Consider the following 56929-nt stretch of genomic DNA (forward strand, 5'->3'; position numbering starts at 1 on the left):
GGAATACATTAAGCATGTTGGCGTTGCCGCTGCCGGTGAAACCGAAGAACCAGCTGTCTTGCTGCTGGTTCAGGCGGCGAAGAAAACCATTTTGGTTCCAGTAGTTGCCAGTCGAGCGGTCAGCTACTGACGCATCAAACAGGTTGTACTGAGTTCTGATATCATTAAGCTGTTGAATCAGCTTCTCTTCCTGAAGGGGGCGGCCACTCTCTTTATACATGTCTGTGATAAAGCGGGTAGTTGCCAGCTGCTGCGCAGCAGATTGTAGCAATGAGACTTCTTTGTCGATGTTGTTGCGGATCTGCATCAGCGTTGCTGGTAGTTCCGATTCAAGTAAACGGTGTTCTACCACGTTGCGGGCTTGGTTTTGGCCAATTGCACCAACGAGTATGGTTGAGGCGAGCACGGCGAGGACCATCGCCATGATCAGTTTTTGTTTTATAGTGAACTGGTTGAGCTTCATAATGTTTAACTGCTTATAGATATAGTAATGAACGAACCGATCGTTCACGGATAAAGTAGCCAATGACCCGACTAAAGCCATCAGTTAAAAATCTCTCTTTGAGTGTTTATCTGCCGATCCGTTACATAACTTTAGTGATAATACTCTCAATAGTGATAATGCCTTTTTCAGGAACTGCTTTTGCATTTGCGTCTGCATCAGAAAGGCCGAAAGTCGGCGTTGTGCTTGGTGGCGGGGGAGCTAAAGGCGCTGCCCATATTGGGGTGCTCAAGGCGCTGGAAGATATGCAGATCCCAGTTGATTACATCGTTGGCACCAGCATGGGAGCCTATGTTGGCGGCCTGTATGCAACGGGAATGAGTGCAGATGAAATAGAGGCCTTACTTACTACCGTTGACTGGGAGAGTGGCTACAAAGATCGGGTACAGCGCAGCGATCGCCGTGTCAGGGAGAAGCAGCAGGAAGACCGATACCAGGTTAACAGTGAGATCGGTTTTGACTTTTGGGAGTTGAAGGTACCAAGAGGATTCGTACAGGGGCAGATCATGGGGGAAATCCTGCGCTCGACGTCGGGTAACCTACCGACGATGAAGAGCTTCAATCATTTGCCAATCCCCTATAGGGCTGTTGCGACCGATATCGAAAACCTTGAGCCAGTGGTCTTGGATAAGGGCGATCTGGCCGAGGTGATGCAGGCCAGTATGTCGATCCCTGGGGTGCTGCCACCGATGGAGCTCGAAGACAAGTTGTTGGTTGATGGTGGGATCACTAATAACCTGCCTGTTTCTGTCGTCAAAGCGATGGGCGCTGATATCGTGATTGCTGTTGATATCAGTAATGAGTTTAAACAGCGCGATGAGTTGAATAACTATTTCGCGGTGATGGATCAGCTAACCGACTTCATGGTACGGGATAACGCGACTCGCCAGATAAAGCAGCTGACCGACAAAGATGTGCTGATCCGCCCTAATATCCGGGGGATCAAAACCGCTGACTTCCAACGAATGCCAGCTGCATTTGAGAGCGGCTATATTGCGACCATGGCGCTGGAAGGGCAGCTGCAAGCACTGGGTGGTTCGTCTTGGTACCAGGCATACATCGACGGCAAGCAGCGCAAGCGCCGTTCACTCAATCACCTCGATGAGCAGAGGATCGATGACATACAGTTGGTCAACAATAGCCATTATTCAGATCAAGTATTGCTAGACCGTTTAGATCTTGAATCGGGCGCCAAGATCAGTTCAGAAGAGCTAGCTGAGAGTGTGCGTAACCTGTATGCCCTGGATCGCTTTGAGCGTATTGATTACCGGATTCAGAACGAAGGTGGCGAAAACATTGTGCTGCTGGAGGTAAAGGAAAAGAGCTGGGGGCCTAACTTTATTGATCTTCGCTTTGCACTGGAAGACGATTTTGAAAATAGCACCGACTATTCGATAGGGGCGGCGTTTAATATTACCGGGCTTAGCCAGGCGGGCGCTGAATGGCGTACCGAGCTGGAGTACGGTACAGATAAACGGATTGCAACCGAGATGTACCTGCCGTTCATTAAAGATCAGGAGTGGTTTAGCCTGGTTTCTGCGGAATATAACTTCGCCGATAAGAACTTAACGGATTTAAATGAAGAGCCAAGCCTGGAAACCATTGATGAGTTTCTACCTGCGACTTTTAGCGATATGACCTTTGATGTCTCATTTGGTTGGCAGCCGCAACTGTGGCATGAATTTAGGCTGGGTTTCCGCTATATCGACGGGGATACAGAGTTCCCTGGCCTTATTGACCTTGGTGAAATGTCGTGGAGAAGCCGGGTTGGCTACATGAACTATAGCCTCGATACCCTTGATGACTTCACCTTACCGAAACGGGGAAACCTGTTCCAGATTGAGCTTGCTGCATCGGATGATACCCGTGATTTTTTGGGAATAAGGGAGACGGATTTGTCCTTCCATCTGGATGCCCTGTGGAAAGGTGCTTATACCATTGGTGAGCATACCTTGATGGGGAAAGCTGAGGTGGGGCGCATTCAGTCGGATTTAGACTTGCGGCGAGACCCCAAAGAGATCGGTGGGTTTCTGAATCTTTCGGGGATCCCGAAAAACAGTATGTCTGGCAACAACAAATTATTCACCGCACTGGTGTACCGCTATCACTTGCTGGATCAGGACTTCGGCCTGTTCAAATCGACAGTGTATGTTGGCAGCTCCATAGAGTGGGGGGGCGTGTATAACAATAGTGATCTCTCGTTTAATGAGGCACCGCTGTATTTTGCTGGCAGTCTATTTTCCGGTATTACCACCCCGTTAGGCCCTTTAATTCTTGCTTACGGTCAGACCGAGCAGAGTAATAATGCCATTTATTTGTTCTTTGGAGGGGCACTGTGAGGCTAAAGTCGTAGAGGGCTAGGTCATACTTATGCTGAAAGTGTGAATGTTGTGAAAAGAGGGTGGATTTTAATTTTAAGTTAAAAATGGTATGCTGATTGAACGGTTTTGGTCTCTACTGCATGTAACGGTGTCTTAGTTAGAAGAATAATAGGGCGCACTGTGCAGGAGCAGATCAATCACTTCCAAGGATGTTTGGCCACTAGGCTAAACCGAAATAAGAGGAATATGTCGTGCTTGAAGCCTACCGTAAACACGTCGAAGAACGTGCTGCAGAAGGAGTTGTTGCTAAACCACTCGATGCTGAGCAGGTTGCCGCTCTGGTTGAGCTCCTGAAAAATCCACCAGCGGGTGAAGAAGCCTTCCTGCTGGATCTATTAGAAAACCGTATTCCCCCTGGTGTTGATGAAGCTGCCTATGTAAAAGCTGGCTTCCTGGCTGCACTAACCAAAGGTGAAGCGGCATCACCCATTGTCAGCAAAGAGAAAGCAGCTGAACTACTGGGTACCATGCAAGGTGGTTACAACATCGAACCCCTGATCTCCCTTCTTGATGATGCCGAACTTGCTCCTATCGCCGTTAAGGCACTTTCCCATACCCTGCTAATGTTCGATGCTTTCTACGATGTGGAAGAGAAAGCCAAAGCAGGTAATGACTTTGCCAAGCAAGTTATTCAGTCATGGGCTGATGCTGAGTGGTTCCTGTCGAAGCCTGAACTGGCAGAGAAAATCACGCTGACCGTATTTAAGGTAACAGGCGAGACAAACACTGATGACTTGTCTCCGGCACCTGATGCCTGGTCGCGCCCGGATATCCCGCTCCATGCCTTGGCAATGCTGAAAAATGACCGTGACGGTATTAAACCTGATCAGCATGGTTCCATTGGTCCGATTAACCAAATTGAAGCACTGAAAACAAAAGGCCACCAGCTAGTTTACGTTGGTGATGTTGTCGGTACTGGTTCATCACGTAAGTCGGCGACTAACTCCGTGCTGTGGTTCATGGGTGATGATATCCCTAATGTACCGAATAAGCGCGCTGGCGGTTATGTACTGGGTGGCAAAATTGCTCCAATCTTCTTTAACACCATGGAAGATGCAGGTGCACTGCCTATCGAAGTGGATGTTACTGCGCTGAATATGGGTGATGTGATTGATGTTTACCCATTCAAAGGTGAAGTACGCCGTCATGACAGTGATGACGTCGTCTCTACCTTTGCATTGAAAACTGATGTCCTGATTGACGAAGTCCGTGCCGGTGGCCGTATTCCGCTGATCATTGGCCGTGGCCTGACTGATCGTGCTCGCCAGTCGCTAGGCTTGCCGTCATCTGATGTATTCCGTCGCCCTGGCGAAGTTGCTGACACGGGTAAAGGCTACAGCCTTGCGCAGAAGATGGTCGGTAAGGCGTGTGGTGTTGAGGGGATCCGCCCTGGCACCTACTGTGAGCCTAAGATGACCACCGTCGGCTCCCAGGATACTACCGGCCCTATGACCCGTGATGAGCTGAAAGACTTGGCGTGCCTTGGCTTCTCTGCCGAGCTGACCATGCAGTCATTCTGCCATACGTCGGCCTATCCAAAACCAATCGATGTGAACACCCACCATACGCTGCCTGATTTCATCATGAACCGTGGTGGTGTTGCCCTACGTCCGGGTGATGGTGTTATTCACTCTTGGTTAAACCGAATGCTACTGCCTGATACCGTCGGTACCGGTGGTGATTCGCACACCCGTTTCCCGCTGGGTATTTCGTTCCCGGCTGGCTCTGGCTTGGTAGCCTTTGCAGCAGCAACCGGTGTGATGCCGCTTGATATGCCTGAATCTATCTTGGTTCGCTTTAAAGGCGACATGCAAGAAGGGATCACCCTGCGTGATCTGGTTCATGCGATCCCTTACTATGCCATTCAGCAAGGTCTGCTAACGGTTGAGAAAGCGGGCAAGATCAATGAATTCTCTGGCCGCGTACTGGAAATCGAAGGTGTTGAGCACCTAACGGTTGAACAGGCATTCGAACTGTCTGATGCATCGGCAGAGCGTAGTGCGGCGGGTTGTACCGTTAAGCTATCTGAAGAATCCATTGCCGAGTACCTAAACTCCAACATCGTGATGCTGAAGTGGATGATCTCTGAAGGTTATGGTGATCGCCGTACTATCGAGCGTCGTATTACTGCGATGGAAGAATGGCTGGCAAATCCAGAGCTGATGGAAGCGGACAAAGATGCTGAGTACGCTCATGTTATCGAAATTGATCTGGCTGACATTACTCAACCGATCCTTTGTGCGCCAAACGATCCGGATGATGCTCGCCTGCTGTCTGATGTTCAGGGTACAGAAATTAATGAAGTCTTCATCGGTTCTTGTATGACGAACATCGGCCACTTCCGTGCGGCAGGTAAACTGCTTGAGAAGTTCGGTGGCCAGCTAGATACCCGCCTGTGGGTGGCACCGCCAACGAAGATGGATAAAGATCAGCTAACGGAAGAAGGGTACTACGGTATCTTTGGCCGTGCAGGGGTTCGTATTGAAACTCCGGGCTGTTCGCTATGTATGGGTAACCAGGCACGTGTTGCCGATGAAGCGACGGTTATGTCGACCTCGACCCGTAACTTCCCGAACCGCCTGGGTACCGGAGCCAATGTTTACCTGTCATCGGCAGAGCTTGCTGCGGTGGGTGCGATTCTTGGTCGTATCCCGACCATGGAAGAGTACCTGGAGTACGCGAAGCAAATCGATGCAACGGCAGCCGATACTTACCGTTACTTGAACTTCCACCGTATGGATAGTTATACCAAGAAAGCGGATGAAGTGATTATTCAGGCGGCGGTTTAAGAGCCGGAAGAACAGGTTCTGGGAAAAGCAGGACCTAGGTAAAGTCTGATACTCGCGTTTCAATATAAAAAAGGGTAAGTCAGCTTTTGACTTACCCTTTTTCTCTTACTAAATCCTGTAGAAACTAGAAACTAGAAACTAGAAACTAGAAACTAGAAACTAGAAACTAGAAACTAGAAACTAGAAACTAGAAACTAGAAACTAGAAACTAGAAACTAGTTACCGCTTTCCCACCGTCAGCATCGCGGCGACATTTCGCGCGGTCATCTGGACATTGAACGCCGCTTCATCAAGGGCGTCTGCCAGCTCCATCGCACGGGGCACAACGCTGAATACCGCATCAATACCATGATCATAAACCACATCACAATCATCAGACAGGCATCCGGCGATACCGATCACTGGGGTGTGGAACTTCTTCGCCGTGCGGGCCACACCAATAGGGGTTTTGCCGTGGATAGTCTGGCTATCAATACGGCCTTCACCTGTGATCACCAGATCGGCATCCGCAACGATATCGGTAAGGTTGACCGCATCCATGACAATGTCGATACCTGGGCGAAGGCTGGCATCTAGCAGGCCAAGCAGTGCCGCGCCCAGACCGCCAGCAGCACCTGCGCCAGCCATCTCTTTCACATCTCGATCCTGCTGGTTATTGATGATCTCGGCATAATGGGCAAGGTTGGCATCAAGCTGTTTGACCATCTCCGGTGTTGCCCCTTTTTGCGGGCCAAACACGTGAGCGGCACCTTTGGGCCCACATAGTGGGTTATCGACATCGCAAGCAACCTCAAGTTTGATTTTGGCCAGGCGAGGATCAACACTGCGGGTGTCGATGTGTGCCAGGCGGGCTAGCTCGCCACCGCCGTAGCCTATCTCATTCCCCTTGGCATCCTGCATTTTGATACCAAGCGCCTGTGCCATCCCGATCCCACCATCGTTCGTTGCACTGCCGCCGATACCAACAATAATATGCTCCACCCCTTTATCGAGGGCTGCCTTGATCAGTTCACCGGTACCGAATGTGGTGGTGAGGAGCGGATTGCGTTGCTCTGGCGTAACCAGGTGCAACCCTGAGGCGGCCGCCATCTCGATAATTGCGGTCTTGCCGTCGCCCATCAAACCGTAGAAACCATCAACCTGCTTGCCTAGCGGCCCTGTTACGCGCTGCTCGATAATTGAGCCATCGGTGGCATCGACCAGCGACTGTACGGTGCCTTCACCGCCATCGGCCATAGGTAGCTTGTGATATTCCGCATCTGGCAGTACCTGGCGGAAACCGGCTTCAATCGCAGTTGCTACTTCCATCGCCGTTAGACTTTCTTTGTATGAATCTGGGGCAATAATAATTTTCATGTTGATAAACCTCTTGGGAAGCCGCTTAAATGAACAGGCCGAAGACACCGAATATTAGGGTTGAGACTATTGCGATCATCAGACCGACGGCAGACTCATAGGGGATAAGTTTCAAGCGCTCTTTAATATCCATGTGCACGGCACCGCCTGTCGCATGGAAGAAGCTGCCATGCGGCATGTGGTCAAGTACTGTGGCACCTGCATGGATCATAGCTGCGCCGGCTAGGGCAGGTACACCCAACTCAAGGATAGTGTGGCTGAACACGCTGGAAGCAACAGCAGTACCGGCTGTTGTTGATGCGGTGGCCAGGGCCATCATTGAGCCTGAGATTGGCGCTAGCAGGTAAGATGGCAGGCCAGATGCGGTGAGTACATCAATCAACCCGTCTTTGAGGCCAGAGTTGGCAATGATGCCAGCGAGGGTACCTGTACCTAACAGCATGACTGCCACAGGCGCCATACGGCTCAGGCCCGATACCGCAAAGTGGTTGGCATCGCGGAAGCGACCCATCACCACAGCACCGACTAGGCCACCCAGAGGAAGGGCAATTAGTGGATCGACATTGATCCCGGCAATCGGGCGAAGGGCCAGCAGTGCAATAGCTATTAGCGGGGCCACAATGGCGGCGCCGAAGCTTGGCAGACGGCTGTGATCAACAGCCACAACTTCGTGGGCTTCTACCTTGCTGCCTTTGTTAACCAGTTTCTTGGCAATGAAGTAGGCCAGGATCATTCCGCACAGGCCCGGGATCACACCGGCAGCCATGACGGATGTCAGCGGGACGTTGAAGGCATCGGAGGCGGCAATAGCATTTGGGTTGGGAGACATCACGTTACCTGCTTTACCCCCACCGATCATTGCCAGCAAAATGGCCATTTTTGATAGATCGGCACGGCGGGCAATAGCCAGGGCAATTGGTGCAACGGTGATGACAGCGACGTCAACGAAGACACCGACGGCAGTCAGGATCATGGTCGCGATAGCCAGCGCCAGCAAGGCACGGGTCTCACCGACTTTTTTGACTATGGTCTCAGCGATGGAAGTGGCCGCACCGGATTCAATCAATACCCCGGCCAACACGCCTGCGGCAAGGATACGTAGCACCGCGGTAACAATGCCCTGGGCACCGCCAATCATTAGGCTGACGGTGTCGGTAAGTGATACACCACCGACGATCCCCCCGACTAGGGCACCGATGATCATGCCGTAAGCGGGCGGGACTTTTTTCAATATTAGCGATATTGCGACGACCAGCGCAGCCAGTGCCCCTAGGGTTGATACTTCTACCATCATTCAAATCATTTAAAGTAATACGATGGCGGAAAATGTACTCAGTAATGGCTAAAGAAGCTTTGGGCGAGGTGACAAATTATTATCACTCAACAACTTATTTTTTGTGCATTTGCACAATTTATAAGTTTTCAGGTTGATTGATCACTGCAAGATACAGCCGGGTTTTATCACTTATATTACTGATTTTTAATGATGTTTCCTGTTCTATCTTTTCCAGGCGGTAACGCAGGGTATTGCGGTGAATATGTAAGGCTTCGCAGGTTTGAGCTAAATCACAATTTTGAACAAAAAATACCTTGAGGGTTTTTAGCAATATGCCACGAGGGTCATTTTGTTTCAGCTTTTGTAATGGCTGGCAGAGCTGCTCATAGCGCCAGCTGTCATTTTTGACTGCGCTGAGTAGCACCGGCAGGATATGGTCCTGGTAGAACATCACTTCGTTCTTTCCGGTTGAATGGCCGGAATGGCTTTCCTGTGTTGCTTTTGCTGTCATATAGGATTTTGACAGGCCCTGCAGGGTGGGGAAGTAATCGCCCAGTGCGATATGGACCGTAAAGCTGCCTTCCTTGGCGATCCGCCGAAGCAGTTTGTTTATGCGTTTTTGCTCCAGCGATTTTGACCAGCCATCGGCCTCTAGTGAGATAGGTTTGAGTACCACCACCTCATTCATCGAGACGGAGGCGATGCCGACCAGGTTGTCACGCTCGGGATATTCAAGCAGGTGAACTAGGTGCTGGAGGTGTTCAAGCGATAAGTTTTCCCCTTGCTTAGGGAATACTTTAACAATCGCAGCGATACGTGGTTGGGACAGATCCAGGTTGAGCCGTTCAGCAATAGAAAGCAGCTGGCTTTCATTGAGTTCAGAGCCCTGGATCAGCTGCAAGACCAGCTCCTCCCGGTGACGTTTGTTCCATTGCACCTGGGCGATCTGTTCAACAATTAGCTCGGCGGTCATTTTGACCAGTTCACCATAGTGACGGACCTGATCGGGTTCCCCGGAGATGCCGACGATACCAATAGTCTGGGCCTGAAACACGATCGGTAGGTTGATACCGGGTTTTACCCCTTTTAGCTGCAGGGCCGTGGCGGAGTCAATCTCGACAACCCGGTTATCGTTAAGTGCCAGGATAGCCCCTTCGTGGCGCTGGTTAAGGCGGGCCGGATCGCCTGAGCCAATGATCCTGCCATGCTCATCCATCACATTGACGGAATAGCTGATGATTTTCATGGCCCGTTCGACAATCTGCCGGGCGATAGTGGCATTTAGTTGCATTCTGGTTCCAGATCCTGAAAATGTGCGGACTTTGTTACGATAGGCACAGGACAATACCTGTAAACCGGCCAATGTGAAGGTGCCTCGTGACGTCACTATTATTGTATCAAGCTTATCAAGATGCTGGATACGGAATGCAGATGATTGAGGATAGCTATGGACTACGAATTTAAGAAAAATACCCTGGACGGTAGCTATCACGCGATATTTTCAATGGGCCATGAAGCGCTGGGCCGTTGGCTGATCGAGGAAGTGGGCAAAGATTTTGACAAGATTGATACCATTTTGGCTCAAATTGGTGCGTTAAAAAACAGCACCCGGGAATGGCGGCTGATGGGTGAGGATCTTACCTTGAGCCTGGAGGATAACGAAGCCTTGGTTCAGGCTAACTACCTGTTTTCTGAAGACGATACCGAGCTCGATGAAGACATGAATTTCTACGATGACGAATGTATGTCGCTGTGTGGTTTTGAAGATCTTGAGCAGATGTTGCATGCCTGGCGTGCATTTGTGACCCGTTTTTAACCCGATCCTCGCAATTAACTAAAACTTGCTTCTTTTCAGTGAAAGGGCTGCACCATAAAGGTGCGGCCCTTTTTCGTTTTTTTACCGAAAAAACATAAGCTACTGAATTATAAGAGTATAAAAAGTTGGCATAAAGCTTGTTTGTTAATCAACTGTAATCGGGAAGGAATTTTAAAGGTAAGGAGCAGTCGATGAAATTGATAAATGCAATCATAAAACCATTCAAGTTGGATGATGTTCGTGAAGCGCTGGCAGATGTTGGTGTCGAAGGTATGACGGTATCTGAGGTTAAGGGATTTGGCCGCCAGAAAGGTCATACCGAGCTGTACCGTGGCGCGGAATACCAGGTGGATTTTCTACCCAAAGTGAAGCTGGAAATTGCAACTCAGGCTGACAACTTGGATGCCATTGTGGATGCCATTTCAAAAGCGGCCCAAACCGGCAAAATTGGTGACGGTAAGATTTTTGTCTACGACCTTGATCATGCCGTGCGGATCCGTACCGGTGAAACAGATTTAGAAGCCTTATAAGAATTGGATGAGTAGGGGATGATGACCATGGAACTATCAACAACGGTAACAGAGCTGCGCTACGCACTCGATACATTCTTTTTCTTGATGTCAGGGGCATTGGTGATGTGGATGGCGGCAGGCTTTGCCATGCTCGAAGCGGGCCTCGTTCGTTCAAAGAATACCACTGAGATTTTAACTAAAAACATTTGCCTGTATGCCATCGCCTGTACCATGTATTTGGTGGTGGGCTACAACATTATGTACGTCGACAACGGTGAGGGTGGCTGGCTACCATCGATTGGTACTTTGATTGGTTCGCAGGCGGAAGGTGCTGATCACTCGCTGGAATCTGACTTCTTCTTCCAGGTGGTGTTTGTTGCAACGGCGATGTCGGTGGTATCAGGTGCAGTGGCAGAGCGCATGAAGTTATGGTCGTTCCTCATTTTCTCAGTCATTTTGACGGCCTTTATCTACCCAATGGAAGGTTACTGGACCTGGGGTGGCGGCTTCCTGTCAGAAGCAGGATTCAGCGACTTTGCAGGCTCAGGTATCGTCCACATGGCAGGTGCAGCAGCAGCGTTGGCAGGTGTGCTACTACTGGGTGCCCGTAAAGGCAAATACGGTAAGAACGGTTCAATCAACCCGATCCCTGGTTCAAACATGCCATTGGCAACCCTGGGTACCTTTATCCTTTGGTTCGGCTGGTTCGGTTTCAACGGCGGTTCTCAGCTGATGGTGTCAGACTTTGAAAATGCTACTGCAGTAGGCCAGATTTTCCTCAATACTAACGCCGCCGCCGCAGCTGGTGCGATTGCAGCGTTGGCAGTGTGTAAAACAACCTGGGGTAAAGCGGATTTGACCATGGTGCTCAATGGTGCACTGGCAGGCTTGGTGGCGATTACAGCTGATCCGTTATCTCCGTCACCAATGGCAGCTGTGGTTATCGGTGTCGTAGCGGGTGCGCTGGTTGTCTTTAGCATTATCGGCCTGGATAAAATCAAAATTGATGATCCGGTTGGTGCAATCTCGGTACACGGTGTGTGTGGTTTCTTTGGCCTGATGGTTGTTCCGTTTAGCAATGGTGATGCAACATTTGGTGCTCAGCTACTCGGTGCAGCAGTTATCTTTGGCTGGGTATTTGCGACAAGCTTTGCGGTTTGGGCGGTATTGAAAGCCACGATGGGCATCCGTGTAACAGAAGAAGAAGAGATGGCAGGGATGGATTTACACGACTGTGGTATTGATGCTTACCCTGAGTTTGTTAGCGTTAAATAACCTTAGTGGTTGATTTTTGGTGTGAAGAAACGATTAAGAAACTTGTAACATATATTTAGATCACACCTTTGAAAAAACGCTGCTTTTTGGCAGCGTTTTTCATTTTTTATTGTTTTTGCGCATTGTTTTACTGCGATGCTACAGTATAATTGATCGAGATTGATAAACGTTATCATTACATTTTGCATTAAGGATGAATTAATGAAAAAGCTGTTGGCATCGGCGATTCTGTTGGGTTTAGCTGCACCTCAGGTAGCAACTGCTGCTGAAGAAGTGAATGTATATTCTTACCGCCAGCCTTTCTTGGTTGAGCCTATGTTTAACGAATTTACACAAGAAACCGGCATTAAGGTTAATGTGAAGTTTGCGAAAAAAGGCCTGGCAGAGAAGCTTCAGCAGGAAGGCGAATACAGCCCAGCTGACATGATTCTGACAACGGATATCAGCCGCCTGGTTGAACTGGCAAACAAAGACTTGGTTCAGCCTGTCGATAGTAAAGTTATTGAGACAAATGTCCCTTCTCAGTTCCGCGATACTGAAGATGAGTGGTTTGCGCTAACACTGCGTTCTCGTAACGTATATTCTTCTCGCGATCGTGCTGGCCGCCTGTCTGCTGATTTTGATTATGCCGATCTGGCCAAACCTGAGTGGAAAGGTAAGATTTGTACTCGCTCTGGTAAGCATCCATACAATATTTCCCTGGTTTCTTCAATGATTGCTAACCACGGTGAAGCAGAAACGAAAGAGTGGCTGGAAGGCGTGAAAGCCAACCTGGCTCGTAAGCCTCAGGGTAACGATCGTGCGCAAGTTAAAGCGGTGAAAGAAGGCCTGTGTGATCTGGCTATCGGTAACAGCTACTACCTAGGCAAGATGGTTAATGACGAGAAGCAGAAAGCATGGGCTGACTCGGTATTCATTAACTTCCCGGGCCAGAAAGCGGACGGTACACACGTTAACGTCAGCGGCATGGCAATGGCCAAGTATGCGCCTAACAAAGACAACGCGCAGAAGCTGATGGAATTCCTGACTGGCGATAAAGCACAGCAGATGTATGCAGAAGTGAACTATGAGTATCCGGTTAAGGAAGGCGTGAAGCGCTCTGAGCTGGTGGCATCGTGGGGTGACTTCAAGGCTGATGATGTGTCGCTTGAAAAAGTGGCAGACTACCACAGCACAGCAATCAAACTGCTAGATGAAGTGAAGTTTGATCTGTAAGTTGTTACAAAAAATGGGGCTAAATGCCCCATTTTTGCTTAAGTCTTAGTATCTTTTCCAATAACTTATGGTAGCTTCACTGTCCTGCTTAAACGTAGGGTTATTTGCACGGTTTTTGTTTCAACATAAGGCTGTGCCGATGCCATGAATGTATTGCAAAAGGTACTAAGTAGTAAGCAATGAAAGAAAAATATATGTTTTGGCGGACCAGCGGCTGGGGATTATCCCTACTGCTGGTTTTGCCTATTCTGGCAATTTTTTATACCGCAATGGGCGAGTCGGATGACGTCTTTTCCCATTTGATGGGTACAGTCATGACCACCTATACCAGCAATACGTTCTGGCTGGTATTGGGTACGTTGCTGCTGGCTCTGCTTTTTGGCTTGCCTGCTGCCTGGGTGATGGCGATGTGTCGGATCCCCGGTGAAAAAGTACTGCAATGGGCGCTAGTCCTTCCTCTCGCCATGCCTGGCTATATCATTGGCTACATCTATACTGACTGGTTCGACTATGCAGGCCCAATCCAAATATTTTTGCGCGATGTGTTTGGCTGGCAAAGTGTCCATGACTATTGGTTCCCGGATATTCGCTCATTGGGCGGCGCAAGCCTGGTTTTGGCATTAGTGCTTTATCCCTATATCTATCTTCTGGCCCGGGCTGCCTTTATGGAGCAGAGCGTCAGCCTGCTTCAATCCGCCCGTTTGCTGCGTTGCTCTCCGTGGGACAGTTTCCGCCGCATCTCACTACCCCTGGCGCGCCCGTCAATTGCTGTTGGCTTGTCGTTAGTCGCCATGGAAACCTTGGGTGACTTTGGTACGGTTAGCTATTTTGCGGTGAATACGCTTACCACGGCGGTTTACGATACCTGGCTGGGTTACTCCAACCTTAATGCGGCAGCGAAAATCTCGGCTATTATGTTGATGGTGATTTTCCTGCTGATCAGCGCCGAGCGTTTCAGCCGCCGCAAGCAGAAGTTGTTTCAGCAAGAATTTGAGCACGGTGATGATGTCCGCTACACCCTGACAGGCATGAAGAAATGGCTGGCTTTAATTTGGTGCTGGGGGCTAGTGGGTTTTGCTTTTGTGATGCCGCTGCTGCAGCTGGGGTATTATGCCTGGCATTATTTTGCCCAGAGCTGGACCTCTGAGTTCCAGCAATACAGCATCAACAGTTTACTGGTGTCGATTGCTGCCGCAGTATTTGCCGTAATAGTGGCGCTCATTGTTAACTTTTACCGCCGCTTAGACGGTAGTAAGTCAACTGTGGTACCTATCCGTATCTCATCGCTGGGCTATGCAGTACCGGGCACGGTATTGGCCATTGGGGTGATGATCCCATTAACCAGCGCCGATCACTTGCTCAATGATTTTGCCATCCGCTTTGGGCTTGGCCGTCCAGGGTTAGTTTTCTCCGGTACCATGATTGCAATAATTTTTGCGTTTGTGGTTCGCTTTGCGGCTGTGGCGATAGGCAGCATCGAAAGCAGCCTGGCCAAGGTGCCACCATCGCTTGATATGGCATCAAAAACCATGGGCTACGCCTCGACCCAAATGTTACGACGGGTACACCTTCCCTTGATCCGCCGGGGCTGTTTGATCGCTGGCCTGCTGGTATTTATCGAGTCGATGAAAGAGCTCAATGCCGCTTTGTTGCTACGGCCATTTAATTTTGAAACGCTGGCAACCTATGTATTTAACTTCGCGTCTGATGAGCAGCTGGAACTAGCCGCCTTGCCGGCGATTTTATTGGTCTTTGTTGGCCTGATCCCTTTGGTGATGGTTAACCGTTCTTTGGAGCAGAAACACTGATGAGTCATGCATTATCCGTTCATAACCTGACATGTAAGTACAATGGCCAGGCGGTATTACAGAACCTCTCTCTGCCAGTCAAAGATAATGAAATCGTCTGTCTATTGGGGGCGAGTGGCTGTGGTAAAACCACCTTGCTAAAAGCCATTGCAGGCCTGCTTCCGCTTGAAAGCGGTAATATCCATATCAATGGCCGTATTATTGCCGATGAGCATACCTGGTTACCGCCGGAGAAACGTAATATTGGGATGATCTTCCAAGATTACGCATTGTTTCCCCATCTGACGGTTGCTGAGAATATTGCGTTTGGCTTACACGATTGGGATAAGCCTCGCATCACAGCCAAAGTTCAGGAAATGCTGGAGCTGGTGCATCTTACCGGCCTGGACGAGCGATATCCGCACCAGCTGTCTGGTGGCCAGCAGCAACGGGTTGCGATAGCCCGGGCCCTTGCCTGTGAGCCTGACTTAATTTTGCTGGATGAGCCTTTTTCCAATATTGATACCCAGGTCCGCCATGGTTTGATCAAAGAGATCCGCCGGATTTTCAAGGAGAAGGGCGTGACGGCTATTTTTGTCACTCACAGCCGTGAAGAGGCGTTTGCTTTCGCCGATCGTTTAGCGGTAATGAACCATGGGGTGATTGAACAGTTCGGCTGTGCAACGGATCTGTATTATCGCCCGAGCAGCCGCTTTGTGGCCGAATTCCTTGGCTCGGGGTCTTACCTGCCAGCAACAGTTAAAAATGACAACCTGCTGTTTACCCCGTTTGGTGAGATCGACATGAAGGCCGATAAGCCATATGGCCAGGAAACCAGTGTTGAGTGGCTCCTCCGTCCTCAAAATCTGAAAGTAAGGCCAGCCCAGGATGGGCAGGGAGTGATCACCGAGCAGTTATTTATGGGGGATAGTTGCCGTTATACCGTGGATTTTCAGGGCCATACCCTAGTGGTTAACTCACACTTGATCTTGCAGGCTGGTGATCGTGTCAAGGTGGAAATAGAGCCTCATGATCCCGTGGTATTTGCTACCGCCTGTTAAGGCTATAAGGTTATGAACAAGGCCGGCATAATGCTGGCCTTGTTGATCTTAAATTGTTGCCGGGCTTATTTTGACAATAGAGCTGAGATGTACGCTGCAGCCTGCTCACGCATCTTATCCTGATCCGGGTTGATGTTGGCCTGTAAATAGAGGACATAGCAGATCCCGTGCAGCTGCCAGGCAAGCTCGTCGGGAGACTGCTTGGCATCCAGTTCCTGGTTCTCTATCCCCTGGGCAAACATTTTTTCGAGGCGCTTGTGGCTTTGCTTATTGTCGTCGATAAACTGGGGCCAGATTTCATCCCGTACTGAAGTGCTCCACTCAAACCACACTTTCAGCCAGTCCTGTTGTTCAATGACGGCATCAATTAGGTTATGTGTAATGCAGGTTAACCGTGGATATAATGGCTTAGTTTGGTTCCCTAGGCACTCAGTCAGCAGTATACTAAAGCGGTTTTCAACCTGTGAAAGTACCTGTTCTACGAGGGCTTCCCGGGTTGGGAAGTAGTTGAACACCGTTGCCACTGATACATTGGCCATTTCGGCAATATCGGCATGGCCTGCCCGGCCGATTCCGCGCCTGGCAAAAACCTCTAAGGCAAAATCAAGCAGCTGTTGTTTTCTTTTTTCAGGTGAAAGGCGTGTTCTGGTTTTCTTAACGATCGTATCCATTTCGCTTATTCCCTAGCCATAATTATTTGTATGAGTTATATGTTTGTTTTACATGATAACTCTACAATAGCAACCAGGTGCATTCAAACAGCTTTTGCTCAAGTTGTGTCATATCATTGACAGCTTCGATAAAATAACTATTGTCCTGAAGGAATGTTAGAATAGAGCTCCGTTGTGATAGTTAGCCTGCGGGCGGCTGGTGCAGTCGTCCTGATGGAGAAAAAGATGAAGCATACAGTTGAAGTAATGATTTCTGAGCAAGATGTTCAGGCGCGTGTAAAAGAGCTAGGACAGCAAATTACTGAATGTTACAAGGGTTCTGAAGACCTTGTAATGGTTGGCTTACTACGTGGCTCTTTCGTGTTCATGGCCGATTTAGCACGTGCGATTGAGCTTCCTCATGAAGTCGACTTCATGACTGCATCAAGTTATGGCAATACCATGGAAAGTAATCGTGATGTCCGTATCCTGAAAGATCTGGATGACGATATCAAAGGGAAAGATGTCCTGCTGGTGGAAGATATTATCGATACCGGTAACACCCTGAACAAAGTTTGCGAGATTTTGTCGCTACGCGAACCTAACTCAATTCGCATCTGTACGTTGCTTGATAAGCCTGAGCGCCGTGAAGTTGCTGTTGATGTTGAGTGGGTAGGCTTTGAAATTCCCGATGAGTTTGTTGTTGGTGTGGGCATTGATTACGCCCAGAAATACCGTCACCTGCCATTCATTGGCAAGGTGATCCCGCAGGAAGACTAACTTTCCGGTTAGCTTGCTACCAGGGTAGCCATGATAGTAAAAAGCGACCACCTAGGTCGCTTTTTTCATTGGGTATTATACCAATCTAAATAAATGGTATTACCTGAGTTAGGCTTTGTCTGGGGACGGGAGGATCGCAGCTATCGCTGACTGGTGGGCTTCTTCCAGGCTTTCGCGGCTGGTGGCCGCAACCCCCAGATCCCTCAGCACACCGTCCCCGATCCCATAGACCCAGCCATGGATTTTGATCTGCTGGCCTCGCTCCCATGCCTGCTGCATGATGGTTGAGTTGCCCAGGTTGTAAACCTGCGTGGCAACATTGAGTTCACACAGCTTGTCGCTCCACTCTTCACGCGGTAGCACGCTTAGCTCCGGACGGTATTTTAGGTAGAGATCGCGGATGTGCAGTAGCCAGTTGTTGATCAGGCCCAGCTGCGGGTTATCAATCGCTGCAGTGACACCACCACAGCCATAGTGGCCACAGACGATAATGTGCCTAACTTTGAGAACGTCTACAGCATATTGTACGACGGAGAGGCAATTTAAATCGGTATGGATAACTTGGTTCGCCACGTTTCGGTGTACGAACAACTCTCCCGAGTCGAGCCCGGTCAGGCGTTCGGCGGGTACCCGGCTGTCGGCACAGCCAATCCATAGGTATTCTGGGCGCTGAGCTTCAGCAAGGTGAGAGAAAAATTCGGGCTTTTCTTCCTTAATATTCTCTGACCAAGAGAGATTATTTGCGAATAGCTGCTTTATATCTGCCATGATGATGCCTTTATTTGATACATTCGTTATCCCGGTTGGTATAACCAATTCACATAAGTATCAGCCCGTGAGGACAGAGGCTGATAGTTATGTAAACCGGCTCCACTATACACAAGCTGGCTAGTTAGCAAATCGGATTAGTTGTCCGGTTGATGAAAATTTCTAACATAAAGATCGCATTTTATGAACGCATTGGAAATAAAAAATGTAAGTAAAAATTACAAGGGTGGCGTTAAGGCATTGAAAAATATGAGCCTTTGCGTCAGTCAAGGTGATTTCTTTGCTTTGCTCGGACCTAATGGTGCAGGTAAATCTACCACTATTGGAATCATAAGTTCGTTAGTTAACAAGACGTCTGGTTCGGTAAACGTCTTTGGCTATGACTTGGATTCCCAGCTAGTTGAAGCCAAAAATCAGCTAGGACTGGTGCCGCAGGAATTTAATTTCAACCAGTTTGAGACGGTGGAGCAGATCGTCGTGAACCAGGCCGGTTACTACGGCGTCGAGAAGCCCTTGGCCAAGGAGCGGGCGAAGAAATACCTTACCCAGCTAGACTTGTGGCAAAAACGCCATGAGCGCGCACGTAACCTGTCTGGCGGGATGAAACGCCGGCTGATGATTGCCCGTGCCCTGATGCATGAGCCGAAACTGCTGATCCTCGATGAGCCAACAGCAGGTGTCGATATCGAGCTGCGCCGCTCGATGTGGGAATTCCTGCGAGAGATCAACAGCCAGGGCGTTACGATCATTTTGACGACTCATTATTTGGAAGAAGCCGAAATGCTGTGCCGCAATATCGGCATCATTAACCATGGTGTATTGATAGAAAATACCAGCATGAAAGAGCTACTTGGCAAGCTGGAGGTAGAGACCTTTATTCTTGATATCAAGCTCAACGGCAACAGGCCTGAGCTAGAAGGGGTTAAGTGGAAGATGCCGGACAACCACACACTGGAAATTGATATTCCGAAAGGAACCGGGCTCAATACGGTATTTCACCAGCTAACCAGCCAGGGGGTGGAGGTTCTTTCAATGCGAAATAAAGCCAACCGCCTGGAAGAGCTGTTTGTTACTTTGGTCGCTGCAGAGAAAAGGGAGCAGGCATGAGACATCAATTTTGGGTTGCCTTCAAAAGCCTGATCAGCAAAGAAGTGAATCGCTTTGCCCGCATTTGGGTACAGACCCTGGTTCCGCCTGCGATCACCATGACTCTGTATTTCATTATTTTTGGTAGCCTGATCGGCAGCCGGATCGGTGAAATGGGCGGTTTTACCTATATGGAATATATCGTGCCGGGCCTGATCATGATGTCGGTGATCACTAACTCCTATTCCAATGTCGCTTCTTCATTTTTCAGTGCCAAGCTCCAGCATAATATTGAAGAGCTGCTGGTTGCACCGGTGCCGAGTTATATTATTATTGCTGGCTATGTCGGTGGTGGCGTGCTGCGGGGGCTGGCGGTCGGCTTTATTGTCTCGGTGGTCTCATTATTGTTTGTTGATCTGAATATCGCTCATCTTGGAGTACTCATTGCCACTGTGACGATGACCTCGATAGTATTTGCCCTCGGCGGGCTGATCAATGCGGTCTATGCAAAGACGTTTGATGATATCAGCATTATTCCAACGTTCGTTCTGACACCGATGACATACCTCGGTGGGGTCTTCTATTCACTGAGCCTGCTGCCTGAGTTCTGGCAGGGGGTGTCCAAGCTTAATCCGATTGTGTATATGGTCAATGCCTTCCGATATGGTTTCCTCGGGGTATCAGATGTTGGGATCGGAACGTCTTTTGCGGTACTCGGACTCTTTATTACCGCACTATACGGTTTTGTTTATTACCTGATTTCCCGTGGTATCGGCTTGCGTTCGTAGTTCGCAGCGCGTCCACAACGTGTTCGCAGCGCGTTCACAACGTGTTCGCAGCGCGTTCATAGTGTGTTCGCAACGCGTCCGCAAGGCTGTTATACCTATGATTAAAAGCCCGGCCATTAGTGTCGGGCTTTTCTTTAAGCAAATAAAAAGGCCATGTACCGCGAGGGTACATGGCCTTGTTGTTTGTGCTCTGGTCTTTATTCTGAGGCTTGAGGTGGCGTCAGATCGACAACCTGGTTATCGATCAGGCGGGCTTTGCCCAAGAAGGCTGACATCAGGATCACGGCCTGCTGGGTTTCTTCACCGATCAGCTGGAGGCTGACAGCATCGCGGATATAAATTTCATCCGGTTGCAGGCCTGCGGCACGCAGTTGATCGCTAGCATCGACAACGATTTCGGCATAGTCGGTCCGGCCACCGCGCATCTGGCTGCTGATCCAGCGCATGGTGCGCGCCAGGACAGGGGCACGCTGGCGTTCATCTACAGTCAGGTAGCCATTGCGCGAGCTCATCGCCAGGCCATCCATTTCACGCACCGTTGTGACACCGATGATTTCGATGTCCATTGCCATATCAATAACCATCTGGCGGATCAGGGCAAGTTGCTGGTAATCTTTCTCGCCAAAGCAGGCGACATCAGGCTGGACAATATTAAATAGCTTGGTGACAACCGTCGAAACGCCGCGGAAATGGCTAGGGCGTAGCGCACCTTCCAGCATGGTCGATAAGCCTGGTACATCAACAGAGGTCTGGCGATCCAGGCCTTGTGGGTACATAACCTCTGGCGTCGGTGTAAAGACGAGATCGACGGCTTCGCCATTTAGCTTAGCAAGATCATCTTCCAGTGTACGTGGGTAGTTGGTCAGATCATCGGCTTTGTCAAACTGCATCGGGTTGACAAAGATACTAACCACAACGACATCAGCGTGTTCACGGGCTTTACGAACCAGTGTAAGGTGGCCTTCATGCAAGTTGCCCATAGTTGGAACAAAAGCGATACGGCGGCCTTCACGGCGCCATAGTCGGACTTGCTCGCGGATCGGGGCAATCTCAGCGAATGTTTGCATTATTATTCCTTACTCAAAGGTATGCTCTGGGCCAGGGAATACTCCGGCCTCGACATCTTCTAGGTATTGGGTGACTGCCGTGCGCATTTCGCCAGTTTCAGCCAGGTAGTTCTTGGAGAAACGTGGCATGTAGTTGGCAGAGATCCCGAACATGTCATGCATGACCAGGATCTGGCCATCGGTGACATTACCGGCACCAATACCAATCACCGGCACTTCTACGGCTTTGGTAATACGTTCGGCCAGGCTAGCGGGTACACATTCCAGCAAAATGATCTGGGCACCTGCATTTTTCAACAGGATAGCATCTTTCACCATCTGCTCTGCGTGGTCAGAGTCACGCCCCTGAACTTTATAGCCACCAAAAATGTTTACTGATTGCGGGGTTAGCCCCAGATGGGCACAAACCGGAACAGCACGCTCTGTCAGCTTGGAGACGGTCTCGGCCAGCCAGGCTCCGCCTTCCAGCTTCACCATATTGGCTCCGGCACGCATTAGCTCGGCAGCGCTCTCACAAGCTTGTTCTGGCGTACCGTAGCTCATAAATGGCATATCGGCCATCAACAGGGCATTCGGGCTACCTGCGCGGACACAGCGGGTGTGGTAGGCAATATCCTGAACGCTGACAGGCAAGGTATCAGGTTTACCCTGCAGTACCATCCCCAGCGAGTCGCCAACCAGTAAAACAGGGACTTCCTGCTGCTCAAACAACTGAGCAAAGCTTGCATCATAAGCAGTTACGGATGCAAATTTGCGACCTTCCTGCTTCCATTTCATCAGGTCGTTGATTGTTATTTTTTTCATAATCTTTCCCTCTCCCTAAAACAATGCCTTATGAGTGCCAGATGGCCAGGCCATTGCGATCTACCTGGGTTAGCAGCGTTTGCAGTGCTGTTTGATCAGGTAGGATTAAATCAGGGGCAATTTCTGCCAGTGGATAAAGTACAAACTCACGGACTTTCATTCCATAATGCGGAATGGTCAGTCGTTCACAGTCATATACCCGATCACCGTACAGGATGATATCTAAGTCCAGTGTCCTTGGCCCCCAGCGTTCGGCTTTACGTACCCGGCCATGTTCTAACTCGATGGCTTGGGTCTGATCCAGTAATGCAAGCGGGGACAGCGAGGTATCAATAGCGACAACCGCATTGATGTAATCGGGTTGATCCTGCGGCCCCATTGGGGTGCTGCTGTACAGTGACGATTCGGCCACCACCTGGATTTCAGGTATCTGCTTCAGCGCGGCAATGGCATTGCGGGCCTGGGCGACAGGATCACCCAGGTTGCTGCCAATAGCGATATAAGCTCGGATCATGATGATGATTTCGCTTGTGGCTTCTTGCGACGCTGTGGACGGCGACGGCGTGGACGACGCTGGCCATCTCCCTCATTGATCAGCTGTACCATCTTGCCGCGCTTGTTGCGGTCAGCGGACTGGAATTCATTCCACCAGCCTGCCAGTTCGGCAATGTCTTCACTTTCGAAGTTGCCACGCATCTCAAGAAAATCATATGCAGCCCGGAATTTCGGGTGCTCCAGCATTTTGAAGGCGCGCTTACCGCTGCGGCGGCTAAAGCGGACCTGTTGCTGCCAGATATCGCGCACCGTAGTGGTAAAGCGGCGCGGGATCGCGATCGATTTTACCTGCTCGTCGAGGATATCATTCGATGCCACCATAAAAGCATCGTAGTATGACAGGCCACTGGTAATTGAGATCTCTTCGGCCCGGGTAACCATTGGGTACCACAGCATCGCGGCATACATAAACGCCGGATTTACGCGTTTTTCATCTACGATACGCTTATCTGTTGCCGCCAGAATATGCTCAATCATCAGCTCTGTCTGGCTGCTGTGATCTTCGGTAAAGTGCTCAGATAGTAGCGGGAACAGTTGTTGGAATAGGTTGTACTCGCGCATCAGCTTGTATGTTGCCAGCCCGTCGCCAGACTGTAGCAATTTCAGGCTTTCTTCAAATAGGCGAGCTGACGGAATATCCTGCAGCAAGTTAGCAAGCTGGTGGATTGGAGCAGCTGTCGAGCTTTCGATCTCCATGTCGAGCTTGGCGGCAAAACGTACAGCACGTAGCATCCGTACCGGATCCTCGCGGTAGCGGGTTTCCGGATCACCAATCAGGCGAATAATGCGGTTTTCCAGATCATGGACACCGTCGGCATAGTCGCTGACGGTAAAGTCTTTGATGCTGTAGTACAGCGCATTGATCGTGAAGTCACGGCGCTCGGCATCTTCATCGATAGTGCCATATACATTATCGCGCAGCAGCATGCCTTCTTGGTTTTGTGAGGCAATTTGCTGCTTATTTTGAACACTTGGCTTGGCATCAGCATGGTGGCCACGGAAGGTCGCCACTTCGATAACATCGCGGCCAAACAGAATGTGTGCCAGGCGGAAGCGACGGCCGATCAGGCGGCAGTTACGAAATAGCTTCTTGATTTCTTCCGGCGTTGCATTGGTCGCGATATCAAAATCTTTTGGCTGTTTGTTTAGTAACAGATCGCGTACACCACCACCTACCAGGTAGGCGTCAAAACCGGCCTTATTGAGACGATAAAGTACCTTCAGCGCATTTTCGCTGATATCTTTACGGGAAATACCGTGCTCTTGGCGTTGAAAAATTTGCAAGGTTAGGTCCTCGGTAGCGAGAGTACTACTGTCGCGATTCAATACCTTACGGCAAAAGCTGGCTACTCGATTAAAGATAATACACCTCATATACGTGGATCGGGTTCAACAAACAGCCGCATATCATATATCACGGCAAGCCATTTTAGAATGCTAGTGTGATAGCTGTCGAGTGTGGCAGCCTGTCAACCTGCCATTGCATGCTGCCCCAGCGAAGGATATCTTCCAGGCTGGAGGCCGCTAAATCGGCTGGCGGGTTCATCCCGAGAAAAGCCATTGCCTTAATTAAAGCAGGCTTGGGGTTGGCCTTGTCGATAGCGGGTGCATGGTTCTGCTTCGATAGCTTATAACCATTTTCGGTCACTGCTAACGGTAGATGCAGGTAGCTGACTTCCGGCTCTTTTAGTAGGCGGTAAAGGCCAATTTGTCGCCCGGTTGGCTCAATCAGGTCGGCACCGCGAACGACTTCGGTGATGCCTTGCTCGATATCATCCAACACCACGGCGAGGTTATAGGCATATAGCCCGTCCCGGCGATGAATAATGAAATCCTCCCCGGCCAATGGCTGGGGGATCTCAATGCGGCCATGCAGCACATCATCAAAATGGGTGACGGGCGTATTAACTTTAAGTCGCACAGCGCAGTTATTGGCACTCTGGTTCTGTTCGCGGCAGGTTCCTGGGTAAAAACCACCGGTAAGTTTGATTTGTTTACGGGTACATTGGCAATAGTAGGCGTCGCGGCTTTGCAGCCAGGCATTAATCTGGGCCTGATAGGCACCATGGCGCTGACTTTGGTACATAACAGTACCATCCCAGGTCAGCCCATAAGCTTCCAGTGTACGTAGGATATCATCCGCAGCGCCGGGCATTTCCCGTGGCGGGTCAAGATCTTCCATACGTACCAGCCAAGATCCTTGATGTGATTTGGCTTGCAGGTAGCTGCCTAGGGCTGCGACAAGGGAGCCAAAGTGCAAAGGGCCCGATGGTGATGGGGCAAAACGGCCGATATAGTGTTTTTTTGTACTCATAAACAAATCATAAAAAATGAAAAAGGGAGCTGCAGCTCCCCCTTAAAACAGTTACAGAATGATACCGAGGTATTAGCCTGCCATCTGCTTTTCTTTGATTTCTGCAAGCGTTTTACAGTCGATACATAGTTCAGCTGTAGGGCGAGCTTCAAGGCGGCGAATACCAATTTCGATACCGCAAGAGTCACAGAAACCAAAGTCGTCGTCTTCAATGCGCTGAAGCGTTTTTTCAATCTTCTTGATCAGCTTGCGCTCACGGTCACGGTTACGAAGCTCAAGGCTGAACTCTTCTTCCTGTGCCGCGCGATCGACTGGATCCGGGAAGTTTGCTGCTTCATCCTGCATGTGGTTAACAGTGCGATCAACTTCTTCACGAAGCTGGTTGCGCCAGGCGTCAAGAATTTTGCGGAAGTGCTCTAGCTGAGCTTCACCCATGTATTCTTCGCCGGCTTTTTCCTGATACGGCTCAACCCCAGCAATAGCCAGGATGCCTAGCGATTTTTTAACGTTGCTCTCTGGCATATAGCATCTCCTAATATACCTAATAACCGTCACTGGTTAATTTTGGGCGGTATCTATAGCAGAAAGGGTAATGTGTGGCAATTGCTGCATATATTCAATTTTATACCAATGTGAAGAAAGCATCATTTTTCACTGGCATTGATGGAATTTTATACAGCTGTTTAAATAGAGTTCATTCTGATCCAATACCGCTTTGTAACAGATGATCTCAACGCCAGCCTGTTCTGCCTGTTGAATTAATTTGTGGTAGTCCGGGTCTATATGGTGTGCCGCGGCTACGTTTTCAATCCCTGAATGCAAAATAGCGAAAAAAAGTACAGCCCTATCACCGTTTTTCGCTACGTCCATCAGTTCCCGTAGATGCTTTTGGCCCCGGGTAGTGACTGCGTCGGGGAAAAAGCCCTGCCCATTTTCTAAAAGGGTAACGCTCTTCACTTCAATATAGCACGGTGGTTTGTCATCGGCTGTTAATAGGATATCTATCCTGCTGTTTTCACAACCATACTTCACTTCGGTACGGAGTGATGAATAGCCTTGCAGTTCTGTGATGACATTCCTGTTTATTGCCTCTTCGACCAAGCGGTTAGCCCGTGCGGTATTGACACAAATCCAGTGTCCGCTTTTTGTGTGAGATAGCTCCCAGCTATTGGGGTACTTGCGTTTCGGGTTATCGGATGTGGAATACCAAACCGTACTACCGGGCTCGGCACAGCCTGTCATTGCGCCGGTATTGGCACAGTGAATGGTTTTTACTTTGCCACTGGGTAGTTCAATATCAGTGAGAAAGCGTTTGTAGCGTTTGATTAATGTAGCAGCCTGTAACGGCGGGTCAAATTTCATTCGGGATCCTGGTTGTTTGGCACTGCCTGGGAGAGCGGCCATTGTTTAAGGCACCGGTAGCGGACACCTGAACCTTGGGCGGTATTGATTGGTTCTGAAATATACAGGCCAAAGTGCTCAAAATGAAAGGTGAAATTAACATTTTCCGGTAGCGACTCGGGCCGCTGGCGGACATGTTTTTTCAGGGTCATGTGAGGGGTGTAGCTGCGCTCTTCCTGGGCCAGCCCGGCCTGTTCTGCGTTTTGTTTCAGGCTAGCAGCCAGTTGTTCTAGCGGGGCGGGTATGCTGTCACAACCGAGCCAGATTAGCCTGCTGCGCTTTCGGTATTTCAAGACTGAGGCATGGAGGGTAAATGCGGGTAGGGCAATTTCGTCTGTTAAAGCGATAAGGTGTTCTTTTTGCGGCTTGCTGACAAGTCCGAGAAATGCCAGTGTCAGGTGAAGGTTACTATCTGCTACCGGGCGTCCGTCGCCCGGTAGCACCTGTATGAACTGGCCTAGCTGGCGAAAGGTGTGTTGGTTTGCCGGGGTGTCTAGCGCCAGGGCAAAGAAAAGGCGTTCTTGTCTACTATCGTTCATGGTAATTCGACCTGGTTGAAGGCCATGTTAAACAGCGATCGGTTTGCTTCGCACGGATTGGCCTGATAATTGTTCAGTTTGGCAAATAACTTTCTTGTACAATAGTTTTCAGCTTAGTTTGAATATGACACAAGGTTTTCACATTGTCACAGCTGCCTATCGATGCCGTTTTAACTCCGCTGCTTGAGCAGCTTAAGTCTTGCTCCCAGCTTATATTGAAAGCGCCACCCGGTGCCGGTAAGTCAACCCGGCTGCCGCTGGCGATATTACGCGAGGGCGGACTTGACGGGCGGATCGTGATGTTGGAGCCACGCCGGCTGGCGGCGCGCAATATCGCCAGTTATCTGGCCTCGCAGCTGGGGGAGAGTGTCGGGCAGACTGTTGGCCTGAGGATACGTGGTGAGACCCGGGTGAGTGCAGCAACCCGGTTGGAGATTGTGACTGAAGGGGTAATGACCCGGATGTTGCAGCAAGATCCTGAGCTTGAGGGGATCGAGCTGCTGATTTTTGATGAATTCCATGAACGTAGCATTCATGCCGATACCTCGCTGGCACTGGCGCTGGAGGTGCAGGAGGCACTGCGGGACGATTTGAAGCTGCTGGTGATGTCCGCCACACTCGATGCCGGGGCATTGACCTCATTGCTTCCCGAGGCGGGTTACATTGAATCCGAAGGCCGTTGCTTTCCGGTTGAGCACCGCTACAAAACAGTGGCAGATAGCCAGAAGATGGTTGACAGTGCTGCGAGGGAAGTGATTCAGCTACTTAATGATGAGCAGGGTTCGATATTGGTCTTTTTGCCGGGGGCGGGGGAGATCAAGCGGCTGGCGGTACTTCTTGAAGAGAAGGTTGGCAGTGAGGTGCTGGTTTGTCCGCTCTATGGGCAGCTCACTACCGGCCAGCAGCAACAAGCGATCACCCCACCGCCCAAAGGCAAGCGAAAAGTGGTGCTGGCAACCAATATTGCCGAGACCAGCCTGACGATAGAAGGGATCCGGATGGTTGTTGACTGCGGGCTGGAGCGCATTGCGTTATGGGATCCTAAAACCGGGATCAGTCGACTAGAGCTGGTACGTATTGCCCGCTCTTCTGCCGAGCAGCGTGCCGGACGTGCCGGGCGTCTTGAACCGGGGATCTGTCTGCGTTTATACAGTGAAGAGCTGCTGGTTAGGCAGCCTGCGACCCCACAGCCAGAGATCTTGCGGGCCGATCTGACGGCTTTGGCAATGGAGCTGGCGCAGTGGGGCTGTATTGATGCCGGCGAGCTACGCTGGCTCGATATACCGCCAGCAAAGGCTCTGGACCAGTCACGCCGCTTGCTGCAGAGCTTGGGGGCGATGGATGCACGTTATCAGCTCACTGACAATGGCAAGCGGATCCAACAGCTCGGTGCCGACCCTCGCCATGCCGCAATATTGCTGATGGCTCAGCAGAAAGATAAAGCCGCCATGATAACGGCTGCGATGCTGGTAGCATTGCTGGAAGAGCCGCCGCGCGGTATGAACAACCCGGATTTATATTTTCAGCTTAGCTTGCTCGAAGACGGTAAGCTGCCTCGCAGCAGGCAGTACATACAACGGACCAAACAGCACCTGACCAAACTAACGAATACGATACCGGGGGGATTAAAGGCCTCAGCCGAGTGGGTTGCCCCTTTGATGGCGGCTGGCTTTCCGGACCGGATTGCACTGTCACGTGGCAGGGACGGGCGCTACCAGTTGGCAAACGGCCAGGGGGCGATGTTGCTGCCCGATGAGCCAATGGCGAGTGAAGCAATGCTGGTCGTTGCTGATGTGGTAAAGACCCGCCAGGGTGACAGTCGGATATTTTCGGCCATAGCTGCCGATCTCAAACTGTTGCAGGAATACCTGCCACAGCTGTTTGTTGAGCGGGAATGGCTGGACTGGGATGACAAAAAAGGCCGTTTGAGTGCCGAGAGACACTTGTGCTGCGGCCAGCTGATCTTGCAGTGCAGTGCGATGGCTGAGCCGGATCCGGCCAAGGCCAGCGAAGCGCTGTTGAACGCGATTGTGCGTAAGGGGCTTGGCGTACTGCCATGGAGCAGTCGCTCAGAGAGTCTATTGGTTCGGGCTCGCTGTGCGGCACAATGGTTACCTGAGCTTAATTTACCGGCCATGGATGAAGCTAGCTTGCTGGCTGAAGCGGAACAGTGGCTACTGCCGTTTATGACGGGTATGAAAACGCTCAAGGCGATTGATAAATTAGACCTGGTTGCGGCCTTGGAAGCCCGGCTAGGCTGGGAGAAGGCACAGGCATTGGGATCAGCATTGCCAACCCATTACCAGGTACCAACCGGATCGCGCTATCCGATCCGTTATCAGCTGGGCCATAAACCGGTGCTGGCTGTCCGGATGCAGGAGATGTTCGGAGAAAAAACATCGCCTCAGATTGCCAACGGTAAAGTTGCAGTGGTACTGGAATTATTGTCTCCGGCGCAGAGGCCGCTGCAGATCACCCAGGACCTTGCCGCTTTCTGGCAAGGATCTTACCGGGATGTGCAGAAAGAAATGAAAGGGCGCTACCCTAAGCATGTTTGGCCAGATGATCCGGCGAGCCATGCGCCAACAAGAAAAACCAAGAAATATATGTAATAGAATCGTTGGCCGCAGTGAATGAGACGGCGGCTGGCAGAAGCCTTTTGATGCCTGCAGTTAGGACTGTATCGAATGCAGGGATTGGATTTCGGGAATGAAGAATAGCATGAAGATGATGTTGCCAATTCGCCTTTTAGCCCCAGCGCCGAAGAAGCCGGGAGCCAAAAAGCCTGCAACCACCCGACGTAAGACCACCGCAAAAGCGCCGGCCAAGAAAACTGCGGCCAAACCTCGCCGAAGCAGGAAAAAGCCGGCCAAGAAAAAGCACTCAAAACTACCAGGGTGGCTGAAATGGCTGGTTGGTTTTGGTATCAAAGTCGGCATCGCGGTGGTGGCAGTGTTACTGGTGGTCGGGATTTATCTTGATAATGTGGTGCGGGATAAATTTGACGGCCAGTTGTGGAACTTGCCAGCTGTCGTTTATGGCCGGGTGCTGAATCTACAGCCGGATCAGGCGGTGACCCTGGAGGAAGTCCGCAGAGAGCTAGATCTTCTGCAGTACCACAAGGTTAAAACCCCCCAGCGAATCGGTGAATATTCATCATCTTCAACACGTATTGAGCTGATCCGTCGGCCTTTTGAGTTCGAGGATGGCCATGAGGGCCAGCGTCATGTCATGCTGACATTTGCTGGCGGTACGTTGAGCAAGATCCATGAAGTTGGTAGCAAGCGCCAGATGGGTTATTTACGTATTGAGCCGAAAATGCTCGGTATGCTGGGCACCAATGAAGGCGAGCAGCGGATTTTCCTGCCTCGGGAACGCTTCCCGGAGGTACTGGTAGATGCCTTGCTAGTCACCGAGGATCGGGACTTCTATTACCACGACGGCGTGTCTCCGCTGGCCATTGTACGTGCCTTGTTTGTTAACCTGAAAGCTGGCCGGACGGTACAGGGGGGCAGTACCCTGACCCAGCAGCTGGCAAAGAATATTTTCCTGTCCCGCGATCGCACGTTGTTGCGAAAACTGAGTGAAGCCTATATCGCCCTGATCATAGATTATCGCTACAGCAAGGATCGGATCCTCGAAGCGTACCTCAATGAAATCTACCTTGGCCAGAACGGAGGCAAAGAGGTTCATGGTTTTGCTTTGGGAGCACGACTGTATTTTGGCCGCCCGCTGCAGGAGCTGCGTATTGATCAGCAGGCCCTGCTGGTGGGGTTGGCAAAAGGCCCGTCCTATTACAATCCATGGCGTAACCCTGAGCGGGCACGCCAGCGCAGGGATCTGATTTTACGCTTAATGATGGATAACGGGATTTTGGATGGTGCGCAGTATGAGCAGGCCGCCTCCCGTTCGCTGGATGTGCAGAGCAGGCCAATGATCGCCAGTCGCCAGCCGGCATATTTCCAGCAACTGCAGCGTGAACTCAAGCAGAAAGTCGGGGATAACTTCACGCCGGGTATTGGCCTGAGAGTGTTCAGTACTTTAGATCCGCTATCGCAGCAGGAAGCTGAAAAAGCGGTTATGGCAATGGTGCCTAAGCTGAATAAGAAAGCGGGTGTTGAGGTCGAGACGGCCATCGTCGCTGTTGACCGCCAGAGCGGGGAAGTCCGCGCGATGGTTGGAGGCAGCCGGCCGGGTTACGCGGGATTCAACCGGGCACTAGATGGCAGCCGACAGATTGGCTCATTGGTGAAGCCTGCAGTTTATCTGGCAGCCCTTCGCAAGCCTGAACAATATACATTGGCAACCACGATTGATGACAAGCCGATTGTGCTCAAGGGCAGTCGGGGAACCGCCTGGAAACCGAGGAACTATGACCGTAAGTTCCGGGGCGAGGTACCCTTGTATTATGCGCTGGCGAAATCGCTGAATGTACCGACTGTGAATCTGGGGCTGCAAGTCGGGTTGGGGCCTGTTATCGATACGATGGTACAGCTGGGTGTTGATCGGAATGAGATCCCAAAACTACCGTCGATTTTATTAGGTGCGTTTACCCTGACGCCGTTTGAAGTGACCCAGATGTACCAGACGGTGACCAGTGGTGGCCGCAAGGCGGATCTAACGGCACTGCGTGCGGTGGTTGATCAACAGGGCAGTATGCTATACCAGAACTACCCTAAAGCGGCCCAGGCCGTGCCTGCGCAAGCAGCCTGGCTGACAACCTATGGGATGAAAAATGTGGTTAGCCAAGGTACCGCGCGCTTCCTTCAGCCTAAATTTGGTTGGGCAGCGCTTGCCGGAAAAACGGGTACGACCGATAAAGCCCGCGATAGCTGGTATGTCGGTGCGGACGGGCGGGAAGTGGTAACTGTCTGGATCGGCCGGGATGATAACAAGCCGGTTCACCTGACGGGCTCAGCTGGTGCCCTGCGTTTGTATAGTGATTATCTTCAGCGCCGTCACCCTGAACCCTTGCGGCTGACGTGGCCGAAGAAGCTGACTACGATGAAATACAATAGGCTGTCTAATGGCACCTTGAGCCAGGATTGTGGTGGCCAGCAGTCATTGCCTGTGTGGGATAACAACGGTTCGCTGAAATCACAGTGTAGCGGTAATCAACCTGCTGGTTGGATCAAGGATATGTTTAGCCTGTAAGCCAAATAGAGCTTACCTGGATAACAGTTGCTCAGCCCGGCTGAGCAACTGTGAGTTATACCAATCAGCATAAGTATTTGCTCATTCTTGCTGGTTAAAATCACCTATTACTGCGTTATAATTTTTGTAATTAGGGCCACTAGTTACAAAAATCCTGCCTTGTCTTAGGTGATTTTTCCTGCGCAATTATCTGAACTCTTACTTATCCCGATTGGTATTAGTCGTTGGGATCGAAGTAATAAGAGATCCGGACCCGGGGGTTGAGGTAGGTATAAACTTTCTCCGGTAACTTACCCGGTGCGATGGCTTGCTCTATCCGCAGGTTACTTTCCTCGAGGTCAAGGATTGGCGCTTCATTGGAAGGAACCGACGGATCATAGAGCAAGACATTCGGAAACAGCAGGCTTTCCGAGTTCACCGAAATCACTAGCCCAAGCTGCTGGTTAGAGAGCTGTACGACACTACCCGGCGGATAGACTCCCATCAGGCGGATCAGCAATCCCATAAAGTCACTGTTGTATTGTGCCTTCTTATTTTTGAACAGATAAGACAGGGCGCTATAAGGTATCCGGGCCTTGGCTGATTCCTGAGGATGGCACAGGTTGTCATAAGCATTGACGACCGCGACAAGTTGCGCTTTTAAGTCAATTTTTTCGGCCGTGAGCTGTTTGGGGTAACCACTACCGTCCAACAGCTCGTGGTGTTGGCTAAGAATGGGCTTGGCAGCCTGTGGGAAGTCCTCTGCAAGGTTAGCCAGTTCCAGGCTGTACCTAGTATGCAGTTTTAAGTAATTATCTTCAGGCTCTGTTAGAGGCGTTGTTTTACGGGTAATCGCCGTTGGGACTTTTAGTTTTCCCATATCGTGAAACAAGGCACCCAGCGCGATTGCTTTTATGTCACTGGCAGGCATACCGCTGGATTTAGCCAGCATCATGGACATGATCGCCACATTCAGCGAGTGAAAGTAAATATCTTCAGAGTCTTTGGCATCATTCATCAGATGAAGTGCCACGTTGTCGCTTTCCATTAGCGCATCAACCATCTCTTCGACCAGGCTTTCCGCTTCTTTGATTGCTGTGACTGGGCGGCTTTTAATCTTGCCAACGATGGAACGAAGCTGCGACATAGAGCGATTAAAATTTTTCTCGCAACGCTGCAACTTGCGTTTGTAGTTCTTCAGGCGTGTGATACGGCACTGTTTTTCCTGCCAGAGTTTTTCTGCCTGTTTATCCAGAAACTGACTTTCATCTTCGCTGAGTACTTCAACGGGTGTTTCCGGGTCGAGCGGCTTAGTGTCACTTTTTTCTGGGATCAGGTAGACAAACCTTACCCCGAGGTTTTTGATTAGGCGAATTTGTTGGTGATCTTTGATTTTGAAATGGTTCAGTAGAAAAGGGTGATCAGTCCATTGCAACGGCAGCTTAATATATAAACCTTCGGTTAAGCGCTCTACTGAGAGTTTTATACTTGCCATTATATTTAGCGCAACCTGTTATTTTATTTGATTTTTACACCAATAGGGTCCGTTCCTTGATTGCAGTTTGCGAGCGTCAGTTTTAACTGGGTGAATCACAGGTATGAATATTGGAGCACTGAGATTCAATGAGACTGGTGGCATTCTGCTTATTACTGTTATTGTAAACTATAACTGCGCAGCTACCCAATATGATACGAAGTGTGTATTGAAGAGATACAGACGAAAAAAAACCTCATCAAATGATGAGGTTTCAAAAAGTGGTGCCGACTACCGGAGTCGAACTGGTGACCTACTGATTACAAGTCAGTTGCTCTACCTACTGAGCTAAGTCGGCACTAGTGCAGTTAATCTCTTACGAGAATAACCACTTATTTTTATTCTTTTCAAGCTGTTGCTTAAATCGAAATTTGGCTCCCCCTGCAAGACTTGAACTTGCGACATACGGATTAACAGTCCGCCGTTCTACCAACTGAACTAAGGGGGAATAATATGGTGCCTCGAGGCGGAATCGACCGCGCCCGGCTAGGGACCGACACATTACTGCAAAGCAGTAACAAAAATCAATCTCTAATTTTAAATGGTGCCTCGAGGCGGAATCGAACCACCGACACGAGGATTTTCAATCCTCTGCTCTACCGACTGAGCTATCGAGGCAAAAGTAAAAGCGGTTAGGCTTAAACTTTTGCAATGCTGTTTTCACAACAGTTGCTAAAAAATGGTGCCGACTACCGGAGTCGAACTGGTGACCTACTGATTACAAGTCAGTTGCTCTACCTACTGAGCTAAGTCGGCACACTTTGTTTACTTCCATCAAGCTTTGCTTGAAATAGAAAGTGGCTCCCCCTGCAAGACTTGAACTTGCGACATACGGATTAACAGTCCGCCGTTCTACCAACTGAACTAAGGGGGAATTATTCTTTATCTAATACGACAAACTCGCATTGGATGAATAATGGTGCTCGAGGACGGAATCGACCGCGCCCGGCTAGGGACCGACACATTACTGCAAAGCAGTAACCAGAATCAATCTCTAATTATATATGGTGCCTCGAGGCGGAATCGAACCACCGACACGAGGATTTTCAATCCTCTGCTCTACCGACTGAGCTATCGAGGCAAAAGTAAAAGCGGTTAGGCTTAAACTTTTGCAATGCTGTTTTCACAACAATTGCTAAGAAATGGTGCCGACTACCGGAGTCGAACTGGTGACCTACTGATTACAAGTCAGTTGCTCTACCTACTGAGCTAAGTCGGCACACTAAATCTTTTTTAGTTCCAAGCCTATGGCTTAAAACAAAATTTGGCTCCCCCTGCAAGACTTGAACTTGCGACATACGGATTAACAGTCCGCCGTTCTACCAACTGAACTAAGGGGGAATAGATTGTCTGTTGCTTGCACCATTTTTTCAAAAGAGAAGAAATGGTGCCTCGAGGCGGAATCGAACCACCGACACGAGGATTTTCAATCCTCTGCTCTACCGACTGAGCTATCGAGGCAACGGGGCGCATTAAAAAGGTTTTCGGCCTCTCCGTCAACGATTATTTGATAAAAAAAGTGCAACCTTTGTTTTTTTACGCTGATTGTTCGTATTTTGAACTTTATGGCAAAGAAAAGGAGCTGGAAATTGCTGCTAGTTAATAGCCAAAGCTTGCTGTTCTTGATTCAATGCGCGTAGCAAAGCAGGCCGCCGGCTCATGTGTTGGCGGTATTTTTCCAGTTTTGGTGGTAGTTTTTGATCAAATTTGACGGCCCAATTTAGAGTGTGGGTAAGCAGAATATCGGCAACGGTCGGAAAGTTGCCGATGAGAAATTCGTTGGCGGGCAACCAGCTTTCAGCTGTTTGCACTGCTTTCTTAAATTCCCAGTTTGCCACTGAGATCATTTCAGGCAGGCGAATTGGTTCGGGAAGGGCAAACTTATGCTTTCCCATAGACCACAGCGGTTGTTCGAGCTCGGTAATGATAAAGCTTACCCACTCAAAATGTTTCGCCGATTCTGCCGTTGATGGTTTGGGGAGCCAGTGCTTGCCATATTTTTCCGCCAGGTAGAGGCAAATTGCTGCTGATTCGGTGATGACGATTTTTTCATCGTGAAGGGTTGGCACTTTCCCCTGGGGGCAAAGGGCAAGGTAGTCAGCAGATTTATGATCGCCCTTGGCAAAGTTAACTAAATGGTATTGCCAGTCCAGACCTAGCTCCTCCAGTAGCCAGGACACACGCAACGATCGTGTTCTGGGGTAACCATATAATGTGATCATTTTGTCTTCCTTGATGTTTTCATGGAGGCACATGGATATAAAGTTAGCCTAAAACAAGCAATCAGCCCAAAGTACCAGGACACTTTTGTAACGAGGATTGAGTTTGTATTAGCTATTTTGGCCGAAGCAGGGGAGGGGGGATCAGCGCGGAGCGATAAGCAATAGGCATAAAAAAGCCTCGTCCGGAGACAAGGCTTTTCTTGTTTGGCTCCCCCTGCAAGACTTGAACTTGCGACATACGGATTAACAGTCCGCCGTTCTACCAACTGAACTAAGGGGGAATTGTACTTTTTTAACCAGATGTCTTAGACACCAAGTTTAAATATGGTGCCTCGAGGCGGAATCGAACCACCGACACGAGGATTTTCAATCCTCTGCTCTACCGACTGAGCTATCGAGGCAAAAGTAAAAGCGGTTAGGCTTAAACTTCTGCAATGCTGTTTTCACAACAGTTGCTAAAAAATGGTGCCGACTACCGGAGTCGAACTGGTGACCTACTGATTACAAGTCAGTTGCTCTACCTACTGAGCTAAGTCGGCACACTAAATGTGGCTCCCCCTGCGGGACTCGAACCTGCGACATACGGATTAACAGTCCGCCGTTCTACCAACTGAACTAAGGGGGAATTATTCTTTATCTAACACGATAAACTCGTATCGGATGAATAATGGTGCTCGAGGACGGAATTGACCGCGCCCGGCTAGGGACCGACACATTACTGCAAAGCAGTAACCAAAATCAATCTCTAATTTTAAATGGTGCCTCGAGGCGGAATCGAACCACCGACACGAGGATTTTCAATCCTCTGCTCTACCGACTGAGCTATCGAGGCAAAAGTAAAAGCGATTAGGCTTAAACTTTTGCAATGCTGTTTTCACAACAATTGCTAAGAAATGGTGCCGACTACCGGAGTCGAACTGGTGACCTACTGATTACAAGTCAGTTGCTCTACCTACTGAGCTAAGTCGGCACACTAAATCTTTTTTAGTTCCAAGCTCATGGCTTAAAACAAAATTTGGCTCCCCCTGCAAGACTTGAACTTGCGACATACGGATTAACAGTCCGCCGTTCTACCAACTGAACTAAGGGGGAATAGATTGTCTGTTGCTTGCACCATTTTTTTCAAAAGAGAAGAAATGGTGCCTCGAGGCGGAATCGAACCACCGACACGAGGATTTTCAATCCTCTGCTCTACCGACTGAGCTATCGAGGCAACGGAGCGCTATTAAACGGGTTTTCAGGCTTTTCGTCAACAACTTTTTTAATAAAAATTACTGCTTGCTCGCTTTTTATACATGAACGGCATTTGCGGCTATTTCTTTGTCATTACATCAGATTTTTCCCTGATTAAACTCTTTTTGGTAATTGGTGACCTTCTGTAAATAACGCCTTGCTTCGGCTTTTGGGTGTTTGTTTGTCAGCGCCCAATAGACTTGGTTTGGTTGTAGGCGATTGAGATCATTCATTGCTCGCTTGCGATCACTGTCGAAGGTTTTTAATACCCCACCAGTCCCACCGTTGTAGGCGGAAATCATGCTGTAGTGCAGCGAAAGCGGATCACGGACATCTTTGAGGTAGCGGTTTCGCAAAATGTAAAAGTAGGCTGTGCCGGTATCAATATTTTTGGCCGGGTCAAACAGGTATTCGGGTGAAGGCTTGCCTGACTTGTTCTTTACCAGCTTGAAGACATCGGCGCCTGCCGTATTGGGTACCACTTGCATCAGGCCATAGGCATTGGCATGGCTGACGGCATAAGGGTTGAAACTGCTCTCGGTTTTGATGATGGCATAAATCAGATCTTCGGGAATACCGTAACGGCGTGAAGCATCGCGTACGATGCTGGCATATTTGTAGCCTCGCTTGTTGGCGTGATCGGCAACCATCGGGATCTCGACATAATAGGCCTGCTGGTAGCGGATTTTACGCTTTTTCAGTTGGCTACTGATGAGGTGATCAGCAAATTGATTTGCCCGCCAGGACCATTCAATAGGCTTGCCTTCCTGATCCAGTACCTGGCCATAGAGAAACGGTTTGCCGTTAAATTCAATCCCCGAGTCTGAGTACAGATCGACGCCGCCTGGATTATCAGGTGTTAGCAGGGTGGTTGTAATGGCTTCTTTAAGGTGGTTTTCCGGCTCTGTCTTTGCCACCGTCTCGACAATCACCACACCGCGCTCGAAATCGACATGGGCGCGGCTCTGGTAGCCATCGGTATACTTGACGTATTGGCGCTTGCTGGCAACAAGGGAGTCATTGTCGCCCCAGTAGCGCTTTACCTGGCCGCTGAAGTTACTCATCAGGCGGTCAAGCGACGCGGCATCTTTGGTAAATTGCCCAGGCAATGGTGCGAGGTTTTTAGCAAAGCGGTTAGTGGAGGTGTAGTCGACATCGTAAAACTGTTCGACAAATTCACGGCTGCATCCGCCAAGCAGAAGAAGCGACAATAGAAGAGCGCGTTTTTTCATAATTCCCGGTAAAAAAAAGACATCACTTGTTTGGTAGCAAATGATGTCATTTTCTTGCACTCCGGGTAAGTTTTTTTACACCGGAGATAGGGTAAACCGTGAAGTCAGGGCGTTTACTTCTCGCTTGGCGGTGTATATCCGTCAATGATCACATCTTGGCCTTCAAACAAGAAGTTAACCATTTCAGTTTCCAACAGCTTGCGGTGCTCCGGATCCATCATGTTCAGTTTCTTCTCGTTGATTAGCATGGTTTGCTTACCTTGCCACTCTGCCCAGGCTTCTTTTGAGATGTTGTCGAAGATACGTTTACCCAGCTCGCCTGGATAAAGCTGGAAATCCAAACCTTCCGCTTCTTTTTTCAGACGGGCACAAAATACAGTACGGCTCATTGAGTGGCTCCTTAATCCTAACCTTCATGAGTACGCTGCTAGTTATACCAGAGTGCAGCGTATGCTTCTAGATATCACGGTGAAAGGGCGGTATAGCCCTGCTTAAGTTGCGGCTATTATTGGTTTTTCAGTTCGTAGTGCAGACTCTCCAGAATTTGCTGAACCGGTGCAGCCAGGCCAACTTTGGGCGGCTGGTTGAGGTTATACCATTGCCCTTTGCCTGATTCGGTAATCACATTTGGTGCTGTGCTGAGTGTGATCCTAACTGGCACTATATCGAGGTGATAGTGGCTGAATGTATGGCGAAACGCATTGAGCTGTTCAGTCGTGCTGATCAGCTGGGTGGATGCCCCTAATCGCTGTTCGATAATCGCCTCGAGATCCTGATGATCATTTTGTGGAAAACACCATAATCCTCCCCAGATCCCAACGGGTGGCCGCTGCTCCAGCCAGATTTCCTCGCCGCATTGGAAAATGGCAAACCAAGCCTGCTTTTCGGGAAGGGCCTTTTTCGGTTTTTTGCCGGGAAAGTCCATCTGGCGCTGCTGGGCTTTGGCCTGACAGCGTGCGGTGACCGGGCATAATTCGCATTTGGGCTTGCTGCGGGTACAAATCATTGCCCCCATGTCCATCATTGCCTGGTTATAACGCTCGACGCCTTGTTCCGGGGTATTTTGCTCGGCGATTTCCCAAAGGACATTTTCTACCGGCTTTTTGCCTGGCCAACCTTCAACAGCATAGCAACGAGCCAACGTACGTTTTACATTTCCATCCAGAATAGGGTGGTGCTGCTTGAGCGACAGCGACAACACGGCGCCTGCGGTTGAGCGCCCGATGCCCGGCAGGGCGATGACCTGCTCGATGTCGGTAGGAAATTCACCGTTGTGTTCTGCGACGATCACCTGCGCCGCTTTGTGCAGGTTGCGGGCGCGGGCGTAGTAACCTAATCCTGTCCACAGGTGCAGTACCTCGTCTTGCTCCGCTGCGGCTAGATCCTGGACGGTAGGGAACCGTTCCACAAATCGCTCGAAATACGGAATGACTGTGGCTACCTGGGTTTGCTGGAGCATGATCTCCGATAGCCAGACTTTATAAGGTGTTTTGTTGAGCTGCCAGGGCAGCGTTTTGCGGCCGAATTTGTCGTACCACGCTAAAATGGCCTCAGAGAAGGTATTAGTCACAGAAGTTCGCTCACTTTACTTGCTTTACGTTTGCCCTGGTGATCTTTTTTGTCAAAATTGGAGTCGGCAGTGGCAATCATTTATACTTCCCTACGCTGTGTAAACCACACGGCTTGAAAGCTTTTATTAGGTATTATTGAGTAAGATTGCACCACAATCTGGTTATTGTCGCAATCGATAGACTTGAACTTCGTCTATAACTTTGGATAATGCCGTTCCGTTTCTTTTTTGTTTGGATAGTAAGCATGAGCGAAGTTGCAAAAAAGTCTGGTGAAGTGACCATGACTGAATTTACCGAAGACGGCAAACTGGTACGAAAAATTCGTAGCTTTGTTCGTCGTGAAGGCCGTTTAACCAAAGGCCAAGAATTGGCAATGGAAAATAACTGGCCGACAATGGGTATCGACTTCGCTCAGCAGCCGCTGGACTGGAAAGAAGTGTTTAACCGTGAAGCGCCAGTTGTACTGGAAATCGGTTTTGGCATGGGCGCGTCATTGGTTGAAATGGCCAAGAACGCACCTGAAAAGAACTACATCGGTATCGAAGTACATAGCCCTGGCGTAGGTGCCTGCCTGATGGCGGCAGAAGAGGCTGGTTTAACAAACCTGCGTGTAATGTGCCATGATGGCGTGGAAGTTTTCGATCATATGATCCCAGATGGCAGCCTGGATATGGTTCAGCTGTTCTTCCCTGACCCATGGCACAAGGCCCGTCACCACAAGCGCCGTATCGTTCAGCCGGAATTTGCTGAAATGCTACGTAAGAAGCTTAAGATCGGCGGCATTTTCCATATGGCGACAGACTGGGAAAACTATGCTGAGCATATGGTTGAAGTGATGAACGCAGCGCCAGGCTACCGAAACACGGCAACTGACGGTGATTATATTCCGCGTCCGGAAGATCGTCCATTAACCAAATTTGAAGCTCGCGGCCACCGTTTGGGCCACGGCGTATGGGATATGAAGTTCGAGCGGACTGAATAAATCCCCTTGGTTCAGAGATTGAACCGTCAACAAGCATCCAATGTAATATGAAGAAAAAGCCAGCCTAGTGTTGGCTTTTTTACCCTTGGAGAAAAATAGTGAAGCCAACAGAAACGTTGCTCAGTGAGATTTTGGATGAAGTCAGGCCATTGATTGGTCAGGGAAAAGTGGCTAACTATATCCCGGCATTGGCAAAAGTACCTGCCAATAAGCTGGGTATCGCTGTCTGTTATAACGATGGTGAAATTATTCAGGCGGGTGACAGTGATGAATGTTTCTCGATCCAGTCGATCTCCAAGGTATTGAGCCTAACGATGGCGATGACCCTGTATGAACCTGATGAAATCTGGCGGCGAGTCGGCAAGGAGCCTTCGGGGCATGCCTTCAACTCAATGATCCAACTCGAGCTGGAAAATGGCATTCCGCGTAACCCGTTCATCAATGCAGGGGCATTGGTGGTGTCTGATCTGCTTCATAGCCGCCTTTCAGCACCTCAGTACCGGATGCTAGAGCAGGTTCGTGAGCTAGCCTGTAATCCACACCTTGTCTATGACAAAGAGGTCGCCGCCTCTGAAATGCAGCACAGTGATCGCAATGCCTCGATTGCTTACCTGATGCGCTCATTCGGCAACTTCGAGAACGAGGTGATGCCAGTACTGAACAACTACTTCAGCTATTGCGCCTTAAAGATGAGCTGTGTTGATTTGGCAAGGACATTCAGCTACCTGGCCAATAAAGGGCTTCCTTTGAGTGCGAAAAAAACAATTATCAGCCAGACTCAGAGTAAGCAAATGAATGCATTGCTTGCGACTTGTGGTTTGTATGACGGTGCAGGCGAGTTTGCTTACCGGGTGGGTATGCCGGGCAAATCAGGGGTTGGTGGCGGTATTGTCGCTATTGTACCGGGGGAGATGTCGATTGCGGTATGGTCACCGGAGCTGGATCCTTCCGGGAATTCATTGGCAGGGACCGCGGCATTGGAATTGCTTGCAGAGAGAATCGGACGCTCTATTTTTTAGTGGGTAATGGCTGTTCATTGATGGTCGGCGCATGCCCTGTTCTAAGGGGATGCGTATGCCTAAGAGTTACCGCCGTACGGTTTGTAAGGCAGCCATTGTAGTTGGCTTGTCAGTAGTTTGTGCAAGTGCTTCGGCATCACTTTGCCAGCCGCAATGGCATAATGCGATCACCATGCAAGATGGCGATATCACGCTAGAAAAGGGGATTGATACTTTTCATATCAAATCCAACGGCCAGCTCTATTATGGGATCCATAAGGTTAAGCTGAACGAGCTGCAACAGGCTGTTCTGGCTGATTATCACAGTATCATGGTCAAGGATCTGCCTTACGTGCTCTCTCACTCCCAATTGATTGATCAGGAGCTGTGTGAACGGGTAGCTAAGCGTGAGGTGAAGGAACATGAGATCCAGTCATTGATCCCGGCCCTGCGGAACTGGCGGAGTGTGAGTTTTAAATGAAGAAGCAAGGGCGCTTCGCTTATATATGCTTCGCATAGGAAGCGAGTTACGCTGCGCTCCGGGAAGCGGGAAAAAACAAAAAGCGAGAGTTCATATTGACTCTCGCTTTTATGCCTTGAAGCTTTTCACGCTTCACGCTTCACGCTTCACGCTTTTATTCGTCTTCGTCAACAAAGGCAGCCAGCAGATCATTAAGGAACAGCTTGCCATGCTGTGTGATCTGCCATTCACTGTCGGTATCGGTTAGGTAGTTTTGCGCCAAAGCCCAATCAATTGAAGATTGGATGGCACTTAACGGTAGGCCGGTACGTTCAACAAAATCCTGTTTCGGGCAGGGTTCCAACAGGCGGAAACGGTTCATGAAGAACTCAAACGGCCTTTCACTATTCTCTACCTGGGTTTCCTGATCCAAATACGGCTTTTGCGGGTTTAAGTAGCCGCGCGGGTGTTTTACCTTGACGGTTCGGGTGATGGTGCCGTCAGCAAAACTGATCTTGCCATGGGCGCCACAACCAATACCGAGGTAATCGCCAAAACGCCAGTAGTTGAGGTTATGGCGGCACTGCAGGCCGGGTTTGCTGTAGCCGGAGATTTCGTATTGTACGTAGCCCGCTTCAGCCAGTAGCTGGTGGCCTTGTTCAAAGATATCCCATAAATCATCGTCATCCGGTAGTGTCGGCGGCTTGGAATAAAACAGGGTATTAGGCTCAATGGTCAGCTGGTACCACGATAGGTGCGGCGGATTAAGGGCTATGGCCTGTTTGAGATCCGAGAGGGCATCGTCAATCGATTGTTCCGGTAGCCCGTGCATCAGGTCGATGTTAAAGCTGTTTAATCCCGCTTCGGTGGCCAGCTTTGCTGCCCTAATCGCTTCGTCGCAACCGTGGATCCGGCCAAGGCGTTTTAGTTTTTCATCCTGGAAACTTTGGATCCCGATAGAAATTCGGTTTACCCCGACTGCGCGGTAGGCGGTAAAACGCCCTGCCTCGACGGTGCCTGGGTTAGCCTCCATCGTGATTTCAATATCATCACTGAACGGAATACGCGCTTCGATGGCCTGCAGCAGGCGGCCAATCTCTTCAGGAGAGATCAGGCTAGGTGTACCACCACCAATAAAGATTGAGTGTAGCGGACGGCGAGCATCTTCCAGCTGGTAAGCAGCTAGATCAGTCTCCAGATCTTCGATTAACGCATCAATATAATCGAGCTCGGGAATGGCCGTTTTGAGGGCATGCGAGTTAAAGTCGCAGTACGGGCATTTTTGTACACACCATGGGATGTGGACATACAAGCTTAGTGGTGGTGGAACTAACATTAGGCGTCCTTCAAGGCGGCAAAGAGTTTCTGCAGCGCTTTACCGCGATGTGATAGCTGCTTTTTGCGGGTAGGCTCTAGCTCAGCAGAGGCGCACTGATCTTCCGGTACCCAGAATACAGGATCATAGCCAAAACCATTGTCACCATGGGCTTCGGTTAAGATGCTGCCTTCCCAGCTACCGTGGCACACCAATGGCGTCGGATCGTTTTCATGGCGCATCATTACCAATACACAATGGAATCGGGCACTACGCTGGTCGGCTGGTACGCCTTCCATTTCTTTCAGCAGCTTTTCCAGGTTCTGCTGATCGCTGGCCTCTTCACCGGCAAAGCGGGCTGAGTAAATACCTGGTGCACCCTTGAGGTAGTCCACTTCCAGGCCAGAATCGTCGGCAATCGCAGGCAGGCCAGTCTCTTTTGCTGCATGACGAGCTTTGATGATGGCATTTTCGATGAAAGTTGTGCCGGTTTCGGCAACCGAAGAGACGTTGTAGTCACTCTGTGCAACAACATCAAAACCAAAGTCTGCAAGCAGGCTTGCCATTTCTTTTACTTTGCCCTGGTTGCCAGTGGCCAGTACTAGTTTGCTCATCACTGTTCCTCGGTGAGTCCGCGCGGACTGATAATTGTGGGGCGCTATGATAGTACCAAATGACCTTTGCCTCCACCCTATTGAGTTTCTGCAGAGTGATGCTGGAAAGAAAGGTTAAGCGGGAATCATGCAGCTTGAAAAAGAAAGAGGAGCCCGCGGGCTCCTCTTGTCAGGCTTTGCTGGCCGATATTGACCGCTTAATCGACATAGAAGGTCTGCTTGAAGGCGATCTGGCCGTTGGTGCCACCTTGAGAGATATCAATGGTAAAGCTGAAGCTCTCCTCGTTGGCATGTTTCAGCTCGGCGATGTAGTAGATGGCCGAACCTTCACGGACTTCGCGGAAAGAAAGGTCCTTAATCTTCCCGAGCAGGTTCTTGGCCTGGCCGGACAGGACTGCAGTGACCGCAGGCTTGCCGTTTTGCGTTTTATCTAAAACGGTAACGTTGACAACGGCCGAGTAGCGGCTGCGCTTGATCCGGTAGGTATTCGCCACTTCAGGTGTCAAAAATGTCGAAGGAAAGCTGGAATAGTGGACTTCAAGATTACCGATATTCTCAAGCTGTTCAGCATGAACGGGTAGGGCAGTAAAGAGTAGTGCTGATAATAAACATAAAATACGAGTCATGATTTTATCCTTCTGGATACTTACCGGTTACTTATGCGATTTTTATGGCCAGGTAAGTATTACATCCTTTTAGTATAGTCAGCTGCTGGTGGTTGTAGCAGCTCAGCAGTGTGCTGAGCTGCATGCTTTATTTAAGCAATTGAAGCTGCTGTGTTCTACAGCAGTTCAGATATTGCTGGAGGGATTTCCCGAGGGCTTTCGATACGCACTTGCTTGTGGCGCCCGAGCTCCCCTTTTTCAATCACCACCTGCCCTTTGGCAACCCGGAACAGTTTGGCCAGGTACTTGGTCAGGTGGCCATTGGCTTTACCGTCCACTGGCGGTGCGGTAATGGCAATCTTCAGCTCATCACCATGCAGGCCCACAATCTGGTCACGGCTGGCTTTAGGCTGAATATATAGCCGGATCACCAGGTCGTCTCCGCTGCGGGTTACTGCAGTCAAACTCATAACTGGTGCCAGATAGGGCCGATAATATCACCCATCAGGAAGTTCGCGAACTGCAGGCCGATGAACAGGACCAATACACTCAGATCCAGGCCTCCCATCGCCGGAATGAAGCGGCGGATCGGGGCTGTCATTGGTTCGGTTAGCTGGTGCATAACGTATTCAACCGGGCTGCGACCCTGGCTGACCCAGCTTAGGATGGCGCGTAGCAGCAGTACCCAGAATAGCAGGCCGCCAGCAGCTTTAAGTAGGGCCAGTGCGCCGACCCATAAGAAATCGACACTAAATGCCATACCGCCGCCGGTCAGTACCAGCTGTAGGATGACAAACTTGGCAATGCTAAGGACATAGGCAAATAGCAGCGTAGCCAGATCCAGCGAGCCAATGGACGGGATAATGCGGCGCAATGGCGCAACAACAGGCTGGGTAGCCTTGACGATGAACTGGGAAAACGGGTTGTAGAAGTCCGCCCGGGCCCACTGGAGCCAGATCCGTAGCAATACAACCATGATGTAGAGGTCAAATAGGGTGCTGACCAAGAAACCAATTGAATTCATAACTAAACCTTAAAATAACTTTTCCATTTCTTCAGCGCGGGAAACCGCGGCACGCATTGCTTTTGCTACGGTATCACTAAGTTGGTGCTCGTTAAACGTTCGCAGTGCTTCTGCGGTGGTACCGCCTTTTGACGTTACCTGCTCGCGCAAGGTTGCCAGCTCAGTGTCAGGGTTGGCAACGACCATTCCAGCCGCGCCAGCAGCGGACTGCTGAACTAACAAGCGGGCTGTTTTTGGGTCAAAACCTTGCTTGATCGCTTCTGCCTGCATCGCTTCCATGAACAGGAAGAAGTAGGCAGGGGCGCTACCAGCTGCCGCTATAATACCGTTAATTCCTGATTCTTGCTCGACCCAGCATACTTCGCCGACAGCTCGCATTAAGTTTTCGGCAACGGTTTTATCTGCCGCAGGGACAGCTGCAGGGGCGTACATGCCGCTCATGCCTTTACCGATCAGGGATGGGGTGTTTGGCATAACACGAACGAGGTTGAGTTCGGTAGCCAGCATTTCATTGAGGCGCTGGACAGAGATCCCTGCTGCGATTGAGATCACCAGCTTACCAGAAAAGTCGATCCCCTGTAGCGGACGGCAGACTTCTTCCATCAGCTGTGGTTTGACCGCCAGCACGACCACTTCGGCCTGTTCGACCGCCAACATATTATCGTCGCTGGTGTGGATACCGTAATCGCGGGCGAGCGGTTCGCGGCGAGCCGGGCCAGGGGCGGTTGCGGTGATTTTATCGGGGCTATAGCCGCTACAAACAAGCCCGGCAATGATAGAGCGGGCCATATTGCCGGCACCGATGAAAGCGATTGAACGTTGTTCCATGTGAAGTCCTTATTCGTAAATCGAGAGGAGCGAGTTTCTAGCCTTTAGAGACTCGTTTCTCGTTTCTTCTATGTGTAATCCCTTGCACCAAAAATAGCGGTGCCGATACGGACTATGTTACTGCCTGCTGCGATAGCGGCTTCCATATCGCCACTCATTCCCATCGACAGGGTATCGAGTTGCGGATGTTTGTTCTGCAATGCTTTTTGGGCATCGGCCAAGGCACTGAAGGCGGCGTATTGGCTGTCGTAGTCATCTGCTTTTTGCGGAATGGACATCAGGCCTCGCAGTACCAGGTTAGGCATAGCTGCGATTTCGTCGGCCAGCGTAGCAAGCTCGTCAAATTTGACGCCAGACTTGCTGGCTTCGGCGCTGGTATTGACCTGTAACAGTATATTTAATGGCGGCATTGTTGCCGGGCGTTGTTCGCTCAGGCGACGGGCAATTTTGGCCCGATCGACAGAATGTACCCAGTCAAAATGTTCGGCAATCAGCCGGGTTTTGTTGGACTGGATAGGCCCGATAAAATGCCAGCTCAGTTTGTCAGCCTGAGCGTTGGTTGCGAAATGCTGTACCTTTTCGACACCTTCCTGGACATAGTTTTCACCAAACGCGAACTGTCCTGCCGCAATCGCATCTTCGACAGCTGCGATTGGTTTGGTTTTACTGACCGCCAGTAGTTGCACGGAATCGGCTTTTCGACCGCATTTTTCGGTCGCAGAGGCTATCTGGGAGATGACCTGTTCAATATTTTGTTTGATACTACTCATAATCGATTCTGTAGGGAAAATTTATGGATATCACCGAGCTACTGGACTTTAGTGTAAAGCATAATGCCTCTGATCTGCACCTTTCTGCAGGTGTCCCGCCAATGATCAGGGTAGATGGTGACGTAAGAAAACTCAGTTTACCAGCCTTAGAGCATGCTGAGGTACACCGATTGGTCTTTGATATCATGACGGATGCCCAGCGCAGGGAGTACGAAGAGCACCTAGAGGTGGATTTTTCTTTTGATCTGCCTAAAGTCGGACGTTTTCGTGTTAATGCCTTTCAGCAGTCCCGGGGGAGTGCAGCGGTATTTCGAACCATTCCGATCAATATCCCGTCACTGGAGTCCCTTGACGTCCCGGATGTGTTTTACAAGATCGCACAGTGCCAGCGTGGACTGGTGCTGGTCACCGGGGCGACTGGCTCTGGTAAGTCGACCACCATTGCGGCTTTGGTTGATTACATTAACGAGAACTACAATCGGCATATTCTTACCATTGAAGATCCGGTGGAATTTGTTCATAGCGGTAAACGCTGCCTGATCAACCAGCGTGAAGTGCACCGTGATACACATAGTTTCCATAATGCACTGCGCTCCTCGCTGCGTGAAGATCCTGACGTGATTGTTGTCGGAGAGCTGCGGGACAAGGAAACAATCAGCCTGGCGCTTACCGCTGCAGAAACTGGCCACTTGGTGTTGGGTACCCTGCATACCAGCTCGGCAGCCAAGACCATCGACCGTATCATTGATGTGTTTCCCGGTAATGACAAGTCGATGGTGCGTTCAATGCTGTCAGAGTCGTTGCGGGCTGTCGCATCACAGAACCTGCTTAAGTGCGTGAGTGGTGGCCGTGTCGCTGCCCATGAAATAATGATGGCGACTCCAGCTATTCGTAACCTTATTCGGGAAGATAAAGTTGCCCAGATGTACTCGATGATCCAGACGGGATCGGCGATGGGTATGCAAACCATGGAACAGAGTGTCAAAATGCTGGTGGCACAGGGGATCGTCGAAGCTGAAGAAGGGCGCCGTGTCGTCGACAGTAGCTTCGTACTGCTGTAAGTGTTAGTTAGAGAATAGGAAAAAGAATGAATTTACAGCAGATCCTAGAGGAGATGGTGCGCTGCAAGGCATCAGATCTGTATATCACGGTGGATTCCCCTTGCTTGCTGCGGGTCGATGGTCACCTGCAGCCTTTGGGGGAAGTCTTGGAGCGTGGCGCCGTTGATGCCTTGTTTGATGATGCGATGGACAGCGAGCGACGACAGGATTTTGTCTCGACCCAAGAGGCAAACTTTGCGCTGGTTCGTGGTGAATTGCGTTTCCGTGTTAGTGCCTTTTGGCAGCGTGAATTGCCGGGTATGGTTATTCGCCGAATTGAGACTGAGATCCCCGATCTTTTTTCACTGAACCTACCGATGGATATGCAGAAAATGGCGCTGGCCAAGCGCGGGTTGGTCCTGGTTGTCGGGGCGACAGGATCGGGAAAGTCGACTTCAATGGCGGCCATGACGGGATTTCGCAATAATAACCGTAGCGGGCATATCCTGACGGTCGAAGATCCTATTGAGTTTGTCCATAAGCATAACCGGTGCATTGTGACCCAGCGAGAAGTGGGCCTGGATACCGAAAGCTATGCTGTAGCATTGAAGAACTCCTTGCGCCAGGCTCCGGATATGATCCTGATCGGTGAGATCCGGACGCCAGAAACCATGGAGTATGCGATGAATTTTGCCGAAACCGGCCATCTGTGCATGGCAACATTGCACGCTAACAATGCCAACCAGGCACTGGAGCGGATCCTTCACTTGGTTCCCAAGGAGCGTAGAGAGCAGTTTTTGTTTGATCTGTCATTGAACCTGAAGTGTATCCTGGCCCAGCAGCTGATCCCGGATGCCAATGGTGTCGGCCGTCATGGAGCTTTTGAGCTGTTGCTCAATACCCCGAGAGTCGGCGATTTGATCCGCCGCGGTGAGTTGCATGAGATCAAAGAAGCAATGTCGAAGTCCACTGAGTCAGGGATGATGACGTTTGATCAGTCACTGTACGAGCTGTTTAGCCAAGGCAAAATCACCGAGCAAGATGCCCTTCACCATGCCGATTCGGCTAACGATCTGCGCCTGATGATCAAAGTTGGCTGTAAGAATCAGCAAGGCAGCAATACCCTTGCGGGAGTTACTGTCGATATGGGCTAGATCCTAGCAACTAAAAAGATCATAGCGGTCAAGAAGCTTTGGGGTTGTAATGATCCTAAAGCTTTTTTATTACCTGTTATTTATAAGGTTATGATCTTAAATGATTAAAAGTGGGTATTGAGCTCTGGCGTGCTGCGTGTTGAGCTTTTGGGTTCAAAGTGTCCAAAAGCTGTACAAGCTGTTCTGGCCTTATGTAAAGCGGGACTGGAAACGGCAATTTCTTTGAGTACGAGTAGTGATTGCTTTGGGGTGAAAAAAGAGGGAAAAGGTGTACATGGCATAGGTCCTAGGCCCTAGGAAAACAAGGTCCTAGAAAGAGCAAGAATTTGGCATTTTCTTGATCGTTTTGAATCCTGCGTGCAGGACCCCAGGACCCCAGGACCCCAGGACCCCAGGACCCCAGGACCCCAGGACCCATTTTAACCGTACTGGCGTTCAAACCAGCTCTCTAAGATCACCACAGCAGACTGGGAATCGATATTGCCTTTGCTGAGGGATCGGTAACCGCCGCGGTCAAACAGTTCGGCACGGGCTTCAACGGTGCTCAGGCGCTCGTCATGGAGCTCAACCTGACAGCCAAAACGGCCATGGAGGCGGTTGGCAAATTTTTTGGCCCGTGGGGTAATGGTTTCAAGTTCACCGCCTTTTAAGTCGAGAGGCAGGCCAACGACAACAAGATCAGGTTGCCACTCTTTGAGAATTTTTTCGATGGCATCCCAGCTTGGAATACCGTCTTTGGCTTTTAATGCTGCCAGTGGCGTGGCAGTGCCAGTCAATTCCTGGCCAATAGCGACACCAATGCTCTTGGTGCCGTAATCAAATGCTAATACGCTGCGTGAGTTACTCATGCATGTCCTGTGTCGATAGAAAGGTGAGCCGAACTAATACCGAGCTGGGCGACGGCTTTGTCCCAGCGCTCGTTGATCGGCGTGTTAAAAACTACATCCGGATCAGCTTCAGTAGTTAACCAGGTATTCTCTGCCAGTTCCTGTTCCAATTGCCCAGCCGTCCAGCCAGCATAACCGAGTGCGACCAGAAACTTCTCTGGCGCCTCACTGGTGCCAAGCAAAGGCAGAATGTCTTTGGAGGTCGTGACCGAAACCTGCTCGGTAATATTGATGCTCGAACTGAAGCGTCCTTTTTGCTGATGCAGGTGGAGGACGAACCCGCGATCGCCGGAAACAGGTCCGCCGTTGAAGACTGGTTGCTCAAGGCTTGCTGGATTATTGACCGGTAGCTCACGCTCAACGTCTATTTGTTCAAGCATATTGCCTACAGAAATATCGATAGGCAGGTTTATGACGATGCCCATAGCACCCTCATCATTATGCTCGCAGACATAGACCACACTACCCTTAAAGTTCGGATCCTGCATGCTGGGCATGGCAACCAGAAAATGATTAGTCAGATTCATTAGTGTGCACCTACAACATATCCTGTTACTTACAGTATGCCGACTATTTGCCGGAAATGGTATTTATACCAATCTACATAAATATCTGGCCATTTTTCATGGTTAAAATTACCAACTACTGCGTTGGTAATTTTGTAATTAGAGCCATTAGTTACTGCATTTTCCGCCTTGTATTTGGCAATTTTTCCTCATGAAAAATAGACCATCTACTTATCCAGATTGGTATTACGTGCTAATTCAACACTCGAGAAACAATAAAAAACGCAGCCTTGCTCTCAAGACTGCGCTTAACTTACGAAGGAGAATTAAGCGTTTACGCGACGCTCGATCGCGTCCATTAATTTACCAGTGATGGAAATATCAAAGGCGGCTTCGATTTCACGGATACAGGTTGGGCTGGTTACGTTAATCTCGGTCAGCTTGTCACCAATAACATCCAGGCCAACAAAGATCAGGCCTTTTTCTTTCAGAACCGGCGCGACGGTTTCAGCAATTTTGCGGTCGGTCTCGCTGATCGGGCGGGCTTCGCCACGACCGCCAGCAGCCAGGTTGCCGCGGGTTTCGCCCTTGGCCGGGATCCGTGCCAGGCAATATGGCATAGGCTCGCCATCAACGACCAAGATACGCTTATCACCGTTACTGATATCAGGCACAAAGGTTTGCGCCATACAGTAGTTCTGGCCGTGGTTGGTCAGGGTTTCGATGATCACCGATACATTCGGATCGCCTTTCATCACACGGAAGATTGATGAGCCACCCATACCATCGAGTGGTTTCAAAATCACATCACCATGCTCTTGGTGGAAGGCCCTGATTTTGTCTGCGCTGCGGGTGACTACGGTAGTGGGGGTTAGATCCGGGAACCAGGCAGTAAATAGTTTTTCGTTGCAGTCACGCAGGCTACGAGGTTCATTGACGATCAGTGCCCCTTCGTTTTCGGCGCGCTCTAGGATGTAGGTTGCATAGATATATTCAGTATCGAAAGGCGGATCCTTGCGCATCAATACCGCATCTAGCTCAGACAGGGAAATTTCCTGCTCGCCGTGGAATTCGAACCAGCCATTTGGATCTTCTTTTAGGCTAACCACACGGGTACGGGCAACGGCTTTGCCTTGCTCCAACGAGAGGTCGTTCATTTCCATATAATGGATTTCCCAGCCGCGACGCTGTGCTTCCATCATCATGGCAAAGCTGGAATCTTTTTTGATGTTGATAGACTCAATCGGGTCCATCACGATACCCAGTTTGATCATTTCTTTCTCCTAGTCTGTCGTTGGCTTGGTTAGCCTAAATCGCCAAAGCGGACTTGCAGGGCTGTGATTGCCGTCATCGCCGTGGTTTCGGTACGCAGTACACGCGGACCGAGTAAGATTTCATCGAATTTATATTGCTCTGTCATACCGATTTCTTCGGCAGACAAACCACCTTCTGGGCCAATCAGCAAGCGAACTTTGGTGACAGGTTCCGGCAAGGTGTTGATCGAGTAGCTAGCACGAGGGTGCAGGTTCAGTTTTAGCCCGTCGTATTCTTCGGCACACCAGTCTTCCAGCTTCATGACCGGGCGGATCTCCGGTACCGTATTTCGGCCGCACTGCTCACAGGCACTGATGGCAATTCTCTGCCATTGCGCCAGTTTCTTCTCAAAGCGCTCGGTATTGAGTTTTACGCCACAGCGTTCAGAAATAAGCGGGGTGATGGTCATGACACCCAGTTCGACAGATTTCTGGATAGTGAATTCCATTTTCTCACCACGGGAAATCACTTGGCCGAGGTGGATATTGAGTGGTGACTCGACACTGTGTTCATCGCGGCGCTGGATTTCAACTTCAACGCTCTTCTTGCTGGCGTTGGTGATAACCGCGGGGAACTCGGCATCGCTGCCGTCAAACAGCAGTACTTCCTGGCCTGCCTGCATACGCATGACACGGCCAACGTGGTTGGCTGCATCATCGCTGAGCATGATTTTGCCCTGATCGGGTAGCGACTCAGGATGGTAAATACGAGGGATTCTCATGGCTATCTCGATAACCTGTTTAGTTTTTATCTCGCAGCATTATATCAACTCTGATAGCTAATGCAGTCTGTTGATAAAGAGATGGACGCTGGAGAGTGGAAAAACAAGGTTGATTGAAAAAAATATTGGCTACAGGGCTGTTGAAAATATAAAGGAATATATGCACTGCAACGCATTTTTGATTAAAAACTCTACTCTTTTATAGGGGTACATTTATCATCTGTGGCAATGATGAATGAAGGAGTATTTATGTTGACTAATCAAGGGATTATTCGTCCTGTCGCGCTTGGCCTTGCTGTTGCTCTGGCAGGGTGTAATTCCGGAGGCGAAAAGGCGCAGGAGCGAACTAACCTGAATGTCAATGGCGATCCCGCCCTTGAGCAATTAACGCCTTATCAGCCCGGTAGCGCATTCGGTAGCTCTGCCCAGTCGTGCGTGGTGCTCTACAAGGAAGATCAGTCTTGTGGCGTAAGTGATATTGCGCCGATTGGCTTTCAAAATAGCGCTGATGTCACCCCTGAAGATATTGCGCAGCGTTTGCTGGTTTCCCATCAATGGATGGGGGATAACTTTGTTGCCGTATTGCGCCTGATGCCTCAAGATCTCCTGAACATGTTCAGGTCGATTAATGCGGTTGTGCTCAGCTTTGAGGTAAAGCCGTCATTCTATCATTCAGCAACGGCGAGTATTTATCTCGATCCGCGCTACCTGTGGCTCAACGAAGCGCAGTGGAGTGATATCTACCAGCAGGAAGATTACCGCAACGAGTACCAGTCCCAGTTACAATTTGAGGCCGCGCAGCGTTACCTGGATCCCAGCTTGGAGTACGTGCTGCCAAGCAAAAAATATAATGCAGCCTACAACCCAACCCGTACCCTGGAGCAGGTAACGGCCGGCTTATACCGTCTATTGGCCCATGAACTGGCACATGCCAATGATTTTCTTCCGCAAACGGAGTTGGCCAGCCTTGATACGTCTTTGACTATTTGGGACAACATCAGCCAGTTTACCTATGCCAATAAGAAGCTTCACCAGGCCCATCCGCTTTCTTCGGCAGAGCTGCATAATGCAGCCCAAGTCTCTTTCCGGGGAGCCGATGCTACAGCGGCGGTGAAGGCAATGACCCCGCAAGATGCCGGTACGTTCTTTGAAGCTGGCGGCGCTGCTGATTTTTATGCATATTCCAGTGGGGCAGAAGATGTTGCTATGCTGTTTGAGGCATTTATGATGCGGCGCCAATACAATGCGACTGCCGATGTTGCGTTTGTCTCCAACCCTCAGGTAGCCTCGCCATCGTGCAATGATTATATCATTGGCTGGGGGCAGAGGGATCGGTTGGCTGTTACCGAGGTAAAAGCACGGGCTAAGTTGGTGGCAGAAGAGTTGTTGCAGAAAGATTTAACGGATGAATTTGATCAAATCACCTCACGTTTGCAAACCTTGCCTTATGGCATTGGCTGGTGTGATGCCCGTACTATGACTATGACGATGGCGTCTGACGTTAAGTCACAACAATTTGCGGTGCCATTGCAAGTTCAGCCATATCAGGATGATTTTACCCGCGACTAATTGCGAAACAGGCTTCCCGGATGCTCAATACGAGCAGGGAAGCCTCTTTGATTACAGCCCTTGCTACTGACAGGCGCGCAGCACATAAGGGTTATGGTTGTCCTGAATATCGGCAATCCTCCGGTCGCGCTCGCACTCCCACTGGTTAACCGGATATTGGCGATCCCAGGCTTCCATTAACTGGCGTTGCTGGCGTGAAAGGCGGAAAGGATATTCATCGCTCATATACAGGTAAATCCGGGCAATGGCTCCGCGTGCGGCTGGTGGCGGATCGGCACGGCGGCTTTTAAAGTCGACTTTCATTTCGCATTGGCCATAGTAGGCGCCTTTATCCCCGTTCCAGGGCCGGAAATTGTAGTTTGAGCGGTCACCGTTCACTTCCCCGATTGTCGGGGTGAGGTTATGCAGATCGGCTTCCATCGTACGGAACCTTGGATCTTTACCGCAGTTTTTCCGGCCGCCATCTTGCCAGCATTGAAGCTGGTGGCCGAATTGCCAAGCAGGAACGACGTGCTCCCATTCGATACGGCTGGCCCGTTTTAATTGTTTGCGTACCTGATAACCACAGCTATCCAGATCCGGGATCCCTTTCTTGCCGTGCCATTCAATATCACAACCGCAGTAGAAGCTGACAGGGTGATCCTGGTAAATACCGACGGCGATTTTTTTTGCTTTGCTAAAGGATGAAGGGGGGGCGGCCATGACGGCGGCGGGCATCAGTAACCCGATGATCAGCCATTTGAGAGAAAACTGCATATGTTGTCTTACCATTAAAAATCTATCTGATAAGACTATCACTGAATATAAGTTTTAGAAGTAGTTCACTCTTTTTCGTGTTGTTAATTACATTTTGTGTCAATTAAGGAAGGAGGCGATGATCAAACCGCCAGTAGTGGCTGTTGGCATTGCCGGCAGTGGTATGTTGCCTGCTTGCGCAGCACTTTATTGTGGCGGCGAACGGTTAATTGATGTTCGCTGCAGCTACATCGGTATGGGTAAGTGTTCCCCTGTACCGATGACACATCAAAGCTATGGGTTGTGCGAGCTGGCACACCAAAGACGTCGGTCATCATGACCTGCCATTCGCGCCCATGGGGACGTACCTTGCCAAATAACTTAAAGGTGACAAGGTGGGCAACTTCATGGGGCACCACTTCATCGAGGAATGCCTGCGGGTTTTCTTCGAGTAATACCGGGTTGAAGCGCACCTCCCAGCCTTGCAGGCGGGCGCTGCCTGCAATCTTACCGCGTTGCCTAAAGTTGACGGCTGGCATCGCCAGGCGTTTGTTGAGTCGCTGGTTGGCGTGTTTGATACATTGCTCGACTTTGGCAATAACTTGGGATTGGAGTGGGGACATGGCGATTTCTAGGGTAGCTGGTTGAGGGAAATTATAGCGGAGCGGGGGACTGGATCCTAGATCCTGGTTCCTGGAAAAAGCTAAAAGCCTGACGTAAGTATGTGAGCCTTGAAAGCGGCCTGAAGAACCATAGGTGCGAGGAATGCTCTAACTCTAGGATCCAGGAACCAGTTTCTAGACACCTATGTAAACAAAAAAAGGAAGCCGAAGCTTCCTTTTTTCAAATCAGTACGTTGTCGCTTACTTGATGTTAGCGAAATCGCGTAGCATTTCTGCTTTGTCTGTTGCTTCCCAAGGGAATTCTTCACGACCGAAGTGGCCGTAGGCTGCAGTTTTCTGGTAGATAGGCTGTAGCAAATCAAGCATTTCGATCAGGCCGTATGGGCGTAGGTCGAAGTTCTGACGAACAGCATCAACAATGATGTCGTGGGAAACTTTTTCAGTGCCGAATGTTTCAACCATGATAGACGTTGGATCCGCAACACCGATTGCGTAAGAAAGCTGGATTTCACAACGCTCAGCAAGGCCAGCTGCGACGATGTTCTTAGCAACATAACGCGCTGCGTAAGCCGCAGAGCGGTCAACCTTTGATGGATCTTTACCAGAGAATGCACCACCGCCGTGACGCGCTGCGCCGCCGTAGGTATCAACGATGATTTTACGACCAGTCAGGCCACAGTCACCCATTGGGCCACCGATCACGAAACGGCCAGTTGGGTTAATAAAGAATTTAGTTTCTTTGTTCAACCACTCAGCAGGAAGTACCGGCTTGATGATTTCTTCCATCACGGCTTCCTGCAGTACTGGAAGCTCGATGGTGTCACAGTGCTGAGTAGAAAGAACAACCGCATCGATACCGACAATTTTACCTTGATCGTAAGCGAAAGTTACCTGGCTTTTCGCATCAGGACGTAGCCAAGGTAGGGTGCCGTTTTTACGGATCTTAGCTTGGCGCTCAACTAGGCGGTGAGCGTAAGTGACTGGTGCTGGCATCAAAACGTCAGTTTCGTTGGTTGCGTAACCAAACATGATGCCCTGATCGCCGGCACCTAGCTCGCGAGGATCTTCACGGTCAACACCCTGGTTGATGTCCGGAGACTGCTTGCCGATTGCGCTCAGTACGGCACAAGAGTTGGC

At 50.1% G+C, this 56929-nt stretch carries 52 protein-coding genes and 17 tRNA genes (2 of these 69 running past the window's edge); 19 read left to right on the forward strand and 50 right to left on the reverse strand.

Annotation, left to right across the window (positions count from 1 at the left end; genetic code table 11):
• Positions 1-463, reverse strand: the start of a protein-coding gene (locus tag AC51G0_RS02205; RefSeq protein WP_496300502.1) for a methyl-accepting chemotaxis protein. Its footprint begins 1454 nt before the window's first position; only the first 463 of its 1917 coding nucleotides appear in the window; it begins with the start codon at positions 461-463; its stop codon lies beyond the left edge, outside the window.
• A gap of 158 nt (positions 464-621) precedes the next feature.
• Here AC51G0_RS02205 and AC51G0_RS02210 point away from each other — a divergent pair, with 158 nt between their 5' ends.
• Positions 622-2841: a patatin-like phospholipase family protein gene (locus tag AC51G0_RS02210; protein WP_496300503.1), complete on the forward strand. Its 2220-nt coding sequence runs from the start codon at positions 622-624 to the stop codon at positions 2839-2841.
• A gap of 233 nt (positions 2842-3074) precedes the next feature.
• Positions 3075-5672, forward strand: coding sequence for a bifunctional aconitate hydratase 2/2-methylisocitrate dehydratase (acnB, locus tag AC51G0_RS02215; protein WP_496300504.1), 2598 nt, complete (start codon positions 3075-3077; stop codon positions 5670-5672).
• Between the two features lie 219 nt (positions 5673-5891).
• Here the strand turns inward: acnB and AC51G0_RS02220 are convergent, their stop codons facing one another.
• From AC51G0_RS02220 to AC51G0_RS02230, 3 genes are all read right to left on the reverse strand, one after another.
• Entirely contained in the window at positions 5892-7028 is a 1137-nt protein-coding gene (locus tag AC51G0_RS02220; RefSeq protein ID WP_496300505.1) for a glycerate kinase, read from the reverse strand.
• Between the two features lie 25 nt (positions 7029-7053).
• Entirely contained in the window at positions 7054-8319 is a 1266-nt protein-coding gene (locus AC51G0_RS02225) for a GntP family permease (RefSeq protein WP_496301847.1), read from the reverse strand.
• Between the two features lie 121 nt (positions 8320-8440).
• Positions 8441-9595, reverse strand: a complete 1155-nt coding sequence (locus AC51G0_RS02230; protein WP_496300506.1) for a sugar diacid recognition domain-containing protein — start codon at positions 9593-9595, stop codon at positions 8441-8443.
• A gap of 156 nt (positions 9596-9751) precedes the next feature.
• Here AC51G0_RS02230 and AC51G0_RS02235 point away from each other — a divergent pair, with 156 nt between their 5' ends.
• The 6 genes from AC51G0_RS02235 to AC51G0_RS02260 all read left to right on the forward strand — a co-directional run bounded on the left by AC51G0_RS02235 (position 9752) and on the right by AC51G0_RS02260 (position 15970).
• On the forward strand, positions 9752-10120 hold the full coding sequence (locus AC51G0_RS02235; protein WP_496300507.1) for a YacL family protein: 369 nt from the start codon (positions 9752-9754) through the stop codon (positions 10118-10120).
• Positions 10121-10311: 191 nt separating this feature from the next.
• On the forward strand, positions 10312-10650 hold the full coding sequence (locus tag AC51G0_RS02240) for a P-II family nitrogen regulator (protein WP_036832809.1): 339 nt from the start codon (positions 10312-10314) through the stop codon (positions 10648-10650).
• Between the two features lie 27 nt (positions 10651-10677).
• A complete protein-coding gene (locus AC51G0_RS02245) occupies positions 10678-11907 on the forward strand; it encodes an ammonium transporter (RefSeq protein WP_496300508.1) in 1230 nt (409 codons plus the stop codon).
• A gap of 201 nt (positions 11908-12108) precedes the next feature.
• A complete protein-coding gene (locus tag AC51G0_RS02250) occupies positions 12109-13122 on the forward strand; it encodes a Fe(3+) ABC transporter substrate-binding protein (RefSeq protein ID WP_496300509.1) in 1014 nt (337 codons plus the stop codon).
• Positions 13123-13301: 179 nt separating this feature from the next.
• Positions 13302-14930: an ABC transporter permease gene (locus tag AC51G0_RS02255; protein ID WP_496300510.1), complete on the forward strand. Its 1629-nt coding sequence runs from the start codon at positions 13302-13304 to the stop codon at positions 14928-14930.
• Positions 14930-15970 carry an ABC transporter ATP-binding protein gene (locus AC51G0_RS02260; protein WP_496300511.1) on the forward strand — a complete coding sequence of 347 codons (1041 nt, stop codon included), beginning with the start codon at positions 14930-14932 and terminating at the stop codon, positions 15968-15970. Before AC51G0_RS02255 ends, AC51G0_RS02260 begins: the two co-directional genes overlap by 1 nt.
• Before the next feature lie 65 nt (positions 15971-16035).
• On the opposite strand, the gene AC51G0_RS02265 is transcribed toward AC51G0_RS02260, so the two are convergent.
• Positions 16036-16641 (reverse strand): TetR/AcrR family transcriptional regulator, encoded by a 606-nt coding sequence (locus AC51G0_RS02265; protein WP_496300512.1) that lies wholly within the window; start codon positions 16639-16641, stop codon positions 16036-16038.
• A gap of 225 nt (positions 16642-16866) precedes the next feature.
• On the opposite strand from AC51G0_RS02265, the gene hpt reads away from it, so the two are divergent.
• Positions 16867-17400, forward strand: coding sequence for a hypoxanthine phosphoribosyltransferase (gene hpt / locus AC51G0_RS02270; RefSeq protein ID WP_496300513.1), 534 nt, complete (start codon positions 16867-16869; stop codon positions 17398-17400).
• 108 nt (positions 17401-17508) lie between these two features.
• Here hpt and can read toward each other — a convergent pair whose 3' ends face one another.
• Positions 17509-18168, reverse strand: coding sequence for a carbonate dehydratase (gene can, locus AC51G0_RS02275; RefSeq protein ID WP_496300514.1), 660 nt, complete (start codon positions 18166-18168; stop codon positions 17509-17511).
• A gap of 183 nt (positions 18169-18351) precedes the next feature.
• Between can and AC51G0_RS02280 the strand changes: the two genes are divergently transcribed.
• Together AC51G0_RS02280 and AC51G0_RS02285 are read left to right on the forward strand one after the other, a co-directional pair.
• Entirely contained in the window at positions 18352-19275 is a 924-nt protein-coding gene (locus tag AC51G0_RS02280; RefSeq protein ID WP_496300515.1) for an ABC transporter ATP-binding protein, read from the forward strand.
• The gene (locus AC51G0_RS02285; RefSeq protein WP_496300516.1) at positions 19272-20042 is read left to right on the forward strand and encodes an ABC transporter permease; all 771 of its coding nucleotides are present in this window, start codon (positions 19272-19274) and stop codon (positions 20040-20042) included. Before AC51G0_RS02280 ends, AC51G0_RS02285 begins: the two co-directional genes overlap by 4 nt.
• 197 nt (positions 20043-20239) lie before the next feature.
• Here AC51G0_RS02285 and panC read toward each other — a convergent pair whose 3' ends face one another.
• The 8 genes from panC to thpR all read right to left on the reverse strand — a co-directional run bounded on the left by panC (position 20240) and on the right by thpR (position 26722).
• A complete protein-coding gene (panC, locus tag AC51G0_RS02290; RefSeq protein WP_496300517.1) occupies positions 20240-21109 on the reverse strand; it encodes a pantoate--beta-alanine ligase in 870 nt (289 codons plus the stop codon).
• A gap of 9 nt (positions 21110-21118) precedes the next feature.
• Positions 21119-21913: a 3-methyl-2-oxobutanoate hydroxymethyltransferase gene (gene panB / locus AC51G0_RS02295; protein ID WP_496300518.1), complete on the reverse strand. Its 795-nt coding sequence runs from the start codon at positions 21911-21913 to the stop codon at positions 21119-21121.
• Between the two features lie 28 nt (positions 21914-21941).
• Positions 21942-22427: a 2-amino-4-hydroxy-6-hydroxymethyldihydropteridine diphosphokinase gene (gene folK / locus AC51G0_RS02300; protein ID WP_496300519.1), complete on the reverse strand. Its 486-nt coding sequence runs from the start codon at positions 22425-22427 to the stop codon at positions 21942-21944.
• The gene (gene pcnB, locus AC51G0_RS02305) at positions 22424-23794 is read right to left on the reverse strand and encodes a polynucleotide adenylyltransferase PcnB (protein ID WP_496301848.1); all 1371 of its coding nucleotides are present in this window, start codon (positions 23792-23794) and stop codon (positions 22424-22426) included. The genes folK and pcnB overlap by 4 nt, the downstream gene beginning before the upstream one ends.
• Positions 23795-23897: 103 nt before the next feature.
• A complete protein-coding gene (gluQRS, locus tag AC51G0_RS02310) occupies positions 23898-24782 on the reverse strand; it encodes a tRNA glutamyl-Q(34) synthetase GluQRS (protein ID WP_496300520.1) in 885 nt (294 codons plus the stop codon).
• A 72-nt stretch (positions 24783-24854) separates the two neighbouring features.
• Positions 24855-25304 (reverse strand): RNA polymerase-binding protein DksA, encoded by a 450-nt coding sequence (gene dksA, locus AC51G0_RS02315; protein ID WP_075762320.1) that lies wholly within the window; start codon positions 25302-25304, stop codon positions 24855-24857.
• Between the two features lie 129 nt (positions 25305-25433).
• The gene (sfsA, locus tag AC51G0_RS02320; protein WP_496300521.1) at positions 25434-26144 is read right to left on the reverse strand and encodes a DNA/RNA nuclease SfsA; all 711 of its coding nucleotides are present in this window, start codon (positions 26142-26144) and stop codon (positions 25434-25436) included.
• Positions 26141-26722: an RNA 2',3'-cyclic phosphodiesterase gene (thpR, locus tag AC51G0_RS02325; RefSeq protein WP_496300522.1), complete on the reverse strand. Its 582-nt coding sequence runs from the start codon at positions 26720-26722 to the stop codon at positions 26141-26143. The genes sfsA and thpR overlap by 4 nt, the downstream gene beginning before the upstream one ends.
• 143 nt (positions 26723-26865) lie before the next feature.
• Between thpR and hrpB the strand changes: the two genes are divergently transcribed.
• Both hrpB and mrcB read left to right on the forward strand, forming a co-directional pair.
• On the forward strand, positions 26866-29334 hold the full coding sequence (gene hrpB, locus AC51G0_RS02330; RefSeq protein ID WP_496300523.1) for an ATP-dependent helicase HrpB: 2469 nt from the start codon (positions 26866-26868) through the stop codon (positions 29332-29334).
• Positions 29335-29431: 97 nt separating this feature from the next.
• Positions 29432-31876 (forward strand): penicillin-binding protein 1B, encoded by a 2445-nt coding sequence (gene mrcB, locus AC51G0_RS02335; RefSeq protein ID WP_496300524.1) that lies wholly within the window; start codon positions 29432-29434, stop codon positions 31874-31876.
• Positions 31877-32093: 217 nt separating this feature from the next.
• Here the strand turns inward: mrcB and AC51G0_RS02340 are convergent, their stop codons facing one another.
• The 22 genes from AC51G0_RS02340 to mutY form a co-directional block, all read right to left on the reverse strand.
• Entirely contained in the window at positions 32094-33350 is a 1257-nt protein-coding gene (locus AC51G0_RS02340) for a cyclic di-GMP phosphodiesterase (protein WP_496300525.1), read from the reverse strand.
• A 261-nt stretch (positions 33351-33611) separates the two neighbouring features.
• Positions 33612-33687: transfer RNA gene (locus tag AC51G0_RS02345), tRNA-Thr, on the reverse strand.
• A gap of 74 nt (positions 33688-33761) precedes the next feature.
• A tRNA-Asn gene (locus AC51G0_RS02350) sits at positions 33762-33837 on the reverse strand.
• Between the two features lie 94 nt (positions 33838-33931).
• Positions 33932-34007 (reverse strand) — tRNA-Phe (locus tag AC51G0_RS02355).
• 62 nt (positions 34008-34069) lie between these two features.
• Positions 34070-34145: transfer RNA gene (locus AC51G0_RS02360), tRNA-Thr, on the reverse strand.
• Between the two features lie 42 nt (positions 34146-34187).
• Positions 34188-34263 (reverse strand) — tRNA-Asn (locus AC51G0_RS02365).
• A gap of 131 nt (positions 34264-34394) precedes the next feature.
• A tRNA-Phe gene (locus AC51G0_RS02370) sits at positions 34395-34470 on the reverse strand.
• Between the two features lie 62 nt (positions 34471-34532).
• Positions 34533-34608: transfer RNA gene (locus AC51G0_RS02375), tRNA-Thr, on the reverse strand.
• 46 nt (positions 34609-34654) lie between these two features.
• A tRNA-Asn gene (locus tag AC51G0_RS02380) sits at positions 34655-34730 on the reverse strand.
• A 44-nt stretch (positions 34731-34774) separates the two neighbouring features.
• A tRNA-Phe gene (locus AC51G0_RS02385) sits at positions 34775-34850 on the reverse strand.
• 134 nt (positions 34851-34984) lie between these two features.
• On the reverse strand, positions 34985-35611 hold the full coding sequence (locus tag AC51G0_RS02390) for a glutathione S-transferase family protein (RefSeq protein ID WP_496300526.1): 627 nt from the start codon (positions 35609-35611) through the stop codon (positions 34985-34987).
• A 205-nt stretch (positions 35612-35816) separates the two neighbouring features.
• A tRNA-Asn gene (locus AC51G0_RS02395) sits at positions 35817-35892 on the reverse strand.
• Positions 35893-35936: 44 nt separating this feature from the next.
• Positions 35937-36012: transfer RNA gene (locus AC51G0_RS02400), tRNA-Phe, on the reverse strand.
• Between the two features lie 62 nt (positions 36013-36074).
• Positions 36075-36150: transfer RNA gene (locus tag AC51G0_RS02405), tRNA-Thr, on the reverse strand.
• Between the two features lie 10 nt (positions 36151-36160).
• Positions 36161-36236: transfer RNA gene (locus AC51G0_RS02410), tRNA-Asn, on the reverse strand.
• A 131-nt stretch (positions 36237-36367) separates the two neighbouring features.
• Positions 36368-36443: transfer RNA gene (locus AC51G0_RS02415), tRNA-Phe, on the reverse strand.
• A 62-nt stretch (positions 36444-36505) separates the two neighbouring features.
• Positions 36506-36581: transfer RNA gene (locus AC51G0_RS02420), tRNA-Thr, on the reverse strand.
• A 46-nt stretch (positions 36582-36627) separates the two neighbouring features.
• Positions 36628-36703, reverse strand: a tRNA-Asn gene (locus tag AC51G0_RS02425).
• Between the two features lie 45 nt (positions 36704-36748).
• A tRNA-Phe gene (locus tag AC51G0_RS02430) sits at positions 36749-36824 on the reverse strand.
• Positions 36825-36942: 118 nt separating this feature from the next.
• Positions 36943-38076: a membrane-bound lytic murein transglycosylase MltC gene (mltC, locus tag AC51G0_RS02435; protein WP_496300527.1), complete on the reverse strand. Its 1134-nt coding sequence runs from the start codon at positions 38074-38076 to the stop codon at positions 36943-36945.
• 113 nt (positions 38077-38189) lie between these two features.
• On the reverse strand, positions 38190-38465 hold the full coding sequence (locus AC51G0_RS02440; RefSeq protein WP_496300528.1) for an oxidative damage protection protein: 276 nt from the start codon (positions 38463-38465) through the stop codon (positions 38190-38192).
• 116 nt (positions 38466-38581) lie between these two features.
• Positions 38582-39646, reverse strand: a complete 1065-nt coding sequence (mutY, locus tag AC51G0_RS02445) for an A/G-specific adenine glycosylase (protein ID WP_496300529.1) — start codon at positions 39644-39646, stop codon at positions 38582-38584.
• Positions 39647-39891: 245 nt separating this feature from the next.
• Here mutY and trmB point away from each other — a divergent pair, with 245 nt between their 5' ends.
• The 3 genes from trmB to AC51G0_RS02460 all read left to right on the forward strand — a co-directional run bounded on the left by trmB (position 39892) and on the right by AC51G0_RS02460 (position 42108).
• Positions 39892-40629: a tRNA (guanosine(46)-N7)-methyltransferase TrmB gene (gene trmB, locus AC51G0_RS02450; protein ID WP_496300530.1), complete on the forward strand. Its 738-nt coding sequence runs from the start codon at positions 39892-39894 to the stop codon at positions 40627-40629.
• Between the two features lie 98 nt (positions 40630-40727).
• Positions 40728-41648, forward strand: a complete 921-nt coding sequence (glsB, locus tag AC51G0_RS02455; protein WP_496300531.1) for a glutaminase B — start codon at positions 40728-40730, stop codon at positions 41646-41648.
• Between the two features lie 55 nt (positions 41649-41703).
• A complete protein-coding gene (locus AC51G0_RS02460) occupies positions 41704-42108 on the forward strand; it encodes a hypothetical protein (protein WP_496300532.1) in 405 nt (134 codons plus the stop codon).
• 154 nt (positions 42109-42262) lie between these two features.
• On the opposite strand, the gene hemW is transcribed toward AC51G0_RS02460, so the two are convergent.
• From hemW to AC51G0_RS02495, 7 genes are all read right to left on the reverse strand, one after another.
• The gene (gene hemW / locus AC51G0_RS02465) at positions 42263-43423 is read right to left on the reverse strand and encodes a radical SAM family heme chaperone HemW (protein ID WP_496300533.1); all 1161 of its coding nucleotides are present in this window, start codon (positions 43421-43423) and stop codon (positions 42263-42265) included.
• Complete coding sequence (locus AC51G0_RS02470) at positions 43423-44016, reverse strand: XTP/dITP diphosphatase (RefSeq protein WP_496300534.1); 594 nt, start codon at positions 44014-44016, stop codon at positions 43423-43425. Before AC51G0_RS02470 ends, hemW begins: the two co-directional genes overlap by 1 nt.
• A 197-nt stretch (positions 44017-44213) precedes the next feature.
• On the reverse strand, positions 44214-44642 hold the full coding sequence (locus tag AC51G0_RS02475) for a DUF4426 domain-containing protein (protein WP_496300535.1): 429 nt from the start codon (positions 44640-44642) through the stop codon (positions 44214-44216).
• A 155-nt stretch (positions 44643-44797) separates the two neighbouring features.
• Complete coding sequence (gene yggU / locus AC51G0_RS02480; protein ID WP_496301849.1) at positions 44798-45085, reverse strand: DUF167 family protein YggU; 288 nt, start codon at positions 45083-45085, stop codon at positions 44798-44800.
• A 2-nt stretch (positions 45086-45087) separates the two neighbouring features.
• The gene (locus AC51G0_RS02485) at positions 45088-45645 is read right to left on the reverse strand and encodes a YggT family protein (RefSeq protein WP_496300536.1); all 558 of its coding nucleotides are present in this window, start codon (positions 45643-45645) and stop codon (positions 45088-45090) included.
• 9 nt (positions 45646-45654) lie between these two features.
• A complete protein-coding gene (proC, locus tag AC51G0_RS02490; protein WP_496300537.1) occupies positions 45655-46473 on the reverse strand; it encodes a pyrroline-5-carboxylate reductase in 819 nt (272 codons plus the stop codon).
• 68 nt (positions 46474-46541) lie between these two features.
• Positions 46542-47243, reverse strand: a complete 702-nt coding sequence (locus AC51G0_RS02495) for a YggS family pyridoxal phosphate-dependent enzyme (RefSeq protein WP_496300538.1) — start codon at positions 47241-47243, stop codon at positions 46542-46544.
• A gap of 23 nt (positions 47244-47266) precedes the next feature.
• Here AC51G0_RS02495 and AC51G0_RS02500 point away from each other — a divergent pair, with 23 nt between their 5' ends.
• Together AC51G0_RS02500 and AC51G0_RS02505 are read left to right on the forward strand one after the other, a co-directional pair.
• A complete protein-coding gene (locus tag AC51G0_RS02500; protein WP_496300539.1) occupies positions 47267-48304 on the forward strand; it encodes a type IV pilus twitching motility protein PilT in 1038 nt (345 codons plus the stop codon).
• A 26-nt stretch (positions 48305-48330) separates the two neighbouring features.
• Positions 48331-49437, forward strand: coding sequence for a PilT/PilU family type 4a pilus ATPase (locus AC51G0_RS02505; RefSeq protein WP_496300540.1), 1107 nt, complete (start codon positions 48331-48333; stop codon positions 49435-49437).
• 419 nt (positions 49438-49856) lie between these two features.
• On the opposite strand, the gene ruvX is transcribed toward AC51G0_RS02505, so the two are convergent.
• The 4 genes from ruvX to rsmE all read right to left on the reverse strand — a co-directional run bounded on the left by ruvX (position 49857) and on the right by rsmE (position 52865).
• The gene (ruvX, locus tag AC51G0_RS02510) at positions 49857-50285 is read right to left on the reverse strand and encodes a Holliday junction resolvase RuvX (RefSeq protein ID WP_496300541.1); all 429 of its coding nucleotides are present in this window, start codon (positions 50283-50285) and stop codon (positions 49857-49859) included.
• Positions 50282-50851 carry a YqgE/AlgH family protein gene (locus AC51G0_RS02515; protein WP_496300542.1) on the reverse strand — a complete coding sequence of 190 codons (570 nt, stop codon included), beginning with the start codon at positions 50849-50851 and terminating at the stop codon, positions 50282-50284. Before AC51G0_RS02515 ends, ruvX begins: the two co-directional genes overlap by 4 nt.
• A gap of 305 nt (positions 50852-51156) precedes the next feature.
• Positions 51157-52104, reverse strand: coding sequence for a glutathione synthase (gene gshB, locus AC51G0_RS02520; RefSeq protein WP_496300543.1), 948 nt, complete (start codon positions 52102-52104; stop codon positions 51157-51159).
• 29 nt (positions 52105-52133) lie between these two features.
• Positions 52134-52865 (reverse strand): 16S rRNA (uracil(1498)-N(3))-methyltransferase, encoded by a 732-nt coding sequence (rsmE, locus tag AC51G0_RS02525; protein ID WP_496300544.1) that lies wholly within the window; start codon positions 52863-52865, stop codon positions 52134-52136.
• A gap of 249 nt (positions 52866-53114) precedes the next feature.
• Here rsmE and AC51G0_RS02530 point away from each other — a divergent pair, with 249 nt between their 5' ends.
• Positions 53115-54434 (forward strand): hypothetical protein, encoded by a 1320-nt coding sequence (locus AC51G0_RS02530; RefSeq protein ID WP_496300545.1) that lies wholly within the window; start codon positions 53115-53117, stop codon positions 54432-54434.
• A 63-nt stretch (positions 54435-54497) separates the two neighbouring features.
• On the opposite strand, the gene endA is transcribed toward AC51G0_RS02530, so the two are convergent.
• From endA to metK, 3 genes are all read right to left on the reverse strand, one after another.
• Positions 54498-55190: a deoxyribonuclease I gene (gene endA, locus AC51G0_RS02535; protein ID WP_496300546.1), complete on the reverse strand. Its 693-nt coding sequence runs from the start codon at positions 55188-55190 to the stop codon at positions 54498-54500.
• A gap of 122 nt (positions 55191-55312) precedes the next feature.
• Positions 55313-55792 (reverse strand): SprT family zinc-dependent metalloprotease, encoded by a 480-nt coding sequence (locus AC51G0_RS02540; RefSeq protein ID WP_496300547.1) that lies wholly within the window; start codon positions 55790-55792, stop codon positions 55313-55315.
• A gap of 240 nt (positions 55793-56032) precedes the next feature.
• Positions 56033-56929, reverse strand: partial view of a methionine adenosyltransferase gene (gene metK / locus AC51G0_RS02545; RefSeq protein ID WP_496300548.1) — the 3' portion only. 258 nt of this gene lie beyond the right edge of the window; only the last 897 of its 1155 coding nucleotides appear in the window; its start codon lies off the right edge, out of view; the stop codon is at positions 56033-56035.

This window comes from Photobacterium sp. HL06 (assembly GCF_059552575.1).

Bases quoted from the DNA above. Each gene is read 5' to 3' on its own strand.
- hpt (WP_496300513.1), top strand. From the start codon at position 16,867: ATGAAGCATACAGTTGAAGTAATGATTTCTGAGCAAGATGTTCAGGCG.
- trmB (WP_496300530.1), top strand. From the start codon at position 39,892: ATGAGCGAAGTTGCAAAAAAGTCTGGTGAAGTGACCATGACTGAATTT.
- AC51G0_RS02225 (WP_496301847.1), bottom strand. From the start codon at position 8,319: ATGGTAGAAGTATCAACCCTAGGGGCACTGGCTGCGCTGGTCGTCGCA.
- hemW (WP_496300533.1), bottom strand. From the start codon at position 43,423: ATGTTAGTTCCACCACCACTAAGCTTGTATGTCCACATCCCATGGTGT.
- AC51G0_RS02245 (WP_496300508.1), top strand. From the start codon at position 10,678: ATGGAACTATCAACAACGGTAACAGAGCTGCGCTACGCACTCGATACA.
- AC51G0_RS02540 (WP_496300547.1), bottom strand. From the start codon at position 55,792: ATGTCCCCACTCCAATCCCAAGTTATTGCCAAAGTCGAGCAATGTATC.
- AC51G0_RS02460 (WP_496300532.1), top strand. From the start codon at position 41,704: ATGCCTAAGAGTTACCGCCGTACGGTTTGTAAGGCAGCCATTGTAGTT.
- mrcB (WP_496300524.1), top strand. From the start codon at position 29,432: ATGAAGAATAGCATGAAGATGATGTTGCCAATTCGCCTTTTAGCCCCA.
- thpR (WP_496300522.1), bottom strand. From the start codon at position 26,722: ATGAACGATAGTAGACAAGAACGCCTTTTCTTTGCCCTGGCGCTAGAC.
- rsmE (WP_496300544.1), bottom strand. From the start codon at position 52,865: ATGAGAATCCCTCGTATTTACCATCCTGAGTCGCTACCCGATCAGGGC.
- AC51G0_RS02235 (WP_496300507.1), top strand. From the start codon at position 9,752: ATGGACTACGAATTTAAGAAAAATACCCTGGACGGTAGCTATCACGCG.
- dksA (WP_075762320.1), bottom strand. From the start codon at position 25,304: ATGCCAGAGAGCAACGTTAAAAAATCGCTAGGCATCCTGGCTATTGCT.
- can (WP_496300514.1), bottom strand. From the start codon at position 18,168: ATGGCAGATATAAAGCAGCTATTCGCAAATAATCTCTCTTGGTCAGAG.
- AC51G0_RS02230 (WP_496300506.1), bottom strand. From the start codon at position 9,595: ATGCAACTAAATGCCACTATCGCCCGGCAGATTGTCGAACGGGCCATG.
- panC (WP_496300517.1), bottom strand. From the start codon at position 21,109: ATGCAAACATTCGCTGAGATTGCCCCGATCCGCGAGCAAGTCCGACTA.
- endA (WP_496300546.1), bottom strand. From the start codon at position 55,190: ATGCAGTTTTCTCTCAAATGGCTGATCATCGGGTTACTGATGCCCGCC.
- gshB (WP_496300543.1), bottom strand. From the start codon at position 52,104: ATGATCAAACTGGGTATCGTGATGGACCCGATTGAGTCTATCAACATC.
- AC51G0_RS02210 (WP_496300503.1), top strand. From the start codon at position 622: ATGCCTTTTTCAGGAACTGCTTTTGCATTTGCGTCTGCATCAGAAAGG.
- AC51G0_RS02475 (WP_496300535.1), bottom strand. From the start codon at position 44,642: ATGACTCGTATTTTATGTTTATTATCAGCACTACTCTTTACTGCCCTA.
- AC51G0_RS02500 (WP_496300539.1), top strand. From the start codon at position 47,267: ATGGATATCACCGAGCTACTGGACTTTAGTGTAAAGCATAATGCCTCT.
- AC51G0_RS02265 (WP_496300512.1), bottom strand. From the start codon at position 16,641: ATGGATACGATCGTTAAGAAAACCAGAACACGCCTTTCACCTGAAAAA.
- AC51G0_RS02505 (WP_496300540.1), top strand. From the start codon at position 48,331: ATGAATTTACAGCAGATCCTAGAGGAGATGGTGCGCTGCAAGGCATCA.
- AC51G0_RS02440 (WP_496300528.1), bottom strand. From the start codon at position 38,465: ATGAGCCGTACTGTATTTTGTGCCCGTCTGAAAAAAGAAGCGGAAGGT.
- ruvX (WP_496300541.1), bottom strand. From the start codon at position 50,285: ATGAGTAACTCACGCAGCGTATTAGCATTTGATTACGGCACCAAGAGC.
- AC51G0_RS02530 (WP_496300545.1), top strand. From the start codon at position 53,115: ATGTTGACTAATCAAGGGATTATTCGTCCTGTCGCGCTTGGCCTTGCT.
- panB (WP_496300518.1), bottom strand. From the start codon at position 21,913: ATGAAAAAAATAACAATCAACGACCTGATGAAATGGAAGCAGGAAGGT.
- AC51G0_RS02260 (WP_496300511.1), top strand. From the start codon at position 14,930: ATGAGTCATGCATTATCCGTTCATAACCTGACATGTAAGTACAATGGC.
- AC51G0_RS02250 (WP_496300509.1), top strand. From the start codon at position 12,109: ATGAAAAAGCTGTTGGCATCGGCGATTCTGTTGGGTTTAGCTGCACCT.
- folK (WP_496300519.1), bottom strand. From the start codon at position 22,427: ATGATCCGAGCTTATATCGCTATTGGCAGCAACCTGGGTGATCCTGTC.
- AC51G0_RS02390 (WP_496300526.1), bottom strand. From the start codon at position 35,611: ATGATCACATTATATGGTTACCCCAGAACACGATCGTTGCGTGTGTCC.
- AC51G0_RS02340 (WP_496300525.1), bottom strand. From the start codon at position 33,350: ATGGCAAGTATAAAACTCTCAGTAGAGCGCTTAACCGAAGGTTTATAT.
- AC51G0_RS02485 (WP_496300536.1), bottom strand. From the start codon at position 45,645: ATGAATTCAATTGGTTTCTTGGTCAGCACCCTATTTGACCTCTACATC.
- mltC (WP_496300527.1), bottom strand. From the start codon at position 38,076: ATGAAAAAACGCGCTCTTCTATTGTCGCTTCTTCTGCTTGGCGGATGC.
- sfsA (WP_496300521.1), bottom strand. From the start codon at position 26,144: ATGAAATTTGACCCGCCGTTACAGGCTGCTACATTAATCAAACGCTAC.
- AC51G0_RS02220 (WP_496300505.1), bottom strand. From the start codon at position 7,028: ATGAAAATTATTATTGCCCCAGATTCATACAAAGAAAGTCTAACGGCG.
- AC51G0_RS02495 (WP_496300538.1), bottom strand. From the start codon at position 47,243: ATGAGTAGTATCAAACAAAATATTGAACAGGTCATCTCCCAGATAGCC.
- AC51G0_RS02240 (WP_036832809.1), top strand. From the start codon at position 10,312: ATGAAATTGATAAATGCAATCATAAAACCATTCAAGTTGGATGATGTT.
- AC51G0_RS02470 (WP_496300534.1), bottom strand. From the start codon at position 44,016: ATGAGCAAACTAGTACTGGCCACTGGCAACCAGGGCAAAGTAAAAGAA.
- gluQRS (WP_496300520.1), bottom strand. From the start codon at position 24,782: ATGAGTACAAAAAAACACTATATCGGCCGTTTTGCCCCATCACCATCG.
- AC51G0_RS02280 (WP_496300515.1), top strand. From the start codon at position 18,352: ATGAACGCATTGGAAATAAAAAATGTAAGTAAAAATTACAAGGGTGGC.
- AC51G0_RS02255 (WP_496300510.1), top strand. From the start codon at position 13,302: ATGAAAGAAAAATATATGTTTTGGCGGACCAGCGGCTGGGGATTATCC.
- proC (WP_496300537.1), bottom strand. From the start codon at position 46,473: ATGGAACAACGTTCAATCGCTTTCATCGGTGCCGGCAATATGGCCCGC.
- AC51G0_RS02515 (WP_496300542.1), bottom strand. From the start codon at position 50,851: ATGAATCTGACTAATCATTTTCTGGTTGCCATGCCCAGCATGCAGGAT.
- AC51G0_RS02285 (WP_496300516.1), top strand. From the start codon at position 19,272: ATGAGACATCAATTTTGGGTTGCCTTCAAAAGCCTGATCAGCAAAGAA.